30 protein-coding genes are annotated in these 49,467 nt (G+C 54.0%); 16 read left to right on the top strand and 14 right to left on the bottom strand.

Annotated elements, in window-relative coordinates; genetic code table 11:
• Positions 1-349: 349 nt before the first annotated feature.
• From OSC10802_RS0106440 to OSC10802_RS48990, 4 genes are read right to left on the bottom strand one after another with little or no spacing between them, the layout of a single operon-like run.
• Positions 350-772 (bottom strand): hypothetical protein, encoded by a 423-nt coding sequence (locus OSC10802_RS0106440; RefSeq protein ID WP_017715966.1) that lies wholly within the window; start codon positions 770-772, stop codon positions 350-352.
• A gap of 14 nt (positions 773-786) precedes the next feature.
• Positions 787-2,256, bottom strand: a complete 1,470-nt coding sequence (locus OSC10802_RS0106445; protein ID WP_017715967.1) for a c-type cytochrome — start codon at positions 2,254-2,256, stop codon at positions 787-789.
• A 21-nt stretch (positions 2,257-2,277) separates the two neighbouring features.
• Positions 2,278-3,738, bottom strand: coding sequence for an NADH:flavin oxidoreductase (locus OSC10802_RS0106450; RefSeq protein ID WP_232731632.1), 1,461 nt, complete (start codon positions 3,736-3,738; stop codon positions 2,278-2,280).
• 15 nt (positions 3,739-3,753) lie between these two features.
• On the bottom strand, positions 3,754-3,939 hold the full coding sequence (locus tag OSC10802_RS48990) for a hypothetical protein (protein ID WP_155967421.1): 186 nt from the start codon (positions 3,937-3,939) through the stop codon (positions 3,754-3,756).
• 620 nt (positions 3,940-4,559) lie between these two features.
• Here OSC10802_RS48990 and OSC10802_RS0106455 point away from each other — a divergent pair.
• The 3 genes from OSC10802_RS0106455 (at position 4,560) to OSC10802_RS44025 (ending at position 11,647) form a co-directional block, all read left to right on the top strand.
• On the top strand, positions 4,560-6,461 hold the full coding sequence (locus OSC10802_RS0106455) for a hypothetical protein (RefSeq protein ID WP_017715969.1): 1,902 nt from the start codon (positions 4,560-4,562) through the stop codon (positions 6,459-6,461).
• Between the two features lie 199 nt (positions 6,462-6,660).
• Complete coding sequence (locus tag OSC10802_RS0106460; protein ID WP_017715970.1) at positions 6,661-7,470, top strand: SDR family NAD(P)-dependent oxidoreductase; 810 nt, start codon at positions 6,661-6,663, stop codon at positions 7,468-7,470.
• A gap of 313 nt (positions 7,471-7,783) precedes the next feature.
• On the top strand, positions 7,784-11,647 hold the full coding sequence (locus OSC10802_RS44025; RefSeq protein ID WP_017715971.1) for a PAS domain S-box protein: 3,864 nt from the start codon (positions 7,784-7,786) through the stop codon (positions 11,645-11,647).
• A gap of 86 nt (positions 11,648-11,733) precedes the next feature.
• Here OSC10802_RS44025 and fabG read toward each other — a convergent pair whose 3' ends face one another.
• Positions 11,734-12,429 (bottom strand): 3-oxoacyl-ACP reductase FabG, encoded by a 696-nt coding sequence (gene fabG, locus OSC10802_RS0106470; RefSeq protein WP_017715972.1) that lies wholly within the window; start codon positions 12,427-12,429, stop codon positions 11,734-11,736.
• Between the two features lie 299 nt (positions 12,430-12,728).
• On the bottom strand, positions 12,729-12,980 hold the full coding sequence (locus OSC10802_RS0106480; RefSeq protein ID WP_017715973.1) for a DUF6737 family protein: 252 nt from the start codon (positions 12,978-12,980) through the stop codon (positions 12,729-12,731).
• A gap of 217 nt (positions 12,981-13,197) precedes the next feature.
• Here OSC10802_RS0106480 and OSC10802_RS0106485 point away from each other — a divergent pair, with 217 nt between their 5' ends.
• Entirely contained in the window at positions 13,198-13,992 is a 795-nt protein-coding gene (locus tag OSC10802_RS0106485; protein WP_017715974.1) for a Uma2 family endonuclease, read from the top strand.
• 96 nt (positions 13,993-14,088) lie between these two features.
• On the opposite strand, the gene OSC10802_RS0106490 is transcribed toward OSC10802_RS0106485, so the two are convergent.
• Positions 14,089-16,161 carry a DNA cytosine methyltransferase gene (locus tag OSC10802_RS0106490; RefSeq protein ID WP_017715975.1) on the bottom strand — a complete coding sequence of 691 codons (2,073 nt, stop codon included), beginning with the start codon at positions 16,159-16,161 and terminating at the stop codon, positions 14,089-14,091.
• Between the two features lie 256 nt (positions 16,162-16,417).
• On the opposite strand from OSC10802_RS0106490, the gene OSC10802_RS0106495 reads away from it, so the two are divergent.
• Both OSC10802_RS0106495 and OSC10802_RS0106500 read left to right on the top strand, forming a co-directional pair.
• On the top strand, positions 16,418-16,780 hold the full coding sequence (locus tag OSC10802_RS0106495; RefSeq protein ID WP_017715976.1) for a VOC family protein: 363 nt from the start codon (positions 16,418-16,420) through the stop codon (positions 16,778-16,780).
• Between the two features lie 174 nt (positions 16,781-16,954).
• Positions 16,955-18,244: a recombinase family protein gene (locus tag OSC10802_RS0106500; protein WP_017715977.1), complete on the top strand. Its 1,290-nt coding sequence runs from the start codon at positions 16,955-16,957 to the stop codon at positions 18,242-18,244.
• 214 nt (positions 18,245-18,458) lie between these two features.
• On the opposite strand, the gene OSC10802_RS0106505 is transcribed toward OSC10802_RS0106500, so the two are convergent.
• Both OSC10802_RS0106505 and OSC10802_RS0106510 read right to left on the bottom strand, forming a co-directional pair.
• Positions 18,459-19,769: a sensor histidine kinase gene (locus OSC10802_RS0106505; protein ID WP_017715978.1), complete on the bottom strand. Its 1,311-nt coding sequence runs from the start codon at positions 19,767-19,769 to the stop codon at positions 18,459-18,461.
• Positions 19,770-19,965: 196 nt separating this feature from the next.
• On the bottom strand, positions 19,966-20,976 hold the full coding sequence (locus tag OSC10802_RS0106510; protein ID WP_017715979.1) for a sensor histidine kinase: 1,011 nt from the start codon (positions 20,974-20,976) through the stop codon (positions 19,966-19,968).
• Between the two features lie 434 nt (positions 20,977-21,410).
• On the opposite strand from OSC10802_RS0106510, the gene OSC10802_RS0106515 reads away from it, so the two are divergent.
• Positions 21,411-21,716 carry a hypothetical protein gene (locus OSC10802_RS0106515; RefSeq protein WP_044169991.1) on the top strand — a complete coding sequence of 102 codons (306 nt, stop codon included), beginning with the start codon at positions 21,411-21,413 and terminating at the stop codon, positions 21,714-21,716.
• Between the two features lie 550 nt (positions 21,717-22,266).
• Here OSC10802_RS0106515 and OSC10802_RS0106520 read toward each other — a convergent pair.
• From OSC10802_RS0106520 to OSC10802_RS0106540, 3 genes are all read right to left on the bottom strand, one after another.
• The gene (locus OSC10802_RS0106520) at positions 22,267-23,751 is read right to left on the bottom strand and encodes a hypothetical protein (protein WP_017715981.1); all 1,485 of its coding nucleotides are present in this window, start codon (positions 23,749-23,751) and stop codon (positions 22,267-22,269) included.
• 435 nt (positions 23,752-24,186) lie between these two features.
• A complete protein-coding gene (argB, locus tag OSC10802_RS0106535) occupies positions 24,187-25,065 on the bottom strand; it encodes an acetylglutamate kinase (protein ID WP_017715983.1) in 879 nt (292 codons plus the stop codon).
• A gap of 92 nt (positions 25,066-25,157) precedes the next feature.
• Positions 25,158-25,718 carry a shikimate kinase gene (locus OSC10802_RS0106540; protein WP_017715984.1) on the bottom strand — a complete coding sequence of 187 codons (561 nt, stop codon included), beginning with the start codon at positions 25,716-25,718 and terminating at the stop codon, positions 25,158-25,160.
• A 5-nt stretch (positions 25,719-25,723) separates the two neighbouring features.
• Between OSC10802_RS0106540 and OSC10802_RS48995 the strand changes: the two genes are divergently transcribed.
• Positions 25,724-25,900, top strand: coding sequence for a hypothetical protein (locus OSC10802_RS48995; protein ID WP_155967422.1), 177 nt, complete (start codon positions 25,724-25,726; stop codon positions 25,898-25,900).
• Positions 25,901-26,276: 376 nt separating this feature from the next.
• On the opposite strand, the gene OSC10802_RS0106545 is transcribed toward OSC10802_RS48995, so the two are convergent.
• The gene (locus tag OSC10802_RS0106545; RefSeq protein WP_155967423.1) at positions 26,277-32,780 is read right to left on the bottom strand and encodes a PPC domain-containing protein; all 6,504 of its coding nucleotides are present in this window, start codon (positions 32,778-32,780) and stop codon (positions 26,277-26,279) included.
• A 163-nt stretch (positions 32,781-32,943) separates the two neighbouring features.
• Between OSC10802_RS0106545 and OSC10802_RS0106555 the strand changes: the two genes are divergently transcribed.
• Positions 32,944-33,159 carry a hypothetical protein gene (locus OSC10802_RS0106555; RefSeq protein WP_017715987.1) on the top strand — a complete coding sequence of 72 codons (216 nt, stop codon included), beginning with the start codon at positions 32,944-32,946 and terminating at the stop codon, positions 33,157-33,159.
• A 764-nt stretch (positions 33,160-33,923) separates the two neighbouring features.
• Complete coding sequence (locus tag OSC10802_RS0106560; RefSeq protein ID WP_017715988.1) at positions 33,924-34,463, top strand: tetratricopeptide repeat protein; 540 nt, start codon at positions 33,924-33,926, stop codon at positions 34,461-34,463.
• Here OSC10802_RS0106560 and OSC10802_RS0106565 read toward each other — a convergent pair.
• Positions 34,460-35,116 (bottom strand): HEAT repeat domain-containing protein, encoded by a 657-nt coding sequence (locus tag OSC10802_RS0106565; RefSeq protein ID WP_017715989.1) that lies wholly within the window; start codon positions 35,114-35,116, stop codon positions 34,460-34,462. The genes OSC10802_RS0106560 and OSC10802_RS0106565 overlap by 4 nt on opposite strands.
• Before the next feature lie 236 nt (positions 35,117-35,352).
• Between OSC10802_RS0106565 and OSC10802_RS38945 the strand changes: the two genes are divergently transcribed.
• The 6 genes from OSC10802_RS38945 (at position 35,353) to OSC10802_RS0106600 (ending at position 49,410) form a co-directional block, all read left to right on the top strand.
• The gene (locus tag OSC10802_RS38945) at positions 35,353-36,018 is read left to right on the top strand and encodes an IS607 family transposase (protein ID WP_017715990.1); all 666 of its coding nucleotides are present in this window, start codon (positions 35,353-35,355) and stop codon (positions 36,016-36,018) included.
• A gap of 688 nt (positions 36,019-36,706) precedes the next feature.
• Positions 36,707-39,232 carry a CBS domain-containing protein gene (locus OSC10802_RS44035; protein ID WP_017715992.1) on the top strand — a complete coding sequence of 842 codons (2,526 nt, stop codon included), beginning with the start codon at positions 36,707-36,709 and terminating at the stop codon, positions 39,230-39,232.
• Positions 39,229-44,988, top strand: a complete 5,760-nt coding sequence (locus OSC10802_RS49005; RefSeq protein WP_017715993.1) for a PAS domain S-box protein — start codon at positions 39,229-39,231, stop codon at positions 44,986-44,988. Before OSC10802_RS44035 ends, OSC10802_RS49005 begins: the two co-directional genes overlap by 4 nt.
• A gap of 253 nt (positions 44,989-45,241) precedes the next feature.
• Complete coding sequence (locus tag OSC10802_RS0106590) at positions 45,242-46,498, top strand: ATP-binding protein (protein WP_017715994.1); 1,257 nt, start codon at positions 45,242-45,244, stop codon at positions 46,496-46,498.
• A 252-nt stretch (positions 46,499-46,750) separates the two neighbouring features.
• Entirely contained in the window at positions 46,751-47,830 is a 1,080-nt protein-coding gene (locus OSC10802_RS0106595; protein WP_017715995.1) for a GGDEF domain-containing response regulator, read from the top strand.
• 272 nt (positions 47,831-48,102) lie between these two features.
• The gene (locus OSC10802_RS0106600; RefSeq protein ID WP_017715997.1) at positions 48,103-49,410 is read left to right on the top strand and encodes a hybrid sensor histidine kinase/response regulator; all 1,308 of its coding nucleotides are present in this window, start codon (positions 48,103-48,105) and stop codon (positions 49,408-49,410) included.
• Positions 49,411-49,467 lie beyond the last annotated feature (57 nt).

Genomic DNA, 49,467 nt, shown 5'->3' on the forward strand with positions numbered 1-49,467 from the left:
CCACCCCCAACCCCTCCCCGTTAACGGGGAGGGGAGCTTTCTGGGAATCCTTATCCCCCCCTTTCCTCGTCTTTCCTGGAAAAAACCCGGGCAGATTTTGAGAGTCTCGATCCACTCTTAGCCCGCGTTGGGCGAAGCCCTTCCCGAAGGGTAGGCGGGCTTCGTCTGTATAGCCGCGATTTCAATCGCCAGGAACCTGGCCAACTAGCCAGTGGTCTAACCCCTCACGCATTCGCCAACAGCTTCTTTCCAATCGCCGGGAGCTTAAGTTGACACCGATGCACGGGGGCCCGCCCCTACGCTCACCGGGTTTCTCAGTCCCTCACCAATATGAACAACGCTATAAATCTCAGGAGACTTCCGCCAGCGGTTTCACGGAATTTTCGGGGCGCATGGCTTGAGCCAGCAGAATTGCCTGCACCACTCCAAAGAAAAGGTCAGTGAAACCAGCGGTAAGAAATCCCTTATCCTGGCCAAATACAAACACCGCCCCCAAAAAAAACCCAGCTCCCAAGGCTCGTGAGGGGAGCACCGACATCCAGGCGGTCGCTCTGTAGCGATAGGGGTCGATTGCGGCGGGAATGTAAAAGACGCTGATGATAAATAAAAGCATTCCAGCGAGGCGAACCCAGATAATGGGGTCGGGAATCCGCATGTGGAGGAACGAGAGCAGCTTTTCCGGAAAAAAGCAGCAGGGAATTACGAAAAGCAGGAAATTTGCCAGGATGCCGGCCCAAACGACGCGGCTAAACCATCTAGCGTAAAGATTCATTCTCTCTTCTCCTATCAAAGCTTCTTCATGTACTCGACCAGGGCGTCTTTTTCTTCTGGGGACAGGTCTGTCCCGTAGAGGTGCCCGCTGTTTCCGTTACCGGGAAGGGCTGTGTCGAACTTAAAAAAGTTACGTCCGTTTTCCGCCGGCACGTCGGAGACGAAGCCGACTTTTTTCTGGTCGAAAACGTCATAACCGCGATAGAATTGTTTCGGTCTGCTGTCTGGCTTTTCCAGCAAGTCCCGCAGGGTGGGGACTGAGCCATTGTGCAGGTAAGGTGCCCTTAACCAGAGCCCGTCCAGGGGCAAATTGGCGTAGCCATCGGTCTTGCGAAAATGTTGGAACCGCCACGGATAGCCGGCAAACAGGGTATTTTGGTTAGAGAGCATTTCGTAGGTGTAGGAATCGAGCCGGTGCCGGTCTGTGCCAATGTCTTCTACCGGCACTACTTTTCCCACCTGCGCTCCTCCGAAAGCGTGACAGCTGGCACAGGTGTTTTGATAAATGCGCTCGCCGGCACTCGCCAGCTGCTCATTAATTGCATAAGGATAGGAAGATGCCGGCAGTTCCCAGATCCAGTCCTCGACTCGCTTTATGCGGTCTAAATCTATGGAGGTTGGCGTCACACCGGCACCCAGCGCGGCGCTCTTGTTGCGCTCTTCCACCAAAGTGTTGTCGCCATCCCAGTGCAGCTGCATTCCCTGGCGCGGCTTTTGATTCCAAATGGAGGGCAAGTCAGCAACGCCAATTATTTCGCTGTCTGGCAGCTTGGCCATTGGGAAGTGGAATTGGACGGCTTTATAGGGGTTAAACGTATCCACCCGCCCCACACCCCATTCTGGCTGCCGGTTGAAAAAGGCGAAGGCGCTTCTTTGGTTAATCAGCGCATCCCTGGTGCGGGGAATTGCCAAATAGCGATAAATGAGTTTCTCGATAAAGTTGAGATTGCCGCCCGCCTTTTCGATTGCCGGCATCATGTCTTTCGGGTTGAATCGCGCATCCAAAGCGGCGGCTGACAGGAAATTGATATATCCCTGAAGGTTGAGGTTGTTCGCCGGCATTGCCGTGACAAGGTGGCGCTCGCTCTCTGGCGTCTCGCGAAACGTGCCGGTGTGGCAAACCGCGCAATTCAAGCCAACGCGCTCGATAAAGTTCTTCCGCCTGGAAAACCCAACCGGCATAGTTTTACCCGGTTCGTAAAGAAACCCCAGGGAGGCGTAACCGCCCTCACCAGGCAGATTTACCCGAAACATGTCGGGTAAAACTTTCCAAATCCAATAGGGAATTCCATTGACCGGCTCGCTGCCAATCGAGCCATACTTGAAGTGGTCTTCAATATCAGCATAATCCACCGGCGAGTTGGACAGCAAGGGCCAGAATGCTAGGGCAGCCACGAGGGCAACTCCAGCAACAGCCAGCCAAAGATGTTTGAAAGCTGCCTTGAGTATCCCCGGCAGCCGGGAGGGTTTTTCTTGTTCGCTCATGAATAAGTTCGCTCTCTGGATTTAAAGGCTCGGTTCAAACACTGACATGATTTCTCGCATCATTTTGTCGGAGTCGCCGCCGTAGCGGTCGAGTTCGTAGCAACCCAGGGGATTTTCAATCACATTGAGCAGGCACTTGTTGCAGTAAGTGCAGGGGGCTGGCGGGAGGTCTTCCCCCCGCTCAAAGAACTTAACCAGGTCGCTGTTAGCAATCAGGGGGCGAGCGATAGTCACGGCATCGCAAAACCCCTCACTGATGGCTTTGCGGATGTAGGAAGCCTGCTGGAAGCCGCCGGTGCACAAAACCGGAATACTGACGTGTTTTTTGATTTCGCGAGCGTCGCTAAGATTCACTCCTTGGTAAGCTTGCAGAAGTTTGCGGTATTTTTCGTCCTCCACCTTGTCCCCGCTTACAGGCTGGGGGGGGCGGCTCTTTTTTGTCCGGTCCCACAAGAATGAGAAAATCGGCCTTAAGAGCCAGTAGCGGAACAGCAGGTAGTTGCGTTTGGTATAGATGCCACTGGACAGCATGGTGTCATAGGTTTTTCTAATTACCTCGAAGGGGAAATCGCCGATGGGATTGAGCGGGTGCGGGAACAAGCTGCCGGTGGAGACGTGAACCGCATCAGCGCCGGCTTCTTCCGCCCATTTGCAAATCTGGATAGAATCTTCGAGGGTGTTGCCTCTTTTTTCCCAAAAGGTGACGGCGTTGTTGTAGTCTGCGGCGCTGATTTTAAATTGCAAGTGGAAATCGTTTCCCACTTCTTTGCGGATGGCTTTAATCGTATCGAGCAGGAAGCGGGCTCGATTTTCCAACGAGCCGCCATACTCATCCTTGCGGTCATTAATGCCCGAACTGAGAAATTGGGTGAAGAGATAGCCATTGGCGCTGTGCAGTTCAACGCCATCGAGTCCTGCTTCGCGGGCGCGTCTAGCACCGTCTGCAAAGTCCTGGACGGTTTGCTTAATTTCATCGCGGGTCATGGCTTGACACAGGAAGCCGTGGAAGGGCTCGGTTTTGCTCGTTGAGGAGAGGGCTTTCCGGTCAAGGTTCTCAACGCCGGCGATATCCTGCTGTCGCCCAGAATGGCTGAGCTGCATAATAAATTTGCAGTCATATTCGTGTGCCTTTTCGCCCACTTTCCGCCAGAAAGGTATGCGCTCGTCGCAGTTGATGGTGGCGTAGTTGGGCATAATCCGCCCCCGAATGTGAACCGGCACGAAGGAAGATACAATCGCCCCCACACCGCCGCGAGCGAATTTCTCTTCCCAGTTGATACGGGCTTGGGTGCCCGAGCCGTTATAGTTGTCCCACCGCCCGGAAATGCTGGATCTAAAGATGCGGTTCTTGACGGTGAGGTTGCGGAACTTCAGCGGTTCAAATATAATGTCGCTCTCCACGTTAATCTCTCCTAATTTTCCACTGTGCTGGGTGGGGCGGAAAGCCGGTTTCTTTGAGGAACCGGCTTTTTCAGCTCTCACAGAACTCAGCACAAATTAGGCATCCAACTGTACAGAGATGCCTGAAGGAACTGTTGTGGAGATGCCCTGATTTAGGTCTGTAAATGATAGCGCCCAGAAACCCGGTTTCTTAGAGAAACCGGGTTTCTCAGCCCCTTTCGGGTGGCGCTTGCCAGAGGTGCCGGCTGCCGGTTGACATTTAAGTGTCTGGGCGGCTAGCATGGTCGTAAGGGGTGACACCCCTCGCCTGCGTTATTACTGAACTTTAACACATCTTACAGGGAAGTGTCTAGAGTTTTCAGTGAAATTCGGGATAATTGGGCGGCTGGCAGCGGCTGGGAGATGTCCCACCGGCTGTCTTGCCTAAGTGTTTTTACGCAGGCAAGACGCCGCAGGCACAGGCGAGACGGCGTAGGCACAGGCGTCTCGCCTGTGCACACCCTGCGATCCTCGATTTTTCGGGTGCTATAGCGCGTCCTATACCTTCGTGTAAATTTCAGAACCCCGGTTTCTTTAAGAAACCGGGGTTCTGGACCCAGGCGCGTTTGCGCAAATCAGTTAGAACTGCTATATCTGCTGCGAAAAGCTGCGAAGTCTCTAACCAAATCACGCAGGGATTGCATCCGGATTGCACGATTTCAGCAGCGATCTAATGTCCTGTGTTCGCGCTGCGGCGCAAGCGGGTCAGCTTAAATACTCATCCTTAGGGAAAGCCTCTTGAAAAACGCCTTATTGAGTCTTGTAGAGAGGCGACGATTTTTCGCGCCTGTAGCTTGCCGGCAGGCTTGCCGGCGCGCGAGCGATCTTTCTTTCTTCTATCTGTCTGGCGACAGAAATATTTGATGAAAAAGTCACGTTTAGTTATTGCGTGCTGTCTGGCGATCCTGACCTTGATTGGAGCCACCGGCTACGTTCAAGGTTGGGCGGGAGTGCCAGCAGCTCTCACCTCATACTGTGAGGATATCGGCTATCTGCCACCGGCGCGGAACCTGACTGAGGCAGAAAACCGGGGGCGGTGTACCTGGTATCTCTGGACTGGCGGAAACGAAAAATTCTGGCGTCAAGCGACTTTGAAAACAGCAGGCAATGTGGACTTGCTGAAATTGGTTGACTCGCGCCAGCACGACGAGCGTTTCAAACTGCTAGGAGCGGTAAACGATCCGGGGTGCAAAAAAGCGACAGGACCCGACGAATATGGCTTGTGGCTGGATGAGTGCCGGGACCCGCACTCCACCGGCGTCATCGGTTTGCGCAAGTTCAAAAACCCAAATTTTGACCCCGCAAAATGGGACGCTCAAAAGTACGAGTCAGATCCGACTGTCGAGCCGCCCTACCGGGTGGGAATGTCTTGCGCGGTGTGCCATGTCGCTTTCAATCCGCTCAATCCGCCGGCTGACGTAAAAGCGCCCCAGTGGGAAAACCTCGTAGGGGTGCTCGGCAACCAGTACCTTGAGGAAGGCAAATTATTCGGCAGCCACCTGACACCAGAGGATTTTGCTTGGCACGTCCTTAACACGCAGCAACCGGGCACATCTGACACCTCTCGAATTGGCAGCGATGGCATCAATAACCCCAACGCCATTAACTCTATCTTCAACTTGGGGAACCGGCCAAAACATGAGGAGGTGATGAACGATGGCACAACCAAAGCTGTGAATCACATTCTCAAGGATGGCGCAGATTCCATCGGCGTTGCGGAAGCCTCCCTGCGCGTCTATGTCAATATCGGCATGTGCGGGGACTACTGGCTGACGCTTCACGATGCCTTCCAAGGCAGAACTCCCCAAAAACCTTTTGATATGGAAAAGGCGAGGGCGGAGTGCGAGGACTGGCGGAATACGGAAGCCCGCATGGCCAATGCGGAAGCTTTCTTGAAATCGGTACAGCCGATGTATCTGAAAGATGCGCCCGGTGGCGGAGCTTTCCTGACTAAAGATCAGGCAGTCTTAGAGCGAGGGAAGGTTATTTTTGCCGATACTTGCGCCAAGTGCCACTCCAGCAAGCAGCCACCAGAAGAGATTGCTGCCGGTTCGGAAAAAGCCAAGCAGTGGTATCGGGATTCTGTCCGGAATCCCGATTTCCTGGTGGGGAATTTCTTGTCTGACGACAAGCGCTATCCGATTACAGAGATTGGCACTAATGCCGCCCGCGCTTTGGCGACGAATGCAATCGAGGGCCATCTCTGGGAGCAGTTCTCGTCTAAGACTTATAAGGAATTGCCATCTCCGGGCAAACTTGAGCTGTTCAATCCTCTCGATCCGAAAACCCCGATAGAATTTGAGGTGCCCGCCGGCGGGCGGGGCTATTACCGCACTCCCTCGCTCGTCAGTATTTGGGCGACAGCGCCTTTCTTCCACAACAATTCTCTGGGAGAATATACCAAAGATCCTTCGGTAGAAGGGCGCGTAAAAGCGTATACGGATGCGATGGAAAAGCTCTTGTGGCCGGAAAACCGGCTTGGCCCCAAATCCATTAAAGTGACGTCAGCCGACAGCAAACTCACACTTCCCGACGGGACAGAGGTGCCGGTTCCTAAAGGCACGCCGGTGAATTTGATTGCCAATATAGACCCGAAAGCTCTGTCGGGTGAATTGGATCTCTCTGGCGGGCCGGCTGCTGTTCTCCAGCAGCTGTTAAAGGCCAATCAATCTCCCGATTTGATTGAAGATAAGGGGCACTACTTTGGAGCGGAACTTTCCGATGAGGACAAGAAAGCGCTCATTGAATTTGTGAAGACATTCTAACTTAACGGCTAGCGTGAACATCTAGAAACCGGGTTGGTTAAAGAAACCCGGTTTCTCTCCGCCATGTTATGCTGAATAATGTCTGCTTAAAACGCGCAAACGTCTCTTGTAGAAAAAGCGCGCCCTGCATTTTGTAGAGACAAGAGCATGTCGCGTCTCTACATTGACGGACAAGATGATTTGGAGACAACCTAAACTTATGAACGACAAGCAAACTCGGCAAAAAACTGCCCTAATTACTGGTGCCTCCAGTGGGATTGGCTGCGAATTGAGTAAGTTATTCGCCGGCGGCGGCTACAATTTGGTGCTGGTCGCTAGGAGCGAGCCAAAGCTCCGCCAAATAGCGGAGGAATTAAAAGGGAAATTCGGCATTTCGGTGACGGCGGTTGCCAAGGATTTATCTGTCCCCAGCTCTCCTGACGAGATTTTTAGCGAGCTGCAGCAGCAATCGATTAAAATAGACGCGCTCGTCAACAATGCCGGTTTTGCAACTTACGGGTTATTTGCTGAAACTGACCTGAAGGCTGAGCTGCAAATGATGGAGGTCAATATGGTCAGCCTGACTCATTTAACCAAGTTATTTCTCAGGGATATGCTGGAGCAAGGCGAGGGGAAAATCTTAAACATAGCCTCAACAGCTGCCTTTCAGCCTGGGCCACTTATGGCGGTGTATTACGCCACCAAGGCTTATGTTTTATCTTTCTCTGAGGCGCTCGCCAATGAGTTAAGCGGGTCTGGCGTCACCGTGACTGCTCTCTGTCCGGGTCCGACAGAATCGGGCTTTCAAAAAAGGGCTAATATGGAAGAATCGCGGCTGGTCAGCGGCGAGATTATGGATGCGGAAACTGTGGCGAATATTGGCTATCGCGGCTTGATGGAAAACCAAACGGTTGTGATTCCCGGTCTGAAAAATCAGCTGCTGGCTCTCAGTGTGAGGTTTACCCCCAGAGATTGGGTGACTAAAATCGTGAGGAATATGCAGGAAAGAGTTAACAAAGTTTCCTCCTAGGAAGAGTGGGGTGCGTTCCTGGGGGGAGCGCTACTTCTTTGGGTGCGTTCCTGGGGGGGGAGCGCACCCTACTTCTTTGGGGGAGTTCCTGGGGGGAACGCACCCTACTTCTGAGAGCGTCTGTGACAATCGAGGGGGGCTCTCCTGCGGCGGACAGCTGCGTAAGGGGACTTTTCCTGCCAGTGGGGCTGGCACACACTGCACCGGCGTTTAAAATTGTGATTTTTATGCTATAAAACAGCTCTCACCGGCTTGAGTTGATATAAAAAAGTTTACAATAGCTTAAAAATCATAAAGGAATCATAAAGGAAAGATGAAATCTCGCTCGTTGCCCAACTGGTTGCGACGTTCGGCAGTGGTGGTGGCGCTTGCCTGCCTCTATTATGGCGCGGCTAAACTGGGGCAGTCAATGGCCATCCTGCCGGGAAATCAGATGCCGGTGTGGCCACCGGCAGGTTTCGGCTTGGCGGCTGTCCTGCTGCTGGGATATGGGGTGTGGCCCGCTCTCGCCCTGGGGGCGTTCCTCGCCGTCGCGCCGGAAATGTCTGCCACCGGCATTGCGGCTGCCCTCGCCTCCGCAGCAGCGGACACCGTGACTCCCCTGCTGGGTGGCTTCCTGCTGCGCCGGTTTGCCGGCACCAGCATGCGGCTGGACAGGGCTGGGGATGTTTTCAGATTTGCCGCCTTCGGGGCGCTGCTCAGCCCGGTTGCGGGCGCTGCTGCCGGCGCACTGGCTGACTGTCTGAGCGGGCGCGTTCCGTGGGAAGCTTGTGGAACAGTTTGGTTTAGCCGGTGGGCCGCCAGCGCCATTGGCGTTCTCGCCGTGACGCCGGTGTTCTTGACTTGGAGCGGAGCCCTGAAAAATGCAAAATTAAACCTCAAAAATGGGGGATTTTTAAGTTATCTTGTTTCATTCTTAAGGGAGAATTTACAAACAGTTGTCGAAGCGTTATTGTTGCTGGTGCTGCTGCTGATTGTTAGCGAAATCGTATTTTTTGGAATCTATCCGTCGTCTGTGCTGATTCCGTTCTTCCTGTGGGCGGCGTTTCGTTTCAGTCAGCGGGGCGCAACGCTGTTGAGCGCCATCGTCTCAGGAATTGCCATCTGGAGCACGCTAAGCGGTCATGGCCCCTTTCTGCGGGAGTCGCAGAGCGAATCCCTCCGGTCACTGCAAGGGTTTCTTGGCGTTATTACCCTGACGGCGCTGGTTTTGGCGGCGGTGGTTGCGGAGCGCGAGCGGGCTTTGGCTGCAGCGCAACAGGCAAAAGAAGAGTTGGAAAGCCAAGTCGAGCTGCGGACGAGCCAACTCAGACAAGCCAACGAGCTATTGCGGCGCGAAATGGAAGAGCGTCAGAGTAAAGAGGAGGCGCTGCGAGAATCCAGCCGGCAACTTGTCAGCATTCTGGAAAGCATCACGGATTCATTTATAGCCGCAGACAATCAGTGGCGGTTTATCTATATTAATCAAAAAGCCGAGCAAAAGATGCGCAAAAGCCGGCAAGAACTGCTCGGCAAGAGTCTGTGGGAAGAGTTTCCAGAAGCTGCAGGCTCCACTTTTTACAGCGAGTATCACCGAGCCAAAACAGAACAAATTCCTGTCACCATTGAAGAGTATGACGCACCTACAGACCGCTGGTTCGAGCAGCGGGTCTTTCCCTCTGGGGATGGACTTTATATCTTCTCCCAAGACATCACCAGTCGCGTGCGGGCGCAGGAGGCTGTGCGCGAGAGTGAGGAGCGATTCCGCGCCATATTTGAGCGGGCGGCTGCCGGCATTGCAGTGGTGGCGCAGGATGGGGGCTTTATCCGGGTCAACCAGCGGTTTTTCGAGATGCTGGGTTACAGCGAGGGGGAATTGCTGGCGCTCTCGCTACCTGCGATCACTCACCCGGATGACTTGGAAACCGATCTGCAATACCGTCGCGCGTGTTTTGCGGGTGAAATTTCCACTTACTCGATGGAAAAGCGCTACATCCGCAAAGATGGCTCCTATATTTGGGGAAATCTCACCGTGTCGGTGGTGCGCGAAGCAACGGGCGAGCCGAAATATGCTATCGGTATAGTAGAGGATATCACGCACCGCGTACAGGCTGAAGCCGCCCGGCGGGAGAGCGATCACCGGTATCAAACTTTGGCAAAAATCTCGCCGGTGGGGATATTCCACACGACTGCCGGTGGCGACTGCTTGTATGTCAATGACCGGTGGTGCGAAATTTCTGGATTCACCCCCGAACAAGCTCTGGCAGACGGTTGGGGAAGAGCGATACATCCTGATGAGAAAGAGCGCGTCTTCGCTGAATGGTATAAGGCAGCTTCTGCCAGGGAACCTTTTAAATTAGAGTACCGCTTTTTGCGTCCGGACGGGAAAGAAACCTGGGTTGTCGGTCAGGCGGTGGCAGAGATTGGGGAGGCGGGAGATGTTACCGGCTACGTCGGGACAATTACTGACATCAGCGAGCGCAAAGCGCTGGAGCGAGAATTAGCTTGGCGCGAGCAACTGCTGAACTCGTTTATTACCTCAGCGCCCGCCGGCATCAGCATCATTGACGACCGGCTGCAGTTTGTTCAAATAAACGAAGCTCTCGCCGAAATCAATGGCGTGTCTGTGGCGGAGCATATCGGCAAAACCTTGGGGGAAGTTTTGCCTGAAATCGCGCCGGAGATCGAACCCATCTATCGCAGCATTTTGACTGGGGGCGAACCGATTCTCAACATCGAGATATCTGGGGAAACCCCTGGACAGCCGGGGGTATTGCGTCACTGGCTGGCGTCTTATTTTCCCATCCTCAAGGCGGAGGGAAAACCTGGAGCTGTCGGCGTGGTTTTGGTGGAAATCACCGAGCGAAAGCGGGCAGAAGAGGCATTGCGGGAGAGTGAGGATCGCCTGCGCACGGTGCTGAAAAATATGCCGGTGATGCTGAGCGTTTTTGACGATCAGTTTAACCTGATTGTCTGGAACCGGGAAGCTGAGCGAGTCACCGGCTACCGCGCTCGGGATATTGTTTTTAATCCCCAGGCGATGGTACTGCTGTATCCTGATGCGGCTTATCGCGAGCGCATGACAGCCGAATGGCAAAGTCGCGGCAATGACTATCGGGACTGGGAGTGGGAAATAGTTTCTAAGGATGGCAGTGTTAAAACAATTGCTTGGTCAAATATTTCCCAGCGCTTCCCGATTCCCGGCTGGGGAAGCTGGGGCATTGGCGTGGACGTTACGGAGCGCAAGCGAGCAGAAGAGGCATTGCGGCAATCGGAAGCTCAATTGAGACAGCAGGCCACTCAGCTAGAAAAAGCTCTGCGGAAACTGCAAGAAACCCAAACCCAGCTGATTCATACTGAAAAGATGTCCTCTCTCGGACAGCTGGTTGCCGGTGTCGCCCACGAAATCAACAACCCCGTCAATTTCATCTACGGCAATATCACCTACGCGACTCAATATATCGAAGACTTGCTTGATCTGGTGCGCCTTTATGAGCAGCACTATCCTGTGCCGGTGCCGGCTATTGCCGAGGCGGCAGAAGCAATCGACCTCGATTTCTTGGTTGAAGATTTGCCGAAAATCCTGTCTTCCATGAAGGTGGGGGCTGACCGCATCCGCGAGATTGTGCTTTCCCTGCGCACTTTCTCGCGGCTGGACGAATCGGACATGAAGCCGGTTGACATTCACGCGGGGATTGAAAGCACGCTGCTGATTTTGCAAAATCGCCTCAAAGAAAAACCGGGGCATCCCGGCATTCAGGTGATCAAAGAGTTCGGGACTCTGCCCGAGGTGGAGTGCTATGCCGGCCAGCTGAACCAAGTTTTTATGAATATCCTGACGAATGCGATTGATGCTTTGGAAATGCAGAATCTTAACCCGATCGAGGAGAGTGAGAAAAATGCCGGATACCCCGCACCCGCCAACCGATTGCCGGCCATTCTGATTCGCACAGAAGTTATCGAAGGCGAGCGCGTGGCCATCCAAATTTCTGACAGTGGCTCGGGCATGAGTGAGGAGGTGCGCTGGCGCATATTTGACCCCTTTTTCACGACCAAGCCGGTGGGTGCCGGCACCGGCTTGGGGCTTGCCATTTCCCACTCTATTGTCGTGGAAAAACACCGGGGTCAGCTGAAGTGCACTTCCGCCCCCGGTCAGGGAACAGAGTTTACCATCGAGATTCCCATCCGTCAAGTTTGATGTTAGCAGTGAAAGGGGAGAAACCCGGTTTCTTTGAGAAACCGGGTTTCTTAAAGAAACCCGGTTTATTCAGGCACCCCTAAACTCTAGATGCTGCCATAAACAGGAACAGCAGCGCCGCGCACGTCTTTGGCAGCTTCGGAGGCTAAGAAACAGATGACTTCTGCGAGAGATTCCGGTTTCACCCACTTGCCGGCATTTTCTTCGCCCATCGCTTGCCGGTTGCTGGGAGTGTCAATGGTGCTGGGGAGGACGCAATTGGCGGTGATATTGGTGCCTTTAGTTTCGTCTGCGATGGCTTGTGTCAGGGCGACAACTCCCGCTTTAGAGGCGCAGTAAGCCGCCATCTGTCCCGCCGGCTGCACGGCACCCCGAGATCCCACGGTCACAATGCGTCCGTAGCCAGTTTGCAGCATTTTGGCGAGGCTGTATTTGCAGGTTAAAAAGGTCGTATTCAGGTTGAGGTCAAAGAGTCTTTTCCAGTTTTCGTAGCTGTATTCGTGGGTTTTCCCCATATCAAAGCCGCCGGCTAAGTGAATCAGCACGTCCACCCGTTCCATGTCGCTGACTAGCTTTTCAACTGCAGCTGCATCCGCGAGGTTCGCTGAGACAAACCGAATCCGGGCAATATCTGCCGGTGAGAGTCTAGCTTTTAGGCGTTCCACATCTCGGGCGCTGACATAGGGAATCGTGACTTCCGCACCTCGGGCGAGAACTGCCGGTGTCACCCCCAAACCGAGTCCGCCGGTGCCGCCGGTGAGCAATACGCGCTTGCCTTTCATTGATTTTGACTTCCTGAAATATCAGGCTTATAATACAGCAATCTGAGCGCAATTGTTCAAGACTTCCAGATATTCTAGACCCCCAGACTTCAGTCTGGGGCTACACAAGCAAAGCCCGCCTGCGCGGGCTTCAGATAGAGCTGGAAAAGAGTTGACAAAATGAAAGTTTTATGGGAAGAACTTCTGCTGAGGTGCGGTGTTCGCGCTCAGCGCTGATTTATAAAGTAATTGTTAAGCCTGCCAGGGGGCCAGAAACCGGGTTTCTTCAAGAAACCCGGTTTCTAGTGAGCTAAGAAGTCCTAGTCTGCTGGCGGGGAATCCTGCAGGGATTGCCGGTAATATTCCTGCATGAGTTTTGGCCAGATTAATAAGAAGAAGCCCATCCACGCCAGCACCGGCACGGCGACAATAGCGGTTATCCAGACAGTTTTCAGCAGCAACCAGCTGCCGCTAATCAGGGTGACACCTGTCAGGAGAATTGACCAGGGCTGGCACCACCAAGGTTTGTAATCCCAAGGGCTAAAAGGCTTTTCGTCAGAGAGCTGTTTCATGGGAAATGTTGCGAGACTCCTTTAACAAGTTTTAGCGGAAAAGAGAGGTGCCGGTGTGAAGCCCTGCCAAACTCTCTTAAAGCCGGTGCTGATCGCAAGAGAAATATTGTATCATTATAGAAATGCCACACAGAGCCGGAGATTGACCGTGAATATCCCAACTCCTCTGCCTCTCCAATCCGCGCCTCCGCTTCCGCCCGAGCAAACCTTGCCCACAATGTACGACTTACCTAGCGAAAACCCGGAGGAACCTGGATTGCCTGACACCTTTCACGCTGACCAGCCGCAACTGCTGGACTCAACTTTTCAGCCTCGAAACTGGGATTTGGATCAAATATTCTCGGCTATGGATCTAAATCTCTACTATGACGCCCGCCATCCCAATTGGTACAAACGTCCAGATTGGTTTGCCGTCGCTGGCGTGCCGAGGCTGTATGAAGGGCGCGATATGCGTTTGAGCTATGTGATATGGTATGAGCAAATCAGCCCGTTTGTAGTGGTGGAGTTACTGTCTCCTGGGACAGAAGATGAAGATTTGGGTCGGACTGCTCAGCAACCGGGGGAGCCGCCGACAAAGTGGCAAGTTTACGAACAGATTCTGCGCGTTCCTTACTACATAGTTTTCAGCCGCTATACCGATCGGGTGCGGGCTTTTCGCCTCACCGGCGGACACTACGAACCTGTAGAACTAACTGAAGGACGTTTGCCGGTGCCAGAGCTGGGGCTAAGTTTAGGTTTGTGGGAAGGCAGCTATAAAAATATCAACCGGCTGTGGTTGCGGTGGTTCACTCTCGAAGGAGAATTGATTCCAACTCCCAGCGAGCGAGCATCCGTTGCCGAACAGCAAGCAGCCGTTGCACAGCAGCGAGCCACTGCAGCCGAACAGCAAGCCACCGAAGCACAGCAGCGAGCCACTGCAGCCGAACAGCAAGTTGCCGAAGCACAGCAGCGAGCTGAACGACTCGCGGCGAAACTGCGGGAATTGGGCATCGATCCAGAGCAGTTGGCTTGAGACAGATCGAGGAGTTGCGTGCCGGTGTGAAGCCATCCCACCGGCACCCCCACCCTTTCCGAAAAACTCCCACAGCATCCTCCAACCGCAGTACCTCTACAAAGCGCGAATACCTCTCCCCGCTTCCAAATTCTTCCGCAGCTGCACACTTCTCGGCGTCAGCGTCGGAAACCCATAAGGAATTAAATACTCTCCTTTCCTAATCTGCGAATTCGTATTGTGATTTCTAACCTCATACCCCATACCGCGCAAAACTTGCAAGCAATAAAACACATCCTCAGCATTAACTCCCCACAGCACTGCCAAATCTGGAACCGGCAATTGGGTAGCCACCCCTATCCCACTCACCACCCGTTGAACCACACGCCAGAAAGGCTCAATCCTTAATTGCGGATGAAAACTCATCACCCCCTTGATGCGCGGAGTGTACTGGTAATAACCGGCAAGCTGAACCAAATCCGCCTTACCCGTCACCTCAACCAGTTTTTCCTCAAACGCCTTCCACAGTGCCGTAAACACCGACTTCTCTAAATCCTTAGCGCACAGCTTGACCTTTCTTGTCCCCAACCCCCAATCCTCACGCCCCAAAGATGGGGACACCTCAATCGCATATTGATTCTCGTCGGGCCATGTTTCATCCCCAATTTGGCAAATCACTTCCTCAAAAGCCCGCGCAGGCGGGCTTTGTTTGTATAGCCGCGACTTCAGTCGCCCGGCACCGGCACTGGCGACTATCTCCCAGCACTCCTCATTGATATCGTACCTCAAATTCACCCTCACGCTGTTAGGAACTTCTCTCTCACTCCAGCCAAAATCCGGCAAGGACAAAAAACGCACCGCTTCCCCCCGGAACACACCCCCTGCCGGTGACGCCTTACCGCCGGCGAGTGCGATTGCCTCTCTAGCCTTTTCAGCGTATCTTTCCGTCAGCTGGCGCTTGCGCTGCCTAAATCCTAGCTCCTTTTCCGGCGGCAAGTAATGCATCGGAAACGGTAACTTAACTCCCATCACTCCATCCAAAATACTCAGCGCCAAAATCCTCCCCAGCTGCGGCGGCACAGAATTCCCAATCTGTTCCACACACACGGCTCCATTCCCCACAATCTCATACTCATCAGGAAACGTTTGCAACCGCTTCAGTTCCGCAATTGTGAAGCGCCGGTTTTCCCAGCTAAAAGGGCCGGTGTACTGTCCCCCCTGCGCCTTAATCGTCCGCACCGGCATCTCAGGGTCAGCCTTATAAAGAAAGTCCGAAAACTTCGACCGCCAGCTAAACACCGGCTGCGGGTGCCCCATTTCCTCCGTATAAAAGCTATAATTCAACCCCGGAGGAATATTTTCCAGCAGATGCCCGTAGCGCCCTTTAATCCCCGCCTCAGCGCCAGACGTATCAGCACCGGCAACCGCCTCCAGAGCTGTATAAAAAGGCTCCTTCCCCGGAGAATCTGGCCCGTGAGTCGGACAGGGAAACAAATAATTCCCTTCCTTCAGCCCAACAATAAACAAACGCTCCCGATGCTGCGGCACACCATAATCAGCCGCATCCAGTATGCGATAAAAAATCCTGTAACCGGCATCCCGAAAAGCCTTCTGGATTTGCCGCCAAGCCTCCCCTTTCTGAGCGCCAATTATACCAGAAACATTCTCAAACAGAAACCCTTTTGGCTGCAGCGCCTTCAGCAAGCGGACATACTCCTGAAACAGCGTTCCCCTGGCATCGCTCGTTCCCGCCACCCCAGCCGCCCTGCGCCCAGCCGCCGAAAACGTTTGACAGGGCGGTCCTCCAATGATAAAATCAATCTTCAGCTGAGAATCAGGGACAAACTTCCTGATATCAGCGCAGGTGGGGTGAGCATTTTCCAGCCATTTCCCCGGCTGCGAATTTCTTTCCAGCGTTCGCACATACTTAGCTTCAAGCTCCACCATCTGAACAATCTCGAAACCGGCATCATGGAAACCAATATCCAGCCCGCCACCGCCGGCAAACAAGCTGAGAGTCTTAATCGGAGAATGGCCATGTTCCGCGAACCACCGGCGCAGAGATTGGCCAAACCTGTCGGGCCAACCCGCGCCCCGACTCACCCCAAGTGATGCTAGCATATCCTCAAACCAGACAGCATTAGCCGGCTCCCGACTGGGCAAATTTAAATCCAAGGACACTTCCTTCATCAGAACATCTAAACCTAACAGTCGCTATTTCACTATCGCACAAAAGCGCGTCACACACTAGAAGAATGATTGAGACTTTTTCCCCGAACTCCACAATCCTTTCTTGCTCCCCCTCCCCGTACACGGGGAGGGGGTTGGGGGGTGGGGTTCTTCATCCGGCTTTTGGGCGCGACGCCCACAAAATTGCTTCTTCCTTGGCGTCTTGGCGTCTTGGCAGTTTAAATTAAAGTTAAGAACACCCACCCCAACCCACACCATGCAAATCACCCAATACCTCCACACCGCCGTACTCGTTTCCGACCTGGATCGAGCCGAGCAATTTTACGGCAAAATCCTGGGACTCTCCAAAGTAGACCGCACCCTCAAATACCCCGGAGCCTGGTATCAAATCGGAGACGCTCAGATACACCTCATTCAAGACACCGGCTTTCGAGCCGAAATGCAGAATCCCGAAAAATGGGGGCGCAACCGGCACGTCGCCTTCGGCGTTGCCAACCTAGAAGAAGTCAGAGAGCAGCTGCTCGCTCACGGGTGCCAAGTGCAGATGAGCGCCTCCGGTCGAGCCGCCATTTTCACCCACGATCCAGACGGCAATATTCTAGAGTTCAGCCAGATGTGAGCGGGCGAGACGCCTGTTGCACTCCCCCGACGTAGGACAGGCGTCCCGCCTGTCCAGCCCGCGCTTACGCCTTCTTTGAGGCGCAGGCGAGACGCCTGCGCTACGCCTTTCTTGAGGTTGGTGTGCGCAGGCGAGACGCCTGCGTTACGCCTTTTTTAACGGAGAATTGAAACCATGAAAATTATCGCATATTCCTACAGCGAGCCGCTGCTCGAACCGGCACCCGACCCAACCATCTGGGGCTGGGAAATAGACAAATTATACCAAGATTTAGGTCAGCGCTTCCAGCTGGTTCAGTTGCTGAGTGACTGCAAAACATCGCCGGCGGATTATCTTTTAATTCGGCGTCTGGAAGAACTGGGCGACACCGTGGGGGAAGTGTGCGTTCGCATGGCGGAATTGGAAGCCCTCGGCATCGAACTGATCGCCACCGAATCAGCCACCCCCACGGGTGCCGGTGTGCGAGCCGATTTATTGAAACTGCTGAAAGAAATCCAGCAAAACCAGCGCAGTCGGATCATCCGTTCTGGACACGCCCGCAATCGCCTGAAAGCCCTGCCCCCTCCGGGAAAAGCCCCCTACGGATACCGGCGGGGCAAAGAGCGCTACGTCATCGACCGCACTGCAGCGCCGGCGGTCAAAGATTTTTTCGAGCACTTTCTCATCTACGGTTCCGTGCGCGGTGCGGTTCGCTACCTCGCGCAAAAATACGGCAAAAAAATCTCCGTTTCTACCGCTCGCCAGTGGCTCACCAATCCCGTCTATCGCGGCGATTTGGAATATCAAAATGGCGAGATAATTTCTAACACCCACGCCCCCATTGTATCGCGGGAAGAAGCCGCTCAAGTCGAGCGAATTCTGCGCCGCAACCGGCGCATTCCCCCCCGCGCCGCCAGCGCCCCCCGCTCGCTTGCCGGTTTGGCAGTTTGCGGTTCGTGCCAGTGTGCCATGACAGTCTCCCGCGTCACCGCCCACCGGCAAGATCGGGAATACCTCTACCTGCGCCCCACCGGCTGCCCGAAACAGCCCAAATGCCGCGCCATTGCCTACGAAAAAGTGCTGGAGCAAACCATTGAGGGGATTTGCCGCGACTTGCCCCGTGCGGTTGCCGGTTTGAACGCGCCGGATATGGATGCAGTTAAGAAAGAGATTGCCGGTGAGATTGCGGCTAGAGAACAAATCCTCGATCAGCTTCCCTCGCTGTGCGAACTGGGCATCCTCGACACAGAAACAGCTGACTTGCGAGCCTACAAAATCCGCACAGAAATTGCGGAAATGCAAAGCAAGCTGGCTCAGCTCCCGCCGGTGAATTTGCGCACTTACGCGCAAGCCGTTTCCATCCCGCAGTTCTGGCTGGACTTATCAGAATCAGAGCGTCGGTTCTACTTTCGAGAATTCATCCAAAAAATTGAAATTGTCCGCCAAGATAGAGGCTGGAACCTGCGAATCATTTTCATTTTTTAGGAAAGTGCGCCTTGAATCGATTTGTATTATTTTTAAAATTTTCTCGGGGAGAAATGATTTGCGCCCATCTAGAGAAGAGAAACCCGGTTTCTTTAAGAAACTGGGTTTCTTCACTCTCACGACTCATAAAAAAAAACCTATAGACCAACCTAAATGGTAAAAATCGCCGCTCTCCTCCTAGCAGGCGGGGCAAAATTGGCCAGCCCCTCCCCCGTTACCCGCACCTCACTCCCTCGCACTCCTTAGGTTGAAAAACCGGCAGCTCTACTGTAAACGTTGTGCCTTTGCCGAGTTCAGAATTGCAATAGATTCGGCCTCGATGGGTTTCCGTGACAATCTGGTGAGAAATCGCTAAACCCAAGCCGGTGCCAACATCCCTTGGCTTTGTCGTAAAGAGCGGCTCAAATATGCGAGCCTGTATTTCAGGGGAGATCCCGGCTCCGCTGTCGGCAATCCTGACCGCCACCCATTCGGGGCTGATCTGCTCGGTAGCAATCTCAATACGTTTCTCAGTCCGCTCTGCTGAAGGCGCACCGGCAAGCAACGCATCAATCGCATTGCTGAGCAGGTTCATAAACACCTGATTGATTTGATTGATATAGCACTCCACCCGCGGAATATTGCCAAACCGCCGCACGACTTCAATCTTTTTCTTATAGCGGTTGTGCAGCAGCACCAGCGTACTCTCAATGCCCTCGTGCAGGTCAGCCGGTTTCATCTGCGCTTCATCCAGCCGGTAAAAACTGCGCAAATTGAGGACAAGTTCCCGAATCCGCACCGCTCCCAGCTTCATAGAATCCACGAGGCGAGGCAAATCCTCCAAAATAAAATCTAGATCAATTTCTTCTAGCACTTCTTGGACTCGCTCGGACTCTTTCGCCGCAGTGGACTGGCATACTTCCAGAACCTTCAAAAGCTCGCGCACATGCTCCTCTACATAAGGCAAATTGCCGTATATAAAGTTAATGGGATTGTTAATCTCGTGAGAAATCCCCGACACCATCTGGCCCAGCAGGGACATCTTTTCCATCTGCACCAGCTGCCCCTGCATCCGTTGCTGCTCTGTCAAGGCTTCCTGGAGGCGCTGATTTTGTTCTTTTAATTCTTGCGTGCGCTGATCGACGATTTGCTCCAGCCTCGCATTCTGCTCCTCAAGTTCTGCTTTAGCCCGGATAATCTGGCCAAACTGAACTAGGACGCTGTAGCTGCCGTGGTTGCTGAGACACCCGACTGCTGGAATCGCCGTCAGTAAATCAAAGCTAGTCTGCCAAAACATTGTGTCCGCTAAACCAAGCATCCCAATTCCATGCGCTGTATGGCCTAACGCACAGCTCAAAAAGATTCCTGCCGTGAACCCCACCAGCACGTCAACACCCTCGTGCCGGTTCCGCCACAAACCAATCGCCAGCAGCGTGGAGATAGTGAAGTAGCAGGAAGCAATAAACAGATTCGCGGCTCCATCCACCGTTCCCAGAGGAGGGTGAGCCCAAAAGTGAGCGAGCGCAAAAAAACAAGCATTTACCATTTCGGCACGGATCTAGATCTAGCTTTATTAATTTTAATCTACCATCCCTTACTCTCCTAAACGATAAAAAAAACTAATGCCCCTATGGAGGAAATGGGGAAACCCATCTATCTGTCATGTAGGAAAAGTTTAGGGGGTTGGGATGTGACAGAGCCTTTGAGCTGCAACTCCCCAGATTTCTCCCCAAAAGCCGCACCTAAACTGGAATTCCTGCAACGCGGTTTCGATCGCCGGTGCCCCCCTGCCCACAGCTTCCCTCTCGGCACGCCTTGGACTGGCGCACCGGCAGTTCCACAATAAAGGTCGTGCCAACACCAGGCGTCGAAAGGCAATAGATTTCGCCTCCGTGGGTTTGCGTGACAATCTGGTGGGAAATGGACAGCCCCAAGCCGGTGCCCACGCCCATCGGTTTAGTAGTAAAGAACGGCTCAAACACTCGCGCCAGGACATCTGGGGGCATGCCCAGCCCGTTGTCGGAAATACTGATCGAAACTCGGTCTGCGCTCACCACTTCAGTCGCAATCGCAATCCGCTTCGGAACGCAGCAGCCATTACTCGCTTCCTTCGCCTGGAACGCATCAATCGCGTTAGAGATCAGATTCATAAAAACCTGATTCAGCTGATTGATGTGGCACTCCACCGGCGGCAGATCCCCAAACTGCCGCAGAATCTCAATCTTTTGCTTGTACCGGTTGTGCAGCAGCACCAGCGTACTTTCAATGCCGGCATTCAGATCCGCCGGTTTCATCTGCGCTTCATCCAGCCGGTAGAAATTCCGCAAGTTGAGAACCAGCTCCCTAATCCTGTCCGCCCCCAGCTTCATAGAGTCAACAATGCGCGGCAAATCTTCCACGACAAAATCCAGTTCCGCCTCCAAGAGCGCATCTTCCACCGCAGAGCTTTGGCTCGGGTAAGCCGACTGGTATGCCTCCAGAACCTTCAGCAGAGCGTCTACATGCTCCTCCACATAGGGCAAATTCCCGTAGATAAAGTTAATCGGGTTATTAATCTCGTGGGAAATCCCGGACACCATCTGACCCAGCATCGACATTTTTTCCATTTGCACCAGATGTTCCTTCATCCGCTGCATCTCTGCCAGCGCTTCAAAGAGGCACTCGTCTTTTCCCTGGAGTTCCCGGGTCAGCTCCCCGACTTTTTGCTCCAGTCTTGCGTTGCGTTCTTGCAGTTCCTTCACTAAATTATCCATTTTCCCCAATCCCCCTTTTCCATTCACTTACTGCCGGATTCACTACAGAAAACCTTCGGGCGCTCTGCCAGCTTCATTCAAGACTCACAGTCTTGTGCGGTTGGCTGTATTAAATTTTTCTAGATTGGCCGACCGCCCGATAAGAAATGTAATATTAAAGAACCGCATGCTTCTTCATAATGCGTGAAATCGTAAGGGCGGGTTTAACGGTCGATTCGGCACGCTCGGGCGGGGTGGGGAACTTTGAGTGCGTCGAGTGCGTCCCGATTTGACACACTCAGCACAGGTGAGAAGCCCTCGCAACCCTTGCCAGCCCTTCGCGTTTTAAGCCAGGGCTTTGGTAAATATACAGGCAAGCAGAACCCTTTGGCGCAACCCGGCACACAAAAATTTACACCCCCGAAAAACCGGCACCCATCCCAGCCCGGATACCTGTGCCACAAGTGTGCCACAAGCGCGACACAATGGCCATTGAAAGGCTCCTGGAAACGGAATCGAAGCTGCACTGGCGCATCCAGCTGGCCCATTCCATTACTTTCCCCAGAGCGCAGCGTCACCCGATCTCCAAAACACCTGTCTCGCTGGCATGTCCGGTTTCCCAAAAGGGGCTGCCGGCAGATCAACAGCAGAGACTGACGCATCAGTGCCCGACTTATCTTTACTTTACCTATAAATTCAAAACGTCTACTGTGAGCCAGATCACGGTAGAACATGCTTCTCGTCAATTTCTCGCTGGCTAATTCCCGCCCCCACACCTCTGTACCGCCTTGCGCAGATAAGTTTGGTGCGTTCCCCCGAACCCCACCCGAATAGCTCCGCACTCCCAAGCTCAGTAACCGCCCTTATAACACAGCGAGCGAGGAAATTCATCGCCCTTGAGCAATAGAAATATAGCGTTTCTCATCCTGGGTACGGAGAAACCCGGTTTCTTTAAGAAACCGGGTTTCTGGGGCGCACTTCATCCAACTGAGAACCGCTAGAAGTAAGGTGCGCTCCCCTGGAACTAACCCTGCAAGCGCCCAAGCGTGATAATATATAATCAAGGGCTGTTAGCGAGGCCGGTGAGGCTTCCAGCCCGGCGTGAAAATAAATCCCGTTTCCGGGATTGAAAAAAAGAAAGAAAACGAAACGAAACGAAACGAAACGAAACGAAACGAAACAGCTCCCACCGGCTCCCCTCACCCCTCACCCCCAAAACAGAAAGGGAGAGTGGGAAATTCCCCCACTCTCCCCTTCTCCTCACTCCTCACTCCTCACTCCGCGCCAGACGGTTTCCTCCTGCTAGCTGCACTAGCTAGAAGTCCCCTTTTTTTTGCTAGCGAAGTCAGCTTTGCCAGTATTACGGACATTCATAACCTTGCTCAGTAAATCAAACCAAAAAGATGAACCCATCGAAATGGCTAGCCCACTGACGAGCCAGCCCAAAAACTGCTTGAGATAGGGAATAGGCCAGCTTTCCTTGACCTGCTGTTGCTGGTTCGCCGCGCTCCACCCCACCGGCATGGAAACGTCCTCTAGGGATTTTCTAACGCTTGTCTTGATTTCTTCCAAAGGCTCTGCGGTCTGAGCCCCTTTACTGACCACCTGCTCTGCATTCTCTGTAATCGCGGCTCGCAGCACAGAATCTTTTGACAAGCTATTCACGATGTAGAACGTATCGGCATTGGCAGTCACAGCTACCACTAAACCAATCAAAATCGCCACCCCTTTGGCATTCCGCTTATAGACCCCAGACGCTCGATCCATTGAGCGGTCGAACCAGGTTTCAATTTGCTTTTGCAGGTTGCTGATGTCATCATCAATGCTGTAATCCCCACTTTTCACACGGTCTGCCAGTTCAGCCAGACTCTGCTTGAGAGACGCCGGCAAGCTATCAATTAACGCAGCAATTCCTTTATAGGTGGGGCTGTCCTTATCTTGAATCGCCCGTTCAAACTCTGCGTAGAGTTCCGGATTTTTTAGAAGGACTTTAATCAACTCCGTTAAACTCGGCTTTAGGGTGAGCAGCAAGGCTTTTGTCTCAGCTGCCCCAAAAACATCTTCTCTCAGCAATTCTAGCCGTCTGAGAAACATCTCCCCCGACGGCTCGCCCGCGCCCAAGGCAACCTTGCAATTTTCAAAATAGGTGTTCAGCTTGCCCGACATCCGCTCAACAGTCACCTCCAAGCTCGTTCGACCGGCTTGTAAATCAGCAACCAGAGCGTCAAGGCTTTCCCCCAACTTATTCAGATCTCTCTCAATTAAGTCTCTCTCCCCCTCCCCCAGATTCGATTCATTTAAAATCTCGACTAGCTCTCCCAAAAGTCTATCTTGCTTAAACCGCTCTACGCGCGAAACAGTCAGCGCCTGAGCCAAGGGTTTGAGTTTCAAGGTGTCAACGAGCGTCCGAGCAAATGTCTCCGCAGGAATGTAAGAAGGACCCGAAGATTTCCCGTCAAAAACGCTGTCGCTCTTCGGCACAAACCGGCGATACAAGCCCACCACTGCCTCGCTCAACCGGCGGAATGACTGGGCTAGCAGTCCTTTCGCTTCCTGATTCAGGTTCCTCAGCAGGGGGTGATCGTAAAGTGAATTAGCGATCTCTCGCGCTTTCCGAGCGTTCGCACTGTCGTCACTGCCACCGGCGATCAGCACTTCAATTGATTTCTTTAAATGTTCCGCTCTCCACTGCAGCAGGGTGGTGATCAGTTCTTGAATTTCCGAAGCCAGCAAGCTTAATATCAGATAAATAAAAATTAAGCCTACGGCAATATCCACAATCAGAGGGATGTTCATGTGTCTCCAGGCTCAAATCGATTTATCCATCTACAGCACCTCAGCAGTCCCCTCCGGAATTTTGGCCGCTCCTAATTATAACATTAAAATCGCATATTTGGCAATTCCGTTTTTTGCCGGCGGCTCCTGAGCGGGCCGGCGGGTTCGCGGATGCCGGTGCTCACGTTATATCCAATCCCCTTACAGGTGCGAAAAACCGCACACCCCGGAACGCTTCTTTCGGCAGTATTTTTTTCACAAAAAGGGTTTTGAAGAAGGGAAAATGCGGAGAGATTGCCAGGGGAGGGTTTTGAGCGTTAGTGTGCCGGTTTAACGCACGCAGCCTTTCATCCCCGCAGGACAGGCATCTCGCCTGTGCCGTCGCCTGTGCCGGCGAAATCCCAACTGGCTTGCAGCGCCACCGGCACCGGCACCGAGCCGTTACATCTTATACTCCTACCCAACAATCATCGAACCGATCCCCTCATCAGTAAAGATTTCTAGCAGCAGGGCGTGGGGAATGCGACCGTCAATAATGTGAGCGGCGTGCACCCCTTGAGCCAGGGAGCGCACGCAGCATTTCACCTTAGGAATCATCCCGCCGCTCACCACGCCGGTGTCGATTAAATCCCGAGCTTCTTGAATCTTCAACTTACCAATCAGACTCTTGGGGTCTTTCGCATCGCGCAAAATGCCGGCAGTATCCGTCAGCAAAATCAACTTTTCCGCCCCCAAAGCAGCGGCGAGTTCGCCCGCCACCGTGTCCGCATTGATATTGTAAGCTTGCCCGTTTTCGTCTTCCCCCACACTGGAGACGACGGGAATGTAGCGGCTGTTGACCAAGGACTCCAAAAGTTTTGTATTCACCCTAGTCACCTCGCCGACAAAGCCCATCCCTTCTTGACCTTCCGGACGAGCTTTGAACAAATTGCCATCTTTGCCGCACAGCCCCACTGCCGAGCCACCGGCTTGATTAATCAGCGAAACCAGTTCCTTATTCACCCGACCGACCAGAACCATTTCCACCACATCCATCGTGGGGGCATCGGTCACCCGCAGACCATTCTTGAATTGCGGCTCAATGCCCAGTTTATCCAGCCAGCTGTTAATTTCGGGCCCGCCACCGTGTACCACCACCGGTCGCATGCCGATACAGGACAGAAACACAATGTCCCGGATCACCTTATCTTTCAGGGAGCTGTCTTTCATCGCCGCGCCGCCGTATTTGACGACAACGCTGCGACCGGCAAACTGCTGGATGTAGGGCAGCGCCTCACTGAGGATTTGCACCCGCATAGCTTCAGCTTCCTGGACGAAATCTTGTTGGGTAGGCATGATAATTACAATCACACAAAAGGGCGTCAATTGCAGTTTACTGGCAGCTAGGGTTTCTCAACCACCTGCATTTCTTGACAATTTGCCACCGGCTAGCTGGACTCACCGGCACCCGTCACCTCAGGTCTGAGCACCTTGCGCACCCCCTCAATCACCCGCGCCGCAACCTGTTGGGGCGTTTCCCCCTCCCCAACGCTGACGCGGACATCAGCTTGTGCGTACAGCGATTGCCGCTCCTCCAGAAGCTGCTGCAATTTTCCCTTTGGGTCAGGGTTTCTTAACAGTGGGCGGGTGGTATCCTCTTGCAAGCGGGCCATCAGCAGCTCCGCAGGCACGTCCAGCCAGACCACAATCCCGTGGTGCAGGTAGCTCCAGTTGTGCCGGCGCAGCACGATCCCCCCGCCCGTGGCCACTGTCAAATTCTTGTACGCCGCCACTTCCCCGAGCACCTGCGCTTCCAGTTCCCGAAACCCCTCTTCCCCCCGCTCAGCAAAAATCTCACTCACCGACATCCCCGCCACTCGCTCAATCAGGGCGTCCGTGTCCACAAAGCGATAGCCCAACTCCCTGGCCAAGATGCGCCCCACCGTACTCTTGCCCGCACCCATCATACCAATTAAATAGAGATTGACCCCTTTTAACAAATTGTCCACTGCCTGTGATTCTCCGCTATATCATTTCCGGTGGCGTCGTTGCTGCCAAAGCAGCCGGCGCTTCTTGGCGCTCCCTGTACTGGCACCCCTTGGCCCCCTTCCGCTTCCAGGGACAGGCACAAGACCCGCCCCTGCTGCTTTCCCCAGCCGTTGCAGCCGCACTCTTATGTAGACCTAAATAAACGGAATATCCATCATCCAGGTTTCAAAAAAGCACATTTTTAATGGCCTGCGGTTTATGGTCGCTACTATTATCCGGTTAATCATTTTCACTTAATTGCCGGAGTGCTGCCTCTCTTTGTTGATATAGCAGCAGCCACTTAGGTTCGTACATTTCGGCCTCTTTTGCACCCCCGCACTCCGGCTCCTATTGTCCTAACCCATATTACTACTGGGATATAGACGTAGGGCAGCGTCTGGCTGCCCTGAAGGTCTAATGTTTTAACCTAAGTGCATACTGCTATATTAGCCGGCAGCAGGGCTCAAAAGCACCCTGCAAAAAAAAGGGTGCGTTATTAACGCACCCTGGAGAGCGGATCAATTATCCAGAAAAAGTCCCTACACAACCGGCGACAGGCTCAGACTGTAGTCGGTCTGTTCCCAACTGCTGACCTGAACCAGGTAGCTACCGGCAGCTAATTGCTGGCTGAGGGATGCCGGATTAGCGCCATCACCATAACCGGAATTGAGATATTCCTGATTGCTGTCGTAGAGCGTCAGGCCCGCACCGGCACTCAAGCCATTCAGAGTCAGGCTGACCGTGCCGGCAGCCGGGAGGGTAAAGCTGTAGTAATCATTCGGGTCAGCAGGGCTCCCCACCCAGTCAGTCAGGGTTTGGGCAGAACTCAAGTCACCCAGCGCTGTCGCCTCCTGCGGCGTGTCGCCACCATTGTCGGGGGGGATAGCTTTAGCCGTTGCCGACAGGTTGAGAGCGTAGTCCACATCACTGGTATATGTGCTGACCTGAGCGAAGTAAGTCCCCGCCTGCAGGAGCTTAGTGGCGGCTGCTACAGTCGTGCCGTCACTCCACGCCCCAGTGACATATTGCTCGTTGCTGTCGAGCAGCGACACAGAGGCAGCGCCGGTCAAGCTGTCAACACCCAAGCTGACCTCACTGGATTCGGCCAGGGTGAATTCGTAGGTGTCCGTGAGGTCAAGACGGCTGTCCACCCACTCACTCACGGTTTGCGGCTGGCTCAAAGCCCCCAAGTCTCGAGCTTCCGCTGGCGTGCTGCCGGCAGTATCTTGCGGGATAGCTTCCTCCGTCGCCGACAGGTTGATCGTGTAGCCGGTGCCACCGGCATACCCGCCGACAAACACGTAGTAAGTGCCCGCATCCAACAGGCTGCTCAGCGATGCCGGTGTCGTGCCGTTACCCCATGCGTAATTGATGTAATTGCCGCTGCTGTCGAACAGGTTGACATACGCGCCCTGATTGCTCAAACCATCCAGGGTCAAGTTCAATTTACTCGATTTGTCGAGGGTGAACTTGTAGTAATCAGCCGGGTCAAGATAGTTATCCACCCAGTCGCTCGCAGTTTGCGCCTCGGTCAAAACACCCAGGTCGTTCGCCAACTCCAGTGTGTTGCCGGCATTATCGGCGGGGATTTCTTTGGCAGTCGCCGACAAGTTGAGAGTGTAGTCCGTCTCGCCCCAGTAGCTTTCGACCGCGACGTAATAGGTGCCCGCCTGCAAGAGGCTGCTGAGTGATGCCTCTGTCGTGGCGTCACCCCACCCGTAATTGATGTAATTCCCGCTGCTGTCGAACAGATTGAAACTCACACCGCTGCTCAGTCCCTCGAGGTTCAGGCTCACTGAACTGGAAGTGTCCAGGGTGAACTTGTAGTAATCGCTGCGGTCAGCAGGATTCCCCACCCAGTCACTCACAGACTTACTGCCGCTCAATACGCCCTGGTCATTAGCCTCGGCGGTGCTGTTGCCGGCACCATCTAGCGGGATGGCTTTGACAATCGCCGACAGGTCGAGCGTGTAGTTGCTGTCTTTCCCATACCCGGTGACCTGCAGGAAATATTTGCCCGCAGCTAGCAGGTTTGTCAGCGAGCCGTCTGTCGTGCCGTCACTCCACGCCCCATTGATATACTGCCCGTTTTCGTCCAGCAGATTCACGTACCCGCTCTCAATCAAGCCTTTGAGATTGACGCTAAATTGACTCGGGGTGTCGAGGGTGAAGGTGTAGTAATCGTTGGGGTCAGATTGGCCCACTGACTCGCTGACAGATTGCGGCGAGCTCAGGCTGCCAATTTCTGTTGGCGGAGTCCCTCCCCAGTTGAGCTGGTAGTTCGTCTGGCTGCCATACCCCTTGACTTGGAGGTAGTAAGTGTCCGGCTGCAACAGGGTGCTGAACACTCCCAAAGAGGTGCTGTCACCGTAAGCCGAATTGATTTGATGCCCGTTGCTGTCCAGCAGAATGACACTCGCGCCGCTGCTCAGTCCAGCCAGGGTGAAGCTGCCCTCACTGGTGCTGCCCACCGTGAAGCGGTACAGATCGTCAGTATCGTCGGCGGTTACGGAGTCGTTAAGGGTTTTAATTTCGCCCAAAGTGCCGATATCCTGAGCCGATTGCAAATCAACTGGCTCAACCGGCGGCATGGGATCGATTGCAATACCCCCAGCTGCAGAGATCATTTTTCCTGGTGCTTGGTCCGCTGCAACCATTCCAAGCCCACCTGCCGCAGACATCGATGCCGGCGCTGGCGTCGGCGTTGGCATCGGGGTTGGCGTCGGCGGTGCCGGTGGCATCCCCCCGGGCACTGGAGCTGCCCCTGCCCCTGGCACCATCCCTGCCGGTGGCATCCCCCCGGGCACTGGAGCTGCCCCTGGCCCTGCTGGCACCATCCCTGCCGGTGGCATTGCTGCGGGCGCAGACGGTGCTCCCGATGCCGGTTCGCCATCGATCGGCTCGTCAATAGCGATCCAGTCCTCTTCACTATCGATCGGCTCGCCACCCACAGCCGACCCGTCGGGATTTGTCCCCGGTGCCGGTTCGCCAGCGGCTATCCCCTGCTCTACCGGCACCGGCACCGGCATGGGCACCGGCATGGGCACCGGCACCGGCCCTGGATCGCCGGCGCTGTTGCCCGAACCCGGTACCACCTCCAGGGTGTACTCGGTATCGCCTTGATAGGTAGTGACCTGAACCAAATAGGTGCCCTCCTCTGGTAAGGAGAAGCTCACCGATGCCGGTGTGGTGCCGTCACCATAAGCCCCAGTGATATATGCCTGATTGCTGTCGTAGACATACACAGACGCACCGGCACTCAAGTCATCGAGAGTCACGCTGCCTCCACCGGCACTGTCGGTGGAGAACGTGTACCAATCACTAGAGTCAGCCGGGTTCCCCACCCAGTCACTCACGGGTTGGATAGCACCCAAAGCGCCCAAGTCCACAGCCTCCTCTGGCGTGTTGCCGGCATTATCAGTGGGGATAGCTTCCGGCGTCGCCGACAGGTTGAGATCGTATTCCGTGCTGCCCCAAGACGGAGAAAGCTGGATGAAATAGGTGTCCGCATCCAAGAGGATATTCAGCGAATCCGATTGAGTGCTGTCACCCCATATCCCGCCGATCCAGTTCCCATTCTTGTCGAGGAGAGACAGAGATGCGCCTTGCCCAGTCAAGCCCTCCAGAGCCATGTTCAACCGGCTCGATTCCGTAAGGCTGAAGGCAAAGTAATCTGTGAAGTCGAGACGCGAATCCACCCACCCGCTCACGGTTTGCGCAGCCCCCAGTGCGCCGAGCTGCTGAGCTTCCTCTAAAGTCTCGCCGGCAGGATCGTCCGGGATGTCTTTGGGCGTCGCCGACAGGTCCAGGGTGTAGCCGGTGTTGCTCCAAGACCCATCGACCTGAATCAAATAAGTGCCCGCCTCCAACAAATTAGTCACGAACCCAGGATTCGTGCCGTCATCCCAAGCCCAATTGATGTAATTCCCCTCGCTGTCGAAGAGAGTGACATACGGACCTGCGCCGCTCGCCCCATCCAGGATCAAGCTCAACTCACTGGGTGTTTCCAGGGTGAACTTGTAGAAATCTGTCGGGTCAACAGGGTTCCCCACCCAGTCACTCAGGGGGGACTGGGTATCGCTCAAGACGCCCAGGTCTAGAGCGTCTTCTTTTGTGTTGCCGGCATTATCGGCGGGGATAGCTTTGGGCGTCGCCGACAGGTTGAGCGTGTAGTTGGTTTCGCTACCATACCCAGTGACCTCGCCGAAATAAGTGCCCTCGTTTAATAAGAGGTTACTCTGTGATGCCGCTGTCGTGCCGTCACTCCATGCGTAACTGATGTAATTCCCCTTGCTGTCGAAGAGATTGAGATACCCACCCGCGCTCAAGCCATCAACAATCGCGCTCACTTCGCTGGATTCCTCCAGGGTGAAGGCAAAGTAATCCGTGGGGTCCGCTGCGCTCAGCGAGTCGCTGACCGGTTCTGCCTCCCCGCTCACGGTGCCAAGATCGGTTGGCGCTGTGGCTTCCAGGCTGAGCTCGTAGTTGGTGTCGCTGCCATCGGCGCTGACGTACACGAAGTATGTGTCTGGCTTCAAAAGGCTGCTCCCCGAGCCTGACTGAGTGCCGTCACTCCATGCCGAACTGAGATAATTCCCTTCGCTGTTGAGCAATTGGGCGTAGGCACTGCTGGTCACTCCCGAAAGAAGCAGGCTGACTTCAGTGAGTGAATCCACAGTGAAGCTGTAGAGATCTCCCCGGTCAGATGCTCCCACAGAGTCGCTCACGGTTTGCGGCGAGCTCAGGCTGCCAATATCTGTTGGCTCTGTCACTCCCAGGTTTATAGTGTAGTCAGTCTCTCCGCCATAGGAATTGATTTGAGCGAAGTAATCACCTGGCTTTAACGGGCTGGTTAGGGATGCCTGTTGACTGGCGTCACCATAAGCCGAATTGATTGGATACCCCCAAGCGTCCAGTATAGATATGTATGCACTGCTGCTCAATCCGCTGATGGTGAGGTTGAACTCTCCAAACTCGCTGACGGTGAACCGGTAGTTATCCTGTGGTTCGGCTTCGCTCACTGAGTCGTTTATGTTTTGAATAGCGCCCAGGTTTTCGTCCAAGAGGCCGAGATCCTGATAGTTTTCCGGGGGTTCGGGATTGTACGGCGGCATCAGTGGCGAATCGAGCACATCCCCAGCTTCTGGCATTCCTGCTGCTGGTGAGGTTGATATCCCCGGTGAAGCTGGCATTCCCCCTGACGCTGGCACGGACGATGGCCCAGGCATCTGCCCTGACATCCCCGGCATCTGCCCTGGCATCCCAGGCATCTGCCCTGGCATCCCTGGCATCTGCCCTGGCATCCCCGGCATCTGCCCTGGAAATCCCCCTTGTGGCGGTTCTGAGGGCGGCATGTCTCCGTCTACTGGCGGGACCGGCTGTACCGGTGGCATATTGTCGCTGTCAGTTGGCGTGCCGGTGGTTGTGTCTGTCGAGCCCGTTGTGCCGCCGGCATTACTGTCGGTGGTTGTGGAAGTCGAGCCGGTTGTGCTGTCAGTTGGCGTGCCGGTGGTTGTGGAAGTCGAGCCGGTTGTGCTGTCAGTTGGTGTGCCGGTGGTTGTGGAAGTCGAGCCGGTTGTGCCGCCGGCACCCGTGCCGGTGGTTGTGTCTGTCGAGCCGGTTGTGCTGTCAGTTGGCGTGCCGGTGCTTGTGTCTGTCGAGCCGGTTGTGCTGTCAGTTGGCGTGCCGGTGCTTGTGTCTGTCGAGCCGGTTGTGCTGCCGGCATCTGTGCCGGTGGTTGTGGAAGTCGATCCAGTTGTGCTGTCAGTTGGCGTGCCGGTGGTTGTGGAAGTCGAGCCGGTTGTGCTGTCAGTTGGTGTGCCGGTGGTTGTGTCTGTCGAGCCCGTTGTGCTGTCAGTTGGTGTGCCGGTGGTTGTGGAAGTCGAGCCGGTTGTGCTGTCAGTTGGCGTGCCGGTGGTTGTGGAAGTCGATCCAGTTGTGCTGTCAGTTGGTGTGCCGGTGCTTGTGTCTGTCGAGCCGGTTGTGCTGTCAGTTGGTGTGCCGGTGGTTGTGGAAGTCGAGCCGGTTGTGCTGTCAGTTGGTGTGCCGGTGGTTGTGTCTGTCGAGCCCGTTGTGCTGTCAGTTGGTGTGCCGGTGGTTGTGGAAGTCGAGCCGGTTGTGCTGTCAGTTGGCGTGCCGGTGGTTGTGGAAGTCGAGCCGGTTGAGCTTTCCGCCCCCGTCACCGGCGGTAGTGGTAGCGACGCAGTTGAGCTGTCATCTGCCGTGCTGGTGCTTGTGGAAGTCGAGCCTGCTGTGCTGCCGGCACCCGTGCCGGTGGTTGTGGAAGTCCCCGACGCGGTTGAGCTGTCATCTGCCGTGCCGGTGGTTGTGGAAGTCGCCGGCACCGTTGAGCCAGCAGCCACCCCTAACACTTGCGCCCAGTCAACGTTTGGCAGCTGCTCCATCAAGTCATTGATGGTGAAAGTCTCACTAAACTTGCGCCCTTCTTTGAACCCAAAATTTAACAGGTGGTCAAACAGCTGTGCGCCGCTAAGGCCGGCCAAATCTTCGCTGCTCTTCTCGTAGGACTTCAGGTCGATCCACCGCGAGAACTGGCGTTTTTCCGCCATGCCATGAGTCACGAGATGCTCAAACAGCTGTCTGTTGCTCAGGCCGCGTAAATCCTCGTAGCTCTCCTGATAGAACTTCAGATCGACAAACGGCGAGAACTGGCGCTCCTCAGCCATGCCATAAGTCACCAGATGCTCGACCAGTTGCTCTGAGTTCAGGGAAGCCAAATCGGGGTTGCTCTCCTGATAGAACTTCAGGTCGATCAGCGGCGTGAACTTGCGCATCTCACCGACACCGAAGTTTTCCAGGTGATCCCATAATTGTTGTTTAGTGGTCAGCCCTGCTGCTGCCAGGTCGGGATTGCTGGCCGCATATAAGTCCAGATCGATCTGCAAGGCTGAACACTGACGGCCCTCTTCTACCCCATATTGTTCAAAGTGGTCGCGTAACTGTTTCTCCGTAGTCAGCCCTGCAGCTTTTAGGTCTGGATATCGCTCCGCATAGTAACTCGCATCAAACAGGTTTACGCGCATGCTTTCACTCCTTAACTACTTGTTTCCTGCGGAAGATGCAAAATGCCCTGACGCAAAATTATTCAATGAGTTCCCGATCTAGCTCTCTCGCCACTCTTGGCCACTCCCCCTTACTGTAACAAATTTTTTACTTTCCCCTCTGACAAAGCCAAATCTTGCCGGCATGTCTATTTGCATTCATTTGCAATCTGCAACCCGCCGGGGGACAGGGATATGGGGGCTGGGGGATGAGGATGGCAAGCTTTTATCTAAAGGCACCCACGCTTATCCCCATCAAAAAAGTTCGGGTTCGGAAACGGATTTAACTGGGCAGGAGTTGAGCGAACTCTCTCAAAAGATTGGGTCATTCTCAAGTCAAAAAATTTGCTATTTTAGCTAGAATAGCACATCTCAGTACACCTGTCTACACCCAATCGGGTGAGCGAGTTCTCAACCCTCAAAAAATGGATATGTCCCGAGGCTCGCTTGTGGGGAGGGGGAGAGGGAGAAATCGGGGGATTTCGCAACCCTCTTTGGAGATCGGGGGGCGGGGGAGAGGGGGAGAGGGAGGAGAAATGGCTGGCGGCTTGCGCCGGTGCGCATCCCGGTGAGTAGATTTGTTTCAATCCCGTTTCCGGGATTGGTTAGCCTAAAAATCTTGTCCTCCTACTCCCTGCTGAAATCACTGTCGCATTGATATGGGCTGCGCTCCCACAACCGGGATGCTCCCGTAGATTTAACCGCAGACCGGCAGCGCTAACACCGGCAGCGTTTTGGGGAGAGTAGAAATTCTGAATTCACCGGCACAATCTCCCTGACATCTTCTATAGCAGCAGTCATATTGGTTAGGACATCAGTGACCTAGGGAAAAAGGCGTAGGCCCGGCGTAGCGCTTACGCGCCGCTGCGCTAACGCCGTGCCTCTTGATATAATGTCCTAACCTAAGTGCATACTGCTATAATTTCCCCTTGTCAGATTGGCAAATAAATGCTAATTTAAAGGGTTGGGCAGTAAAGGGGGCGCGGGCTGAGGGGCAGCGGAAGGTTTTGATATGTGAGACTCCCTAGCTGCGGGAAGTGGTAAAAATAAATAAGGTGCGGGCTTCCCAGGGCACCGCCGGCATTTGGGCCCATCCTGACGGCCACTCAGGGGTAAAAAAACAGCGTGAGTTCGGAAAGCTTAGAAATCGTCAAAACCCAGTACCAGGCTGGCAAAGCGGCCTTTGAGCGTGGCCAGTACCGCCAGTCGGTCCAGCATTTGGAAAAAGCCCGGGATCTGGTTGAGCGCAACTCCAGTTTGGGGGGAGAGGTGCTTCTTTGGCTGGTGACGGCTTACGAAGCTGCCGGTCAGCGCGCGGAAGCGATCGCCCTGTGCAAGCAGCTGACGCTGCACCCCTATCTGGAAACCCGCAAGCAAGGACGCCGGTTGCTCTACATTCTGGAAGCCCCTGAATTGCGCACCCGCCCGGAATGGCTGGTTGAAATACCCGACTTGACGGCTCTGGATAAGGGTGAGGAGCGGGAAGCGCTGGTCAGCAAACCGTCCTCGGTGAAGCGTTCCCCTCAGCGCCGAAAGCAACCGGAACCGGAGCCTGCCGATCTGGGCCAAGTGAATACAAAAGACAACCGATTTATTTGGATCGCCCTCGCTGTGGCGGTGGCGATCCTGGGCAGCTTGCTGTGGCTGTCACAGGCAACTGGCTAAAGCAATCCTTCCAGCACGGCGGCAACAACCCGATGATCCTCATCGTGTCTGAGCCGGCTGAGGGCTTCCAATGCCGGTGGGGCGTCAAATTTTCTCAGCGCCTGCGCCACTCGCAGGCGAATGCGCCACGAGGGATCGCTGGCGTGCGCCAGCAGATGCTCCAGCGCTTGAGCCTGTTTAGCCGTGCCGGCAAAGATGCCGAATGCCTCAATCGCCGCTTCCCGCACGGTCAAGTCCGGGTCGGCCTGAGCGCTGGCGCACACCTCAAACAGCGCTTCCGGGTGTGGCAATTCCACCAGCGCCGCCAGAATGCTGCGGCGTACCAGCCAGTGGCTGTTGTCACGAAACGCTCTCAGCAAATGCGGGACTGCCGGCTCTCCATACAAGGACACGGAGTTGGCCGCTTCCGCCCGCACATTATAGTCGCTGTCGCTGCTGAGGAGCTCGATCAGGGCGTCAAAGGCTTCAGGGCTTTGCTTTCTCCCCAGTCCCATCGCCACAAACGAGCGCACCAAAAATTCCGGGTCCCGCAGTTTGGTTTTCAGCAGGGGAACCGCCACCGGCGGGTCATAGTTCCTCAATGCGGTCAGCGCCCGCAGACGAGCTTGCGAATCAGAACTCTTTAAACCGGCTTCAATCTGATCGATGTCCATGCTGCTATTTGCTAGAGATCGCACTTAATACTTAACATAACTTTACAAAAATTCGCGCCCAGGCGTTCCCTCCGACCCCAAAACGGTGAAGTCCCGACGTTGGACAGCCATTCCCTCCGACCCAACAATGGGGAAGAGTCAACTCCTCGGAAACGATTTACTTAACATCGCTTGACAAGGCTTGACAAAGCTTAAAATGCTTGCTAGATTGGAGAAAATTTAGTAAGGAGAGGCAGATGGCCAACTATGTGCCCGCAAGAGTGGCAACAGCCAAGCTTGGGGTTTCACTTAGAACGCTCCTCAGGTGGGAAGAAGCAGGAAAAATCCAAACGATTAAAACGCCAAACGGACAGCGCCGGTACAACATCGACTCAATTCTCAATCCCCTGCCTACCAGCAAACCAACCATCCTGTACGCCAGAGTTTCCAGCTATTCTCAAAAAACTGACCTGGAGAGACAAGTTGAGTTTCTTCTCTCTCACTACCCAGAGTGTGAAGTCATCCGAGACATCGGCTCGGGACTCAGTTTTAAACGAAAAGGGTTGCTGGGCTTATTGGAACGAATTTTGTCAGGCGATGTCGGAAGGGTTGTCGTTACCAACAAAGACCGACTGTGCCGCTTCGGTTACGATCTTATCGCATGGCTGTTAGCGCGCTGCAACTGTGAGATTCTGGTTCTGAACAACCACTTGGGGAAGCCAGGGGAGGAGTGTTCCTACAGCCCCGAGCGAGAGATGCTTGAAGATTTTCAGGCTATCCTCCATATTTTCAGTCGCAGGCTCTCCGGACTCCGCAAGTACAAAACAAACATTAAAGAAGATCCTGACTTGCAGGGGATATGCCAAAGTAAAAACAGAGAAAGTTTGGAAGCTGCCCATTCGCGCACACCGCAAGGTGTGTGACAGAGCCCTCACTGACTTAAAGGAGCATCAAAGCTTTGATTGCAGCAACAGGACAAAAAACGACTGGGGAGAATGCATTTAGAAGTTTATATAAAAGTTTGGCAGGTGAAATAATCCCTCAGGGCTCAAATCATAAGGTGAGGAGGCGGCGGTAGATAATGCTTTATTTGAGGCGTATGCGGAGCCGGCTAAACCCAAGCGTGGGGAGAAGTTCCCTAAGTGCCTACTGCTATAATAGAAGTAGGGGGCGATAACTTCCCCGGTTGAGGTTGAAGACCGGCCTAAACACCTGAAATTTATCCCCTTAGGCACCCGATTAACTTTTAGTCAACCACAGCAGCTATTAAGCTATTCCGCTTTTAATCTGCTTATTGGGAAAAGGAGGCAGAGCCTCCAAAGCAGCGTTCCCAGTATCGGCCTGGGAACGAGGGGATAGAGATGGATAGGGCAAATTAAATGCGCCACAGCTTAGCGCTCTCATTGCCAGCAGATCAGAGGAAAAGCAGGGGGGTATGAGTGCGGCGGTGGGTGACGGAGTTTTCCAAAAAACTTTCCGGCAGTATGATATACTGAAAAACCCCATTCCCAATCCCCAATACCCAATCCAAAATCCGGGCATCCCCAATGCGGAAAGCGAAGCGGCTCCATAGGAGCAGGGTGCCTAATTCCTAATACCTAAGACCCAACCATGCAATCAAATAGCTCCCTGAACCAACCCTTATTAGCTCAGTCAGCAGTCATTGACCGGCAGCACCTACTGGTGTCTCCCAGCACTCCAGTCACCGAAGTGATTACCCGCATGAGTCAGAGTCGGAACAGCTGTGTGCTGGTTGCGGAAGGACAGCGGTTGGTTGGTATTTTTACCGAGCGGGATATCGTGAAAATGAGTGCGGCTATGATGCCGCAGGAAGGGGTGGAAGTCCGTCAGGTGATGACCCCCGAGCCGGTCGCCATTTCAGTATCTCAAGAGCTAGACATTTTTTCTGTTATCTCGATATTTCGCCAGCATAAAATCCGGCACCTGCCGGCACTGGATGAGTCTGGGAAAGTTCTGGGGGTTATCACTCAAAGCAGTATTCGAGAAGTCCTCAAGCCCACTGACTTGTTAAAGCTCAAACCAGTCAGTCAGGTGATGAGCGCCAATGTAATTATATCGCCTCCAACCGATTCCCTCTTGCGAATTGCGCAGAAAATGGCAGAAGACCGAATTAGCTGCGTGGTGATTTCAGAAATGAGGGACGGCGGGGGAATTTTTCCGGTAGGGATTATTACGGAACGGGACATCGTTCAGTTCCGGGCAATGGAGTTGGATTTATCTTCAATCGGGGCGCAGGAAGTGATGAGCTGCCCGCTGCTGCCAATTCAAAAGGACGATTCTGTGTGGGCTGCCCATCAATTGATGGAACGCCATCGCATTCGCCGGCTGGTTGTGATAGACGAGGCGGGGATGCTGGCCGGCATCCTCACCCAAAGCACCCTTCTGGAAGCGATAGATCCCTTAGAAATGCACGCTACGATAGAAATCTTGCGGCAGCAGGTGGACGCTCGCACAACTCAATTAAGTGAGGCTAACGCTCGCTTGCAGGAGGAAATCGCCCTCAGGGAACGGGAACTGGGCGCTCGGCTTTTACTGGAAAAGCAACTGCTCGAAGAAAATGCCAAACTCCAGCAAGCTTTAATCGCCGCCGAATCGGCATCCCTTGCCAAAAGCAGCTTCTTGGCGAATGTGGGCCACGAACTCCGCTCCCCTCTCCACACCATCCTCGGGTTTGGGCAGCTGGTGCGCGGAAGCCAAACGCTGACTCCAGAAAACCAAAAATATCTCAGCATCATTCAGCGCAGTGGTGAGCACTTGCTGGATCGGATAGAAAACCTGCTAGAACTGTCAAAAATGGAAGCGGGGCGCACCAGCCTTAACGAAGGAGACTTCGACCTTCACTTGTGGCTCGAGGATCTGGCGGATCTGTTCTCCCACCGCGCCCGCGACAAGCAGTTGGAGTTTGTTCTAGAACGCGCCCCTGACCTGCCTCAATATGTGCGAAGCGATCGGGAAAAATTGCGTCAAGTCTTGGTTAATATTATCGATAACGCGATTAAGTTTACCCCATTTGGGAGCGTGCGGGTGAGAGTGAGAGTGGGGGGTGGCGCATGGGGCGTGGGGAATCGGGAATGGGGCACAGATTTCGATTCTCAATCCCCAAGGCCCAGCGGCGAATTCCCAAGGCCGAATCCCCAAGGATCAATTATCTTTGAAGTAGAAGACACCGGCCCGGGGATTCCGCCTGAGAAATTAAACTGCATTTTTGAGGCTTCTCTGCTGACGCCAACAGAAAAACGAGCGGGAGAGGGGATGGGCATAGGGCTGCCGGTGAGCCGATTTTTCGTCCGGCTGATGGGCGGTGAGATGGCGGCTGAACGTACCTCAACCGGCACTCTTTTAAAATTTGACATTCAAGTCAAGCCGGTGGGGGCGCTTGACATTGAAACAGGACAGCCGTCACGCCGAGCGATAGCCCCAGAACCCAACCAACCTTGCTATCGCATTCTGATTGTGGACGATCAGTGGGAGAATCGCCAGTGGTTCATACAAGTCCTCTCCCCCCTGAGGTTTGAACTCAAGGAAGCCAGCAACGGTGTTGAGGCGATCGAAGTCTGGGACACTTGGGAGCCTCACCTGATCTTTATGGACATGCGGATGCCGGTGATGGACGGGTATGAAGCTGCAAAACGGATTAAAGCGACGGTAAAAGGCCAAGCCACAGCTGTTATTATTGCTCTCATCGCCAGCACCTCGGAAGAGCAAGCGCGGGTTATCGATATGGGGGTTTGTGACGATGTTTTACAAAAAACTTTCCGGGAGTCTGATATACTTGAGCAGACACAAAAGCATTTGGGGGTGCGCTACATTTATGAGGGACGGCACGACTCGCAGGGAGAGGCTCTCGGGCAGCCAAGCCAGCGCCACCGGCTCGTTGAGAGCGATGGGAACCGGCCACAGGCTCTGACGCCGGCTGCCGTGGCTGCCCTCCCAGAGGCATTGCTGGCTGACCTGCAACAGGCCACTATCTGCATTAATTTAGAGGTGATTTCTGATATACTTGATGAAATCCGCCGGCACAATGCAGCTTTAGCGGGGGCGCTGAAGGGACTGGTTGATAACTTTAATTACGCGGCTGTTTTGAATTTGATTCAAGAGGCTAAGGGAGAAAAATGAGTGCTTGTAAAACGGCAAAAAGAGAAATTATTTTAGTGGTTGACGACCGGCCAGAGAGTTTGCGGCTGTTAAGTGCGGTATTGACTAAAGAGGGGTATGCTGTCCGACCTGTGCTGGAAGGGCGCTTGGCCTTAGCGGCGGCACAGGCAGAACCTCCCGACCTGATTTTGCTGGATATTATGATGCCGCAAATGGATGGCTATGAACTCTGCTCCCAGCTAAAAGCCTCTGAACGAACTCGCGACATCCCGGTGATTTTTATCAGCGTCAAAGGGGAAACGTTCGATAAAGTGAGAGCCTTTTCTGTCGGTGGCGCGGACTACATAACGAAACCGTTTCATGTGGGAGAAGCCGTAGCGCGGGTCGAGAACCAGCTCAAGATCCGGCGGCTGCAAAAGCAACTCATGGAGCAAAATGCGCGGCTCTCTCAAGAGAAAAGCGAGCGCGAACTGGCGGAAGCGGCGCGGCGCTCTTCAGAAGCCAAATTAGCGTCAGCATTTCGGGCCTGTCCCGACCCCATTGCGCTGACCACGTTTCCAGAAGGCCGGTTCCTGGAAGTAAACGACAGCTTCTGTGAGTTTTTTGGCGCCCCTCGGGCCCGGGTAATGGGTAACACCGGCTTGGAGCTGGATATATATAATATTATAGCGGTTTGCGCCGAAAGTGTCAAGGAATTGCGAGAGAAAAGATCCATTCGCAACTGTCAGGCGAACATCCGCACCGCCAGTGGGGAGGAGAAGTCAGTCTTGCTGTCAGCAGAACTCATCGATCTGGACGGACAAGAGTGCGCAATCAGCACAGTTACGGACATCACTCACCGCGTGAGAGCGGAAAATGAACTGCGCCTGCTGCTGGAAACAGCGCGAGCCACCAGCCAGAGCCCAGATACAGACAGCGCTCTAGCGGTGATTTTGCAGTTAATTTGTGCGGCGATTAAGTGGGATTTTGGGGAAGCGTGGCTGACTTCAAAGGGCGGCAGGGTGTTAGAGTGCAGTTGGGGGTGGTACGGGCGCGACCCGAGTTTAGAAGAATTCCGGCGCAAGAGGGAAACCCTCACCTTTGCTGCCGGTGCCGGGTTGCCGGGAAGAGTTTGGCAATCCCAGCAGCCAGAGTGGATAGAAGATATTTCCGAACAGCCAGAGTCACTTTTTGAGCGCGGGCTTCCGGCTGCCAAAGTGGGCTTGAGAGCTGGGTTTGGCGTGCCGATTCTCGCCGGCGATCGAGTCTTGGCGGTTTTAGTTTTCTTTAAGCAGGGGAAAAGCCAGCCAGACCGGCGGACAATCGAGCTGGTGAGTGCGGTGGCGGTCCAGTTAGGTGCCTCGATCGGGCGCAAGCAAGCCGAAGCAGCCTTGCGTGAAAGTGAAGAGCGGTTTCATCTGGCAATGGAAGCCAGCGCTCAAGGGCTTTGGGATTGGAATATTGCCACGGGAGAAGCTTATTTAGACCCGCAGTGGAAGAAAATACTGGGGTATGAAGTAGAGGAGATAGAGAACAATTACCAGTCCTGGGTGCGGCGGCTCCATCCAGAGGATGCGTCTGGAGTCATGGAAAGTTTGAATGCCTGTGTCGCGGGCGATCTCCCCATCTATGAAGTGGAATTCCGGATGCGGAGTAAATCGGGGGAGTGGAAGTGGATTGTGGCTCGGGGAAAGGTGACGGAACGGGATGCCGCCGGCGCGCCGGTGCGGATGACGGGGACGCACAAAGACATAACCGAACGCAAAAAAGCAGAGGAAGCGCTGCGCGAGAGTGAGAGGCGATTCCGCGCCATCTTCCACTCGATGTTCCAATTCATGGGGCTGATGCAGCCGGATGGCACGCTGCTGGAAGCCAACCAAACGGCTCTCGACTTTGCCGGGATCTCTGCTGAAGATGTGGTGGGGGTTCCGTTTTGGGAAACGCCGTGGTGGAGACTTGACAAAGCAGCCCAAAATCAGCTAAAAGAAGCGGCTGTCCGCGCTGCTGCCGGCGAATTTGTCCGTTACGAAGCAGAGGTTGCCGGTGCGGGAGATATGGTGATTACCATTGACTTTTCTATCAAGCCGGTGTTTGACGAAACCGGACAAGTGGTACTGCTGATTCCCGAAGGGCGCGACATCACCGAGCGCAAAGTTTTAGAGGGAGAGATTGCCCTGCGGGAAGCCAGACTCAATGCCTTTTTCAGCAACGCTCCCGTCGGAATGTCTATCCTAGATCAGGGACTGAGGTTCGTGCAAATCAACGAACCGCTGGCAGAAATTGATGGACTGTCGGCTTCAGACTACACCGGCAAGACTGTCCGCGAAATTTTGCCCGCCCTCGCGCCGGTTCTGGAACCCCTTTTCCAGCAAGTGCTGGCCACCGGCAAACCGGTTGTCCGCCTAGAACTGTCGGGAGAAGTGCCCAGTCAACCGGGCGCTATCCGTCACTGGGAGGTGTCTTACTTTCCCATTCCCGGAGAGAGGGACCGCCCGGAAAGCGTGGGGGCTGTTGTGGTGGAAATCAGCGAGCGCAAACGAGCGGAATCGCAACTGCGCTCGGTAACAGAACGCCTGCAATACTTGCTCACTTCCAGTCCCGCCGTCATATTTAGCTGCCAGACAGGGGGCGATTGTGCGGCGACGTTTATGAGTGAGAATGTCAGGGAAATTCTCGGCTATGAGGCGCGGGAATTCGTGGGAAATGCCAATTTATGGGCGAGCTGCGTCCACCCAGAAGATCGGGAGATCCTCTTGGCCGCCCCGCATTCCTTCCAGCAGGAGTTGGCTGTTTACGAATACCGGTTTCTGCACGCTGACGGAACTTATCGCTGGATCTACAGCCAGATGAAATTGCTGCGGGACGCTGCTGGCAATCCCATCGAGTATGTGGGGTATTTGATAGACATCAGCGAACTCAAGGCTATAGAGCGAGCCTTGCGAGAGAGCCAGCGCCGGTATCAAATTTTAGCAGAAACATCGCCGGTGTGTATCATCAACACCGACGCTCAGAGGAATTGCCTCTACGTCAATCAGTGCTGGAGCGAGATTACTGGACTGTCCCTAGAAAATGCTGCGGGAACGGGGTGGGCGAGTCCCATCCATCCAGATGACCGAGAGCGAGTTTTTAGCGAATGGGAGCGAGCTGCTAGCGCAAGGGTTCCCTTTAAGTCCGAGTATCGCTTCGTGCGTCCTGATGGCACAATTGCCTGGGTCATCGGTCAGGCGCTGGCAGAAATCGGGGGTGAAGGAGAAATTACAGGTTACGTCGGGACAATTACAGATATCACTGACCGCAAGCAGGTGGAAGAAGCTTTGCGACAGCAATTTTTGCGCCAGCGGCTGGTGAGCGCGATGCTAGAGCGGATTCGGGAGTCGCTGAACCTGAAAGAAGTCTTGCAAACAGCGGTGGAGGAAGTGCGGCAGTTTCTGTCAGCAGACCGGGCCATCATTTACCAATTTTACTCTGACTGGAGCGGGGTTGTTGCTGTCGAGTCAGTCGGTGAGGGGTGGGCATCCGCTCTGGGGACTCACATTCAAGACAGCTGCTTTGTGGAAAGCTGCCCACCACCCTACCGGGAAGGTTGCGTTCGCGCCATAGAGAATACTGAGGCGGCGGGCCCAAACGAGTGCGGCGCTCATTTCCTGAGTCAGTTTCAGGTAAAAGCTAGCGTGGCGGTTCCCATCTCGCACAGCGAAAAGCTGTGGGGGCTGCTGATTGCCCACCAGTGCGGGAGTCCGAGGTTGTGGCAGGAATTTGAGGTGGAGTCGCTGAAACAGCTAGCCGTGCAGCTGCCAATCGCCATTCAGCAATGCACTCTTTTCGAGCAAGCCAAAGCGGAAATCGCCGAGCGCCAGCGGGCGGAAGCTGCCCTCAGAGAGAGCGAGCAGCGCTTTCAACTCGCGGTGTCAGGCACCCGGGATGGGATTTGGGATTGGGATTTAAGAACTGACCGGGTTTATTACTCTCCTGTTTGGATGGAAATTCTCGGCTACCGGGAAGGGGAATTGCCGCAGGAGTTAAGCACCTGGGCGGATAGCGCCCATCCAGATGACTGGGCTGCGGCTCTCGCGACTTTTGCCAGACACATGGAAGGCAAAACACCGGTTTACCAGCACACGCATCGCATGAGACACAAAGAGGGCCGGTGGGTGTGGGTGGAAGTGAAAGGTAAGTGCCTGCGCGACGCCGCCGGCAGACCTCAGCGAGTCACCGGCACCCTCACTGATATCAGCGTTCGCAAGCAGGCGGAGGAAGCCCTGCAACAAGCAAAAGAAGCTGCAGTTGCTGCCAGTCGCGCCAAGAGCGAATTCCTCGCCAATATGAGCCACGAACTGCGAACTCCGCTCAACGCTATTTTGGGCTTTACGCAAGTGATGCGAGGGGACGGGGCTCTCTGTGCCGAACACCGGCAAAATCTGGAAATTATCAATCGCGCCGGCTCTCACCTGCTAGAATTGATTAACGACATTCTGGAAATGTCCAAAATCGAAGCCGGCATAACGGTGTTGAATGAAAGGAACTTCGACTTAATTGTCTTGCTCGACAGCTTAAAAGACATCCTAGAACTCAAAGCCCAATCTAAAGGGCTAGCGCTGAGTTTTGACCTCGCCCCGGACCTGCCCCAATTTGTGCGCACCGATGAGGGCAAACTGCGCCAGATTTTGCTTAACCTGTTGGGAAACGCCATCAAGTTTACGGAAAAGGGCGGCATCACCTTGCGGGTGAGAGTGGGGCACAGCGCACCGGGGGCAGCGCCAAACAATCAATCCCCAATTCCCAATCCCCAATTCCCGAGCCAAAATCCCCAATCCGAAATCCAAAATCCAAAATCCAAAATCCAAAATCCAAAATCCAAAATCACCTTTGAAGTCTCAGACTCCGGCCCGGGCATTGACCCAGAGGAATTCGACAAGTTATTTGAACCTTTCGGACAGACAGAAACGGGGCGGAAATCCCAGCAAGGAACCGGTTTAGGGTTGCCCATCAGCCGAAAATTCGCGCGAATGATGGGGGGAGATATTAGTGTCCGCAGTGCGGTAGGTGTGGGAAGCACCTTCACTTTTGACATCCAGATAAAGGAGATTGAGGCGACTGAAGTTCAAGCCATTCCGCCGCAGCGCAAGGTTACAGCTGTAGCGCCCGACCAACCTAAATATCGCATTTTGGTGGTTGACGACCGCCTGGAGAGCCGCTTGCTCTTGGTGCAAATCCTCGCCTCAATTGGCTTTGAGGTGCGAGAAGCCGAGAACGGTCAAGAAGCGATCCAGGTGTGGGGGAGTTGGGAGCCTCACTTGATTGTGATGGACATGCGCATGCCGGTGATGGACGGCTACGAGGCGACCAAACAGATTAAATCCCACTTGCGAGGTCAGGCGACAGCGATTATTGCCCTGACGGCTAGCGCCTTTGAGGACGACCGCTCGATGGTTTTATCCGCCGGTTGTGATGATTTTATTCACAAGCCTTTCCAACAGGATGAGCTTTTGGCAAAAATTGGCCAGCACCTGGGGGCCGTATATATCTATGAAGAACAGAGCAGCAAAAAAAGCGGGGCCAGCCCAACCCCAGAAAAAATTTTGCCCTTTGCAGACCTGAGCGAACAGTTGGCTCAAATGTCGCCGGAATGGGTGGAAGAGCTATACAGTGCGGCATCCCAAGGGAGCGATGACATTATTTTGGAGTTGCTGGAGCGGGTGCCCCCTGAAAATGCCATGCTGGCGGAAGTTTTAGCAGATTTAGCCAATAATTTCCAGTTCGATAAAATTTTGAATTTGACCCAACCGGAGGGAGAGTGAATCGGGAGCCTCCCGTTTTCGCAATCCCCCTCACCCCTGACTCACCCACAAGTAGGGGGCGCTGCACAGTAGAAGGATGATTGAACTTTTTGCACTCATCCAGAACCCTCTCTTACTCCCCCTCCCCGCAGGCGGGGAGGGGGTTGGGGTGCCGGGTTCATCCTGCCTTTGTACAGCGCCCAAGTAGGGTGCCTTGCGGAACAACGCACCCCAGTGTGGTAATCTCGTTGTGTACAGTTCCCGTAAAGGCGAAATGATGAGTGAAAATTCAGTCGCTCAGCCTAAAGGCACCATTCTAGTGGTTGACGATACGCCAGATAACCTGCGCATTTTATCCTCCATACTGAGCAAGCGGGGGTACGCAGTTCGCAAAGCCTTGAACGGGCCGAGAGCGCTGAATGCGTGCGAGACAGCTTTGCCGGATCTGATTTTACTTGATATTATGATGCCGGAGATGGATGGCTATGAAGTGTGCCAGCGCCTGAAAGCTTCCGAGAAAACTCGCGAGGTGCCGGTGATTTTCTTGAGCGCTCTTGACAGCGTGCCCGACAAAGTGAAAGCGTTTAGTGCCGGTGGTGCAGACTACATCACTAAGCCCTTTCAGGTTGACGAAGTGATAGCCCGCATCGCAAACCAACTGACTGTACGCCAGCTACAGCGCCAGCTTGCCGAGAAAAATGCGCGGCTGGAGGTGTTGAATGAAGAGCTGACGCGCTCCAACGCTGAACTCAAAGAATTGCACGTCCAGCTTGCCGTTCAAAACGCACAGTTGCAACAGTTGAACCTCGAACTGACGCGCTCCAATGCTGACTTAGAACAATTCGCTGCTATTGCCTCCCACGACTTGCAATCGCCGCTACAAGTTATCGTGGGCAATGCCGACCTGCTGTCCTGGAAATATGAAGCCCTTCTCGGAGCGGACGCTGAGCGCTATATTCGCGAGATTGTCAAAGCCGGTTTGAGGATGAAACAGCTAATTCAAGACTTGCTCGCCTATTCTAGAGTGGGAAGTGGCGCTGCAAAATTTGAGCCGGCTGACTGCCAAACCCTGCTCAAACAGGCGCTGGCAAATGTGCGCTCTGAGATATCCTCAAGCGGCGCTTGCATCACCCACTCAGAGCTGCCAAAAGTAATGGGCAATCCCACCCAACTGATTCAGCTGTTCCAAAACCTGATCAGCAATGCCATTAAATTTCGCCGCCCCTCACTTCCCCCACAAATAGAGATTTCAGCCCGAGCGCAGAATGCCGGCGAGTGGCTCATAGCCGTCCGCGACAATGGCATTGGCATAGAACCCCAGGACTATCAGCGCATTTTTGAGGCGTTTCAGCGGCTGCACTCCTGTGACAAGTACCCCGGTACTGGCCTCGGCATGGCCATCTGCAAAAAAATTGTTGACCGGCACGGGGGGCGGATATGGGTAGAATCTCAGCTGGGAGTGGGAACCACTATTTACTTTACCATTCCCCCTCGCTCGATAATTAATACATCGCTTACCAGTTTAAAATAACTAGCACAGGGGTGGAGAGACTTTCAATGCGGACAGTTTAATGGTGGGTATTGCCGCGACCGAAGGCCCGCATCTTCTTATCAGCTCAGCCAGCCTAGCTCGCGAAAAAGATGAGTGCGCTGGCCAGGAGAGACATCCTTGGCAGTCCCCCCCAACTAAACCCCCTTTTTTGTAAACTTGTGGTCAAATAGCTTTCTATCTGTTCGCCTCTGCCTCTGGGGGGGGATTATAGTGGACAGCCCCGGGAAAACAATGAGTAAAAGTCCAGTCGAGCCACCCAAAGGTAACATTCTTGTGGTAGACGATATGCCAGACAACCTGCGCGTCTTATCCTCCATGCTGACGCGCCGAGGGCACACAGTTCGCAAAGCTTTGAATGGGCAGATGGCTCTGACTGCCTGTCAAACGGTTTTGCCTGACCTGATTTTGCTGGATATTAATATGCCCGACATGAATGGCTATGACGTCTGCGCTCTCTTGAAAACTTCTGAAAAAACTTGTCACATCCCCGTTATTTTTATCAGCGTTTTAGATGAGGCGCTTGACAAAGTAAAAGCCTTTCGTGTCGGGGGCGCAGACTACATTACCAAGCCGTTTCAAATCGAAGAAGTATTGGCTCGCGTAGAAAATCAGCTGATGGTGCGCCGGCTGCAAATCAGCCTTCAAGATCGCAACCGGCTCCTGAAAGATCAAAATGCTTTGCTGCTTCAGGAGATTGAAAAGCGCCGCCGTGCCGAGGAAGCCTTACAAAAAGCCAACGAAAAATTGCAGCTTTTAGCTGATTCTGACAGCTTGACGGGAATTGCCAACCGCCGCCACTTTGACGAATCCTTGCGCCGAGAATGGAAGCGATCTGCGCGAGACACATTGTCTCTCTCGCTCATTATGTGCGATATTGATTGCTTCAAATTCTATAACGATACTTACGGCCACCAAGCGGGTGACGATTGCTTAAAGCTGGTGGCGGGGGCGATCGGTCGCGCCCTCAAGCGCCCAGCAGATTTAGTCGCTCGTTATGGGGGAGAAGAGTTTGCCGCCCTCCTCCCTAATACCGATTTAGACGGTGCCTTGCGGGTGGCTGAATCTATCCACTTAGAGGTGCGGCAGCTAAAAATTGTTCACGCGCAATCTTCTGTCAGCGATTATATTACACTGAGCGCAGGCATTGCTTGCACAGTGCCAAACTATACAGAATCGCCAGCCACCCTGATTAGTGCTGCGGACAGGGCACTCTATCAAGCCAAGGAGCGCGGGCGCAATCAATCCTGCGCGGTGGCGCTTGACTGTAGCGCCCTCCCCGAAACAGGGGAAGAGGGGGAGAGGAAACACTAGACCTGCGCCCAGAACCGTCCGAAGCCACACACACTCCCGCTCAAGAAGGCGAGCTCCGCCAGCCGGGGAATAAAAATCCGAATCTGAGGTATACTATCCATAGTGTAACATTTTTATTCCCCCTCGTGACGGGCATCAATTATATCACGTCAGGTAAAATATCCATCCTATCTTTCTGTCAGGCATTGGGCCTTGGGCGTGGTATATTGGGAACTGAATTGCGGCAGTTTAACGACATGATATTCGCAGTATAATTGTGAGGTCAGACTCAGATGAATAGTGAGCTAGCTAAAACTTCCAAGGAAAATATCTTGGTCGTCGATGACACGCCTGATAACGTGCGCCTTTTGACGGCGATGCTGAACGAACAGGGGTACAAAGTTCGCAAAGCATTGAACGGGCCAATGGCTATTACTGCCTGTCAAATGGTTTTGCCAGACCTGATTTTGCTAGATATTAATATGCCTGAGATGAATGGCTATGAAGTGTGCCATAAACTGAAAGCGGACGAGAGAACTCGTGAAGTTCCGGTAATTTTTATTAGCGCCCTCGACGACGTGCTGGATAAGGTCAAAGCCTTCGACGCCGGGGGGGCGGACTACATTACCAAACCCTTTCAAAGGGGAGAAGTTATATCGCGAATAGAAAGCCAGCTTAAGTTGCGCTCGCTCCAGCTAAAACTTCAGGAAAAAAATGCCAAGCTGGAGGGGGCGCTCGCCGAACTAAAAGCGGCTCAAGTTCAACTGATTCAAACTGAAAAAATGGCGGCTGTAGGGCAATTAGTTGCGGGAATCGCTCACGAAATAAACAACTCTATCAGTTTTATCTACGGCAATCTCACTCACGCCACTCAATACGTTCAAGACTTGGCAAGCATTCTCGAACTTTACCAAGAAGAATACCCCAATACCGCCCCCAGAATCCAAAATAAAATTAACGATCTGGACCTGAATTTTTTGAGAGAGGACGCGCCCAATGTGATGGGTGCGATGCACCGAGGAGCCGAGCGCATTCGGCAGCTGGTCGTTTCCCTGCGAAACTTTTCCAGGCTGGACGAAGCTGAGATGAAACCGGTGGACATCCATGAAGGCATCGACAGCACCCTGCTGATGTTGCAGCACCGGCTCGCGGAAACAGAAACTCGCCCCGCCATTACCGCGATCAAAGACTATGGCAAATTGCCCAGAGTGACTTGTTATCCCAGCCAGCTCAACCAGGTTTTTATGCACCTGTTGAATAATGCGATTGATGCTCTGGCGGAGGGGAAGAAGGCATCGGGCACCGGGCGCGGCCAAGAAGATGTCCCGCACCCGGCGATTTGGATTCACACCGAGCTAACCGCCAAAGATACTGTTTTGATTCGGATTGCCGACAATGGCCCAGGCATCTCAGAGCCGGCCCTTTCGCGTTTATTTGACCCATTTTTTACCACCAAGAAAGTGGGCACCGGCGCGGGATTGGGACTGTCTATCAGCTATCAGATTGTCGCGCAACAGCATAAAGGACAGCTCACTTGCTCCTCGCCCCCCGGACAGGGAGCGGAGTTTACCATTGAAATTCCGGCCAGTCAACTGGAGTGAGATTATATAGCAGTAGCCACTTAGGTTCGTACATCTCGGCCTCTTTTGCACCCCCGC

Origin of the sequence: Kamptonema formosum PCC 10802, assembly GCF_000332335.1 — a bacterium.
Lineage (GTDB): Bacteria > Cyanobacteriota > Cyanobacteriia > Cyanobacteriales > Oscillatoriaceae > Oscillatoria.

Coding starts and splice junctions, on each gene's coding strand:
- OSC10802_RS0106455 (WP_017715969.1), top strand. CDS start 4,560: ATGAAAAAGTCACGTTTAGTTATTGCGTGCTGTCTGGCGATCCTGACC.
- OSC10802_RS44025 (WP_017715971.1), top strand. CDS start 7,784: ATGAAATCTCGCTCGTTGCCCAACTGGTTGCGACGTTCGGCAGTGGTG.
- OSC10802_RS0106440 (WP_017715966.1), bottom strand. CDS start 772: ATGAATCTTTACGCTAGATGGTTTAGCCGCGTCGTTTGGGCCGGCATC.
- argB (WP_017715983.1), bottom strand. CDS start 25,065: ATGCCTACCCAACAAGATTTCGTCCAGGAAGCTGAAGCTATGCGGGTG.
- OSC10802_RS0106495 (WP_017715976.1), top strand. CDS start 16,418: ATGCAAATCACCCAATACCTCCACACCGCCGTACTCGTTTCCGACCTG.
- OSC10802_RS0106445 (WP_017715967.1), bottom strand. CDS start 2,256: ATGAGCGAACAAGAAAAACCCTCCCGGCTGCCGGGGATACTCAAGGCA.
- OSC10802_RS0106490 (WP_017715975.1), bottom strand. CDS start 16,161: ATGAAGGAAGTGTCCTTGGATTTAAATTTGCCCAGTCGGGAGCCGGCT.
- OSC10802_RS0106545 (WP_155967423.1), bottom strand. CDS start 32,780: ATGCGCGTAAACCTGTTTGATGCGAGTTACTATGCGGAGCGATATCCA.
- OSC10802_RS0106480 (WP_017715973.1), bottom strand. CDS start 12,980: ATGAAACAGCTCTCTGACGAAAAGCCTTTTAGCCCTTGGGATTACAAA.
- OSC10802_RS0106555 (WP_017715987.1), top strand. CDS start 32,944: ATGTCTATTTGCATTCATTTGCAATCTGCAACCCGCCGGGGGACAGGG.
- OSC10802_RS44035 (WP_017715992.1), top strand. CDS start 36,707: ATGCAATCAAATAGCTCCCTGAACCAACCCTTATTAGCTCAGTCAGCA.
- OSC10802_RS38945 (WP_017715990.1), top strand. CDS start 35,353: ATGGCCAACTATGTGCCCGCAAGAGTGGCAACAGCCAAGCTTGGGGTT.
- OSC10802_RS0106595 (WP_017715995.1), top strand. CDS start 46,751: ATGAGTAAAAGTCCAGTCGAGCCACCCAAAGGTAACATTCTTGTGGTA.
- OSC10802_RS0106460 (WP_017715970.1), top strand. CDS start 6,661: ATGAACGACAAGCAAACTCGGCAAAAAACTGCCCTAATTACTGGTGCC.
- OSC10802_RS48990 (WP_155967421.1), bottom strand. CDS start 3,939: ATGCTAGCCGCCCAGACACTTAAATGTCAACCGGCAGCCGGCACCTCT.
- OSC10802_RS0106505 (WP_017715978.1), bottom strand. CDS start 19,769: ATGGTAAATGCTTGTTTTTTTGCGCTCGCTCACTTTTGGGCTCACCCT.
- fabG (WP_017715972.1), bottom strand. CDS start 12,429: ATGAAAGGCAAGCGCGTATTGCTCACCGGCGGCACCGGCGGACTCGGT.
- OSC10802_RS0106565 (WP_017715989.1), bottom strand. CDS start 35,116: ATGGACATCGATCAGATTGAAGCCGGTTTAAAGAGTTCTGATTCGCAA.
- OSC10802_RS0106520 (WP_017715981.1), bottom strand. CDS start 23,751: ATGAACATCCCTCTGATTGTGGATATTGCCGTAGGCTTAATTTTTATT.
- OSC10802_RS0106500 (WP_017715977.1), top strand. CDS start 16,955: ATGAAAATTATCGCATATTCCTACAGCGAGCCGCTGCTCGAACCGGCA.
- OSC10802_RS49005 (WP_017715993.1), top strand. CDS start 39,229: ATGAGTGCTTGTAAAACGGCAAAAAGAGAAATTATTTTAGTGGTTGAC.
- OSC10802_RS0106600 (WP_017715997.1), top strand. CDS start 48,103: ATGAATAGTGAGCTAGCTAAAACTTCCAAGGAAAATATCTTGGTCGTC.
- OSC10802_RS0106510 (WP_017715979.1), bottom strand. CDS start 20,976: ATGGATAATTTAGTGAAGGAACTGCAAGAACGCAACGCAAGACTGGAG.
- OSC10802_RS0106485 (WP_017715974.1), top strand. CDS start 13,198: ATGTACGACTTACCTAGCGAAAACCCGGAGGAACCTGGATTGCCTGAC.
- OSC10802_RS0106590 (WP_017715994.1), top strand. CDS start 45,242: ATGATGAGTGAAAATTCAGTCGCTCAGCCTAAAGGCACCATTCTAGTG.